Source organism: Asticcacaulis benevestitus DSM 16100 = ATCC BAA-896 (assembly GCF_000376105.1).
GTDB lineage: Bacteria > Pseudomonadota > Alphaproteobacteria > Caulobacterales > Caulobacteraceae > Asticcacaulis > Asticcacaulis benevestitus.
In genome coordinates this window covers 1-57,671 of record NZ_AQWM01000020.1, presented here as the reverse complement: position 1 = coordinate 57,671, position 57,671 = coordinate 1, and the positions used below count along the sequence as shown (strand labels likewise).

The following is a 57,671-nucleotide window of genomic DNA, read 5'->3' as shown; positions in this document are numbered from 1 at the left end:
ATTTGCATAAAATTGCAATTTTTTAAACTTTTTGTCAAAAATGAAAAACGCCCATAACGCGTCATTGCGAAGCATTATTTGGCAGATTGTATTATATATACATGCAAACTGACGTGAATAATGCGTTTTTCGTATCCTCAAAGCCACATTATTACAAATAGTACAGGTCTCGGAATGCAAAATTTTGCAAAGCCTTGCAAAAAATATGGTGTTCGATAGATATTCGCCGCAACAGACGCCGTCAGAGTGTCATTGAGGGTTGAGATGTCAAAAGGCGAATGTCCCGCAAAGAACGGGACAAGCGTTGTCATATCAAAACGCAACACCAGGAGGAAACTCACTATGCTTAATTCCAAGGGCCACACAGCAGCGTTCAGAGCACGCCTGCTGACCTGCGGCGCCACCGCGGCCATTCTGACGGCTTGCGCTTTCGCAGCGCCCGTTATGGCCCAGGATGCCGCTGCTGCCCCCGCAGAAGATACGACGACCATCGTCGTGACCGGCATCCGTCGTGGTATTCAGGACGCCATTTCCGCCAAGAAGAAATCCGCGCAGATCGTCGAAGCCGTGTCGGCCGAAGATATCGGCAAGCTGCCCGATGCCTCGATCGCCGAATCCATTGCCCGCCTGCCCGGCATCGCCGCCCAGCGCACCAATGGCCGCGCCCAGACCCTGTCGATCCGCGGTCTTGGCCCCGATTACACCGTAACAACCCTGAACGGTCGCGAACAGGTTTCCACCAACGACAACCGCTCGGTTGAGTTTGACCAGTATCCGTCGGAACTGATCTCGCAGGTTCTGGTTTACAAGACGCCGAACGCCGGCATGACAAGCCAGGGCATCGCCGGCACTGCCGACCTGCAAACCGTTCGTCCGCTGGCCTATGGCAAGCGCGCTGCCGCCATCAACATACGCCGCGAAATGAACTCCGAGGACGCCGCCATCGCGGGCCTGGAAAATACCGGCAGCCGCTGGTCGTTCAACTATATCGATCAGTTTTTCGGTAAGACCCTGGGGGTCGCCATTGGCTACGCCCATACCAAGTCACCCTATCAACTCACTCGTCTCGAGCCTTGGGGCGACGGCGATTTTCCGACCTGTAGTGCGACGGCCTGTGTCGGCGCCAATAAAAGCAAGTTTATTCTCGGTGGCCAGAAGAACGGCGTACAATCGTCGAACCTTGACCGTAATGGCGTCATGGCTGTGGTCGAATGGAAGCCGAACGACCAACTTCACGTCACACTCGATGCCTTCCATTCGGAATTCGAAGAGTTGCAAAAGATTGCCCGCCTGGAATACCCTCTGGCGTGGGGCGCAAACCAGCTTCAGCCGGGCTTCACGGTAGATGGCGATTACATCAATAACGGTGTCTTCACCGGTGTGAAGACCGTGGTTGAAAATTACACGAACAAGCGCAAGGCCAAAACCGATCAATTTGGCCTTAATATTAACTATGACCTGAATGAAAACTGGTCACTGGGTGCCGACCTCAGTGCTCAAAAGCTGACGCGCGATGACTTCATCATCGAATCGACCGCTGGCACAGGGCAGGGCGGCGTGGGCGCCACAGACGCCATCACCTTCGATCAGCAAGGCGAAAACCACGGCTATGTCCTCTCCGGCACGGTGGACTACAGCAATTTCGACACCGTCTTCCTGACCGATCCGGGCGGTTGGGGTGGCCCGTCGGGCCTGACGAACCGTGGCGGCTTCTTCCGCGCGCCGCACGTCGAGGATGAGTTGAACATCATCAAGCTGACAGCCGAACGCCGCTTCCACGGCGGGCCTTTTAGCAAGCTCGCGTTCGGTTACAGCCACACGGACCGCAGCAAGGTCAAGGATGACTATGCAGCCTATATGAGCCTGAGCGCGCCAACAGTGAAGGTGCCCGACAAGTATCGCCTCGGCGTCACCAATGCCAGCTTCCTGGGCAATACCTCGGGTATGATTTCCTACGATTCGCTGGCCATGTATCAGGACGGGTTCTTCGGTCTACTTGAAGCCCTCGATTCCGATGCCACAAAGCGTAACTGGTCGGTCGAAGAAACCATCGACGTCGCCTTCCTCAAAGCCGATATCGATACGCAATGGTTCGGCATTCCGGTCACGGGCAATCTCGGTATCATGTCACAAACCGCTGATCAGACGGCCAAATCGTTCTTCACTGACGGTTCTGGGCAGCCTCAGGGCCTGCGCCAGATTACGGATGGTGACAAGTACACCGACATCCTGCCCAGCCTTAACCTGAACTTCGCTGTTGCCGAAAACTGGACCGTGCGCGTTGGCGCCGGAACGACACTTGCCCGTCCGCGCATGGATGACATGTCAGCAGGCACCAGTTATAGCACCGTTCTGGACACCGGCGTGGTCTCGACCCTCAATGGTCAGCAGATATTCTGGACCGGCAATGGCGGCAATGCCAAGATCAAACCCTGGAAGGCCAATGCTTTCGACTTGTCGGTCGAGCGTTATTTCGGCCGCAAGGGCTATATTTCGGCGGCGCTGTTCTACAAGGACCTGACCTCCTACATCTACACGCAAACCCTTCTGAAGGACTATAGTGGCGCGGCCTTGCCTGGCAACTGCTATGACGATGCGGCGCGTACCGTCAAGCATATGGTCGGCGGCACCTGGATTTGTTCAAAAGCTGATGCCAACCGCATAGGCACCATTTCTGGCCAGGCCAATGGTGACGGTGGCTGGATCAAAGGCGCGGAATTCACCGTGTCGCTTCCGGGCGAACTGCTGGCTCCGTGGCTGGATGGCTTCGGTACTATCCTGACCGCTAGCTTCAACGACAGCCAGATTGATCCGAACCACACCGGCACGGCCGTCAACCTGCCTGGCCTGTCGAAGAAAGTCATCAATACGACGGTCTACTACGAAAAGTATGGTCTCTCGGCGCGTATATCCAGCCGTTACCGTGGCGAGTTCACAGGTGAAGTGCCTGATTACACCAACTCCCTGCAAACCCGTCAGGTGCGCGCGGAAAACGTGGTTGATGCCCAGGTCGGCTACACCTTCCAGAGCGGCCCTCTGAAGAACTTTGGCATCTCGCTGTCCGGTTCGAACCTGACCGACGAACCCTTCTATCTCTATAAGGGCAACAACGTAGTCAAAGAAGAGAAGTACGGCTCGACCTACCTTCTAGGCCTGAGCTATCGCTGGTAAGCCTTGATCCTGCAACGAATGACGCCCGTCGGCTTGTAACCGGCGGGCGCTTTTGCCTTTCTTAGGGATCAGGTGTCGCATAACCTACGCGGCGGCCCATCCTATAAGGAAGGTTGGTGGCTTCCAAATGACGGCGAACACTGTCATCTGGAAGGCGATGGAGATGCTCATGCCCGCTGCCCCTATCAAAAAGATCGTCATTCTCGGTGGTGGCACCGCCGGCTGGCTGAGCGCGGCCATGATGGCGCGCGTGCTGGGCCGCACGGTCGATATCACACTGGTCGAATCCGATGAGATCGGCATTGTCGGGGTGGGTGAGGCGACGATTCCGCCACTGGTCAATCTGCTGGTGTTTCTCGGCATCAATGAAGACGACCTGCTGAAGCACGTGCAGGGCACCTTCAAGCTCGGTATCGAATTTCACGACTGGTACGAAAAAGGCCATAGCTACGGCCATATGTTTGGTGCGCCCGGTAATCCGCTCGGTGTCCTGCCCTTCCATCAATACTGGCTACGGCAACATCAGGCCGGGAAGGCCGGCAGCCTGTGGGACTACAGCCTGAACGCTCTGGCGGCGCAGCAAAATCGCTTCGGTCGCCTGCGCACCATCCCCAATACGCCCAATATGGAAGGCATGAACTACGCCCTGCATTTCGATGCCAGCCTGCTGGCCCGATATGTGCGCGGCCATTGCGAAAAGCAGGGTGTCATCCGGCGTGAAGGCAAGGTCAGCGGCGTCAATCTGCGCGGCACGGATGGCTTTATCGAAAGCCTGACCCTGCAATCAGGCGAGGTCATCAGCGGCGATTTCTTCCTCGATTGCTCCGGCTTTCAGGGGTTATTGATCGAAGGCGCCTTGAAATCCGGCTATGAAGCGTGGACGGAATTTCTGCCCTGCGATCGCGCCTGGGCGGTGCCGTGCAAAGCTGCCGGACCGCTGCGGCCGATCACCCGGACGCGCGCCCATACGGCCGGCTGGCAGTGGCGCATCCCCTTGCAGCACCGCACCGGCAACGGTCACGTTTTTTCCAGCGCCTTTATGGAGGCCGACGCGGCGCGCGATATCCTGATGAATAATCTCGATGGCGAAGCGCTGGCCGAACCGCGCCTGATCAGCTTTGTCACCGGCCGCCGCAAAGCGTCATGGGTCAAGAACTGTGTCAGCCTGGGGCTTGCTTCCGGTTTTCTGGAACCTTTGGAATCAACCAGCATCCATCTGGTGCAATCGGCCCTGCAGCGGCTGGCCCATATGTTCCCCGATACCGGATTCAACCAGCCGGAAATCGATGAATATAACCGCAAGACCAAACGCGAATACGAACTGATCCGCGACTTCCTCGTCCTGCATTACAAGGCGACGAAGCGCGATGACAGCCCCTTCTGGAACCATTGTCGCACCATGGCGGTGCCCGATAGTCTGGCGACCAAGATAGACTATTTCCGCCAACATGGCCGTGTCATGGTCGAGGGTGATGACCTCTTCAAGGAGGCGAACTGGGTGCAGGTGCTGATCGGCCAGGGCGTCATGCCGGAAAGCTTTTCACCCCTGGCCCTCACGGTGCCGGATGACAGCCTTGCGGACTACATGGCTCATGTCCGGCAGATCTACGATACGCTTTTGCCGAAGATTCCGAGCCATGCCGATTACATCGCCCAGTATTGCCAAGCGCCTAAAGGTTAGCCTTCAGCCACGCCGCAGCGTCGGGGCGCAAGGTTGCCTTTTTGCGGAAGGGCACGGAATAGACCGCCGCCGTATCCTGATGGGTCAGGCCGTCATAAAGCTGCAAGGTCACGTCGGTGCCGGCGGCCTTCAGGCGCTTGTCGAGATTGACGGCATTGTGCACGCCAACCACCGTATCTGAGCGGCTTTGCTGGAGCAGGAATTTGGTATCGACTTTGCGCGCATAGTGGATGGGTTGCGTCTCTTCCGCCTTTGGCCACTTTCCAAAGGCGTCTTTCGAGGCCTGAACATCGAACGGGTAGAAGTCGTAGGGTCCGGCAATGCCGACGCAAACCTTGAGCGGCGATGGCTCACCAAGATAACGTGGATCGAGCGCCATCATCGCCGCGGCATAGCCGCCGGCCGAATGACCGATGACACCGAGCCGTGAGATATCGCCGCCGTGTTCGGAGGCATGGGCCATGACGTGCTTCACCGCAAGTGCGTTGTCTTCCAGAAAGACCGGATAGACGACATCCGGCACCAGCCGGTAATCGGGAATGGCGACGAGATAGCCGAGCGCCGCCAGGGCATGACCCATCCAGGCGTAGTCGGATTTTGCGCCGGTATTCCAGCCGCCGCCATAGAAAAACACCAGCACCGGCAGGTTCCTGGCCATACCCTTCGGTGCATAGAGATCGTAGGTCTGCCGCGGCAGATCGCCATAACTGACATCGCGCGCCACCCGCACCGCCTCGTCCTTTGGCGTCAGGGTGTTGAACAGGCTCAGCGTGTTGCAGCCCGCCAGCAGCGTGCCGATACCGCCAAGACCGAGAGCGGACAGAAGGGTGCGTTTCGTCAAGATCATCTCGTTATCGACTTAAAGCTGGCGCTCGATTTTTCGGTTGGCGGCTTGGGGCGCAGGCGCATGCCCTTGAACAACAGGATCGCGGCCTCCCAATGGATACCCCACACCACCTTCAGCGTCATCAGCGGCATGGCGAAAAAGAGCCGTAACAAAGCGCTGTCGCGCAAGGCTTCGCGTTTGGCGGTGAAGCCGGCGAACAGCATGTCGCGGAAACTGCCGCCATCCGTCTGCTGTTTGAGGCGGATATTGAGCATGAAGGTATCTTCCGGTGGGATCAGCTCGAAGTCATAGGCCATGTCCATATCCATGAAGGGCGAGACATGCAGGCGCTTGTCAGCGGCCTGATGGATAGGGCGATGTGTCTGATTTGAGACGCTTTGGCGCACCGGCAGCACATAGGAATGGCGGTCGCCGAAGGTGTTGTTGACCTCATAGACCACGGCCTTCATCGCGCCATCCGATGCTTGCACGAAATAGAGGCTGATCGGATTGAACACGAAGCCGAGGATGCGCGGCATGGCCAGCAGGAACAGGCGATCGCTATTGACGTAGAGTCCATGCCCGGCCAGCAGACGGATCATGCGGTCCTTGAGCGTGCCGGTATGCGCGGCGGCCTTGTCAGGGCCATGATCGCGGTCATAGAAACCGAACAGGTTGAAGCGATTGCGCGACAGGCATTTGATCTGTTTCAGGTCATCGTCCAGACGGTCAAGATCCAACAGCACCTGAAAGATGCGATAGTTCAGGCGATGCTGTTTCGGGGCGAAACGCTGGTGCATCACGTCGCCGACATAAAGGCCCGTTTCGATATGGGGCGCCGCCATTATTCGGCGGCCGCCAGAACCGAGTCCGGCGCCCACGGATTGTAGCGGATGCGGCTCTGGCTCCAGTTGAAATCCCAAGGCCTCCGCTTGCCGGTGATCGCTTCGGCGACCGCCAGACCCGATTGCAAGCCGTCTTCATGGAAGCCCGAACCAAAATAGGCGCCGCAGAACCAGCTTCGGTTCTGGCCCTGCAAATCGCCAAGCCGCTCTTGCGCCGCAATGGCCTCACTGTTGAAAAGCGGGTGCTCGAACACGATGCGCTTGATGACCTTGGCCGGATCGACGGCGTGCGTCGGGTTGAGCGTGACGAAGTAGTTCTTGTCGGTTTTCAGCACCTGCAGCAGGTTCATCCAGTAGGTGACGCAAAGCTGTTGCTCGTTGGAGGCCGAGCGCTCGCCCATATAGTTCCAGCTCGACCAGGCGGCGCGACGCTTCGGCATGAAGGCGGTGTCGGTGTGCAGCACCACCTCGTTCGCCGTATAGGTGAAGGCTTTCAGCGTCTCGATCTCGGCTTCGGAAGCGTGGGCCAGCAGGCTCAGGGTCGTGTTGGCATGGGTGGCGAAAACCACCTGATCGAAGGCGTGTTGCTGACCATGCTGATCGACCAGCACCACGCCGTTACGGTTGCGCAGCACGGTGCGGATGGCGGTGCTGGTGACGATGCGATCGGCAAAACTGGGGGTCAGTTTTTTCAGGTAGGCCTGCGCCCCGCCTATGACGCTGCGCCACAGGATGCGGTCCATGATCTGCAACAGGCCGTGGTTCTCGAAGAAGGCGATGAAGGCGCGGAACGGATAGTCCATGATCTCGTTGGCCGAGGTCGACCAGATGGCGGCTGCCTGTGGCAACAGGTGATCGTCGATAAAGGCACGGCCGTAATTGCGGTCCTTGAGATAGTCGCCCAGGCGGTAATCCTCGCGGGCGCGGGCGGCCAGATCCTTCGGCGCCTCACGATAAAAGCGCATGATGTCGAGGAGCAGGCTGATGAAGCGCGGGCGGAACAGGTTGCGCGTCTGGGCGAACAGGCCCTTCAAACCAAGGCTCGAATATTCCAGCTTACCCTTGTCGATCGACACGCCGAACGACATGTCGGAAAGCTGATGCTCGACATCAAGATGATTGAAAAGCTGGACAAGGTTCGGGTAGCACGGCTCATTGAAAACGATGAAACCCATATCGAGCCACAGCGGCTTTTGCTCGCTGCCGATATTGATAGTGTGACTGTGACCGCCGATCTCGGCTTCGCTCTCGAAGACCGTGATATCGCAGGTGTCGTTCAGCATCCAGGCCGCCGACAGGCCGGCAATGCCGGTGCCAATGATGGCGACACTTTGCTTCTTTTGCGGGATGGAATCGAACATGGTGGCGTTGCTGTCTTGGCTTGTCATGAAAGGTCTACGCGCCACACCCTGACACGGATCACCGCCTTATGTCCTATCTTTAGGAAACTATTCCGTATGCGTCATGATCCATTCCGCTGGTGGCGGCGTAAACTCCCTAAACCAGCAAAAATCTGATGCGAATTTCTGATACGGGATAAAATGCTCTTTGACCGCGCCCTCACAATCGGGTCTTCTGCTCGCATGACAGTCATGCCTTCGGAAGACACCCAATCTGCGGAAATGCTCATCGCGCGCATCGCCTCGGAAAAGGATCGCGCCGCCTATGCCGCCCTATTCACACGCTTTGCCCCCAAGCTCAAGGCGTTCGTGATGGGGCAGGGCATGACGGCGCAGGAAGCCGAGGATCTGGCGCAGGAGGCCCTGCTCAATGTGTGGCGCAAGGCGCACCTGTTCGATGCCTCCAAGGCGACGGCGGTGACCTGGATCTATTCGATAGCGCGTAACCTGCGTATCGATGCGGCGCGTAAGGCCAAGCGCGTCAAGGAATTGCCGGAAGATCTGTGGCAATCCGAAAAGGAAAAGGGCGCCGATGACCTGCTGGTCGATGCGCAGGCGGCCAGCAATATCGCGCACCTGCTGGAAACCTTGCCGCCCGAGCAGAAAACCATTCTGCGCCTGTCTTTTTACGAGGACCTGTCACATGGCGATATCGCCAAGGCCTTGTCCATACCCCTGGGAACCGTCAAATCCCGCCTGCGCCTGGCGATGACCCGCTTGCGCACGGCTTTTGGCGATACGTCCCGTTCCGGAGATACAGTATGAGTACCGTTCACCATCCCGGTGAAGACCTTTTGTGGGATTATTTTCGTGGCGCGCTGGCGCCCGGCCTGCGCCTGAGCGTGGCGACCCATCTTGAGCTATGCCCGCATTGCCGCGCCGATCTGCAGCTTTTCAGCGCCGTCGGCAGCGCCATGCTCGATGAGATAGACGGCGTTGCCCTGTCCGAGAGTGCGCTGGATCTGGCGCTCGCCCGTATCGAGCGTCCGGCGAATACGCGACCGGTGCCGGTGGCAAAGCCGGTGAAGCAGCCCGCCTTCCTGGACGGTTTCGAGTTGCCGGACTTGCTGAAACAGGTGCGCGTGAAAAACCGTTACTGGGTCGCGCCCGGTGTCTGGCTGGCGCCGGTCGATCTGCCGGAAGCCGCCAAGGGCGCCAAGACCTATCTGATGTACGTCAAGGCGGGCATGGCCATGCCGCACCATACCCATCGCGGCCGTGAAATCACCGTCATGCTGCAAGGCACCTATGTCGACCATAAAGGCCGTTACGAGCGTGGTGATTTCGCCATGTGCGACGACAGCGACGACCGGCACAATCCGGTCATGGAAGGCGATGTCGATTGCCTGTGTCTGGTGGCGCAGGAAGCGGCCATCATCCCGCAAACCTGGCTGGGCTGGCTTCTCAAACCCGTTGCGCGGATCTAAGTTTTTGCTTTTACGCGCTTTTTCATCTGAAAAGTGCGTCACACTTTTTGGAAAGCGTCAGGCATGAAAAACTTCGCGGCCCTTTACGGCATCAGTTTCGTTATCCTCGGCGTGCTCGATTTCATCTGGCTGACAACCATGGGGGACAGCCTTTACCGCCCTGCCATGGGCGGCATGATGCGCGCCAAACCGGACCTCACGCCGGCCGCAATCTTCTATGTGCTTTATGTTTTTGGCCTGACTTACCTGGTGACATGGCCAGCGTTTTTTGGGCCAGCACTTTTTGGGCCAGCACTTTTCGGCGGTTCCGGCCACGTCTCTCTGGTCAGTCTGGCGATCAAGGCCGGCCTGTTCGGGCTGGTGGCCTATGGCACCTATAATCTGACCGGGCTTGCCGCCATCAATGGCTGGCCTCTGAACCTCAGCCTGATCGATATGGCATGGGGCACGCTGGTCACGCTGGTTACCGCTTGCGGTTCGGCCTTCCTGCTCAAAGCTATCGGGTGGGTACGTTAGGTTTGCCCATAGCGTTAGCCACCTTGGAACGCGGCGGCCGGCCAAGCACATCCGAAATGAACCACGCCGCGCGCACCACCTCGTCGATATTGACACCGGTATCTATGCCCAGCCCGTTCAGCATATAGAGCACGTCTTCGGTCGCCACATTACCGCTGGCGCCGGGCGCATAGGGACAGCCGCCTAAGCCCCCGACCGAGGCGTCGATCGTGGCGATGCTGTAATCGAGCGAGGTCAGGATATTGGCCAGGGCCTGACCGTAGGTGTCATGGAAATGGACGGCCAGTTTCTCGCGCGGCACACGCGCGGTAACGACATCGAGCAGGCGCTCAACATCAGACGGCGTGCCGACGCCGATGGTGTCGCCCAGACTGATTTCATAGCAGCCAAGATCGAGCATTTTCACCGCCACCTCGGCGACCTTTTCCGGATCGATCGGGCCTTCATAAGGACAGGCGATGACGGTCGAAACATAGCCGCGCACGCGGATGCCCTGCGCCCGCGCCGATTGCGTCACCATGCCGAAGCGCTCCAGGCTCTCATCGATGGAGCAGTTGATATTGCGCTGACTAAAGGTCTCAGAGGCCGCGCCGAAAATGGCCACCACTTCGGCCCTGGCGTCACGCGCCGCTTCATAGCCTTGGAGATTAGGCGTCAGGACGGGGTAGGTGGTGCGGGGAGCGCGCCAGATACCGGCCATGACCGCCGCCGCATCGGCCATTTGCGGCACCCATTTCGCGGACACGAAGCTGGCCGCCTCGATATAGGTCAGGCCGCTACGGGTCAGCAGGTCGATCAGCGCTATCTTGTCCTCGACCGTGACCATATGCGCCTCGGCTTGCAGTCCGTCGCGCGGCCCGACTTCATAAAGCGTGACTTTTGACGGCCTCATCTTGTTTCCTCAAACAGCTCCCGACCGATCAGCATCCGGCGGATTTCCGATGTACCGGCGCCGATCTCATAGAGCTTGGCGTCGCGCCATAGCCGGCCGGCCGGATAATCATGGGTATAGCCATTACCACCGAGACATTGAATGGCCTCCCCCGCCATCCAGGTCGCTTTTTCGGCGGCGTAAAGAATGCAGCCGGCGGCGTCCTTGCGCGTGGTTTCACCGCGATCGCAGGCCTGCGCCACGGCATAGACATAGGCGCGGCAGGCGGCCCAGGTCGAATACATGTCGGCGATCTTGCCCTGCATGAGCTGGAAGGTGCCGATGGGGCTGCCGAATTGTTCGCGTTCGTGGATATAGGGGATCACCACATCGAGACAGGCGCGCATGATACCAAGCGGCCCGCCGGACAACACGACACGCTCATAGTCGAGCCCCGACATCAGCACGCCTGCGCCGCGACCGACGGTGCCCAGAACATTCTCCTCTGGCACCTCGCAATCGGTGAAAACAAGCTCGCCGGTATGAGATCCGCGCATGCCCAGCTTGTCGAGCTTCTGCGCCACCGAGAAGCCGGCAAAGCCCTTTTCGATCAGGAAGGCCGTCATGCCTTTCGAACCGGCGGCGGGATCAGTCTTGGCATAGACGACCAGCGTGTCGGCGTCCGGGCCATTGGTGATCCACATTTTCGAGCCGTTGAGAATATAGCGGTCGCCCTTTTTGTCGGCACGCAGTTTCATGGACACGACGTCCGAACCGGCGCCGGTTTCCGACATGGCCAGGGCGCCGATGTGTTCGCCGGAAATCAGCTTGGGCAGGTACTTTGCCTTCTGAGCGTCATTACCGTTACGGAAGATCTGGTTGACGCAGAGATTGGAATGCGCGCCATAGGACAGTCCGATCGAGGCCGAAGCGCGGGAGATTTCTTCCATGGCGATGGTGTGCGCCAGATAACCCATATTGGCACCGCCGAACGCCTCCGGCGCGGTCAGGCCCAGCACGCCCATATCGCCCATCTTGCGCCACAGGTGCATGGGGAACTGATCATCGCGGTCGGCTTCGGCGGCCAGCGGCGCAATCTCGATCTCGGCGAACCTGCGCACCCCTTCGCGCAAGGATTCAATGTCCTCGCCATGGCCGAATTGCAGATGAGGGAAATCGATCATCGCCTGTTTTCCTTCTGCCCGCTTGCCGGGCCTTAGTTTTAAGAGAGGAATCCACAGATTGCACAGATTAACACAGATTTTTCAGTGCTTTAATTTTATGCGGCATACCGAATGGCCGTTTGATTGAGCGCGAGAGCGCTCTCTTAATCTGTGTCAATCTGTGCAATCTGTGGATTCCCTTTCCTTCACTCAATCTCGACCAGTAGCGCCTTATCGGCCACCTGATCACCGGTCGCTGCATGAACCGCTGTAACCAGGCCCGCCTTAGGCGCCTTCATAGTGTGTTCGATCTTCATGGCGCCGAGGATCAGAAGCTTTTGGCCCTTCTCGACCGTCTCTCCAGCCGTCACGAACACATCGAGCAGCTTGCCGGGCATCGGTGCCTTGATGTCACCGGAAGCGATCATTTTTTCGCCGGCCTCGGCTTTCAAATTCAATGGTGCGCGCGGTGGCAGATTAAGCATCCACCCGGTGATATCGTTCCATGGCGAGGTCGGATCGGCCGGTGATGGCGCCATCTCGCGGTCGGCCCAGGGCGCTAGCAGGCGTTCCTGATGACGGGCGATAAAGCCGGTGTCGATCTCGGCCGCCGCGAAGGCCTCATCGGATACCACACGGCGCAGAAAACCGAGATTGGTCGCCAGTCCGCGCAATTTCGTCTCGATCAGCGCCTCACGCATACGGCTCAGGGCCTGCTTGCGGTTCTTGCCATGGACGATGATCTTGGCAATCATCGGGTCATAAAACACGCTGACCTCGTCGCCCTGTTCAACTGCGGATTCGATGCGGGCCGATGGCGGATACTCCAGCCGTTCCAGCGTGCCGGTCGCCGGTAAAAAGTCGTTCTGCGGATCTTCGGCATAGAGCCGCGCCTCGATGGCATGGCCGGTGATCGTCAGGTCTCCTTGTGTCTTCGGCAGGGGTTCGCCCGCCGCCACGCGCAATTGCCATTCGACCAGATCGAGCCCGGTGATCGCCTCGGTCACCGGATGCTCGACCTGAAGGCGCGTGTTCATTTCCATGAAATAGAACGGCGCGCCTTCGATGCCATTGGAGACATCAACAATGAATTCGACCGTGCCGGCGCCGCGATACCGGATCGCCTGCGCTGCCCGAACCGCCGCCTGTCCCATGGCCTGCCGCATCGCGTCCGGCAGGTTGGGCGCCGGCGCTTCCTCGATCACCTTCTGGTGGCGGCGTTGTAGCGAGCAGTCGCGCTCGAACAGATGCACCACGTTGCCGTGGTCATCAGCGAACAACTGGATCTCGATATGGCGTGGCACCTCCAGATATTTCTCGATCAGCACCTTGGGATCACCAAACGCCGCCTGACCTTCGCGTTGGGCCGAAAGCAGCGCGTCGGCGAATTCCGCGGGATCATCGACGCGCCGCAGCCCCTTGCCGCCGCCGCCAGCCACCGCCTTGATCAACACGGGATAGCCGATCCGCGCAGCCTCTGCGGCAAGGTGATCCGTGTTCTGATCATCGCCGTGATAACCGGGCGTCACGGGCACGCCCGCCGCCGTCATTAGAGCCTTGGCCGCGCCTTTCAGCGCCATGGCGCGGATGGCGTCGGGGCGCGGGCCGATAAAGGCCAGTCCGGCGGCTTCGCATGCTTCGGCGAAGTCAGCGTTTTCCGACAGAAAACCATAGCCGGGATGGATGGCCTCAGTGCCGGTTTCCAGCGCCACAGCTATGATCCGATCGCCGCGCAGATAGCTGTCGCTGGCCGCAGGCGGGCCAATCAGCACGGCGCGGTCGGCCTCGCGCACGAAGGCGGCGCGGGCATCGGCCTCCGAATAGACCGCGACCGTCTGGATATTCATCCGCTTGCAGGTGCGGATGATGCGGCGGGCGATTTCTCCGCGATTGGCGATCAGGATCTTTTTGAACATCAAGAGGTCCAGTTGGGTTTGCGCTTGGCCAAAAAGGCGCTGATGCCTTCGCGGCCTTCGTCGGAAGCGCGGCGTGTGGCGATGCGGTGCGCCGTCAGATCGGCCGTCAGGTGACGCTCGGCCAACAGATCCTTGGCGTCGGCGATGGCTTCCGGACCGCTGGCCAGAAACGCCTCGACCAGCTTGGCGCCCGCCGCTTCCAGACCACTGGCGACCTCATGCACCAGGCCGATGTGCTGGGCTTCGGCGGCTGTGAAGGTCTCGCCGGTCAGCATATAGCGTCGTGCCGCCGATCGCCCGATCTTGGCGATGACAAAGGGGGAAATCACCGCTGGAATCAGCCCCAGCCGCACCTCGGTCAGGCCGAACTTCGCCTCCGGTTGCGCCACGACCGCATCGCAACAGGCAATCAGCCCGATGCCACCGCCAAAGGCTGCGCCCTGCACAAGACCTATCACCGGCTTGGGGCAGGTATTGAGAGTCTCGAACATGCGCGCCAGGCCTAACGCATCCTCGCGGTTGGCATATTCATCCTGTTCAGCGGCGCGCTGCATCCAGTTAAGGTCGGCGCCGGCGGAGAAACTGGCGCCATTACCGGCCAGAACGATGACGCGCACGCCGTCCTGCTTGCCCAGATCGGTGAAGGCGTCGGTCAGTTCGCCGATCATGCCTTCATTGAAAGCATTATGAACGGCGGGGCGGTTGAGGGTGACGCGGACCACGCCACGTTCGTCGGCGTCTACGGTGATATCCTGCATGGCGGTTTCCTTGTTGGTTACATCCTGAAGACACCAAAAGTGGTGGGTGCGATGGGCGCATTCAATGCGGCGGATAGTCCCAGCCCCAAAACGCGCCGTGTATCGGCCGGATCAATGACTCCATCGTCCCACAGGCGCGCGGAGGCGTAATAGGGGTGGCCCTGTGCTTCGTAGGTGTCGCGGATAGGGGCCTTGAAGGCGGCTTCATCCTCGGCGCTCCACTGGCCCCCTTTGGCTTCGATGCCATCGCGTTTGACGGTGGCCAGCACATTGGCCGCCTGTTCACCGCCCATGACCGAGATGCGCGCATTGGGCCACATCCACAGGAAGCGCGGATCGTAGGCGCGGCCGCACATGCCGTAATTACCGGCGCCGTAGCTCCCGCCGATAATGACGGTGAATTTCGGCACATTGGCGCAGGCGACGGCGGTCACCATCTTGGCGCCATGACGGGCGATGCCTTCGTTCTCATAGTGCCGGCCCACCATGAAGCCGGTGATGTTTTGCAGGAAAATCAACGGAATGCCGCGCTGACAGCACAGTTCTATAAAATGAGAACCTTTCAGCGCGCTTTCGGAAAACAGCACGCCATTGTTGGCGACGATTCCAACCGGATAACCGTAAAGATGCGCAAAACCGCAGACCAGGGTTTCGCCGTAAAGTTTCTTGAACTCATCAAATTCAGAGCCATCGACCAGCCGCGCGATCACCTCACGCACATCATAGGGCTGGCGGCTATCGGCGGGTATGACGCCATAAAGCGTCTCAGCGTCGTACATAGGTTCGACTACCGGCCTTGTCGCCAGATCGACCTTTTTTGTCCGGTTGAGGTGGTCGACGATACGGCGGGTAATGGCCAGCGCATCGGCATCATTGGCGGCCAGGTGATCGACTACACCAGAAATTCGCGCATGGACGTCGCCACCGCCTAGATCTTCCGAAGTCACGATCTCACCCGTGGCGGCTTTCACCAGCGGCGGGCCAGCGAGAAAGATCGTACCCTGCTTTTGCACGATGACCGACTCATCCGACATGGCCGGCACATAGGCGCCGCCGGCGGTGCAGGAGCCCATCACCACGGCGATCTGCGGGATGCCCCTGGCGGACATCTGCGCCTGATTGAAGAAGATGCGGCCGAAATCGTCCTTGTCCGGAAATACCTCGTCCTGATTGGGCAGGTTGGCGCCGCCGGAATCGACCATATAGACGCACGGCAGGTTGTTGGTCTGGGCGATTTCCTGCGCGCGCAGGTGCTTCTTGACGGTGAGGGGGTAATAGGTGCCGCCTTTTACGGTGGCGTCGTTGCAGACAATGACACATTCCTGGCCATTGATGCGGCCGATGCCGGTGATCAGGCCCGCCGCTGGCACCACGTCGTCATAAACCTTGTGGGCCGCCAGCGCTGACAGTTCGAGGAAGGGTGAGCCGGGATCGAGCAGTCCGTTAATCCGGTCGCGTGGCAGCAGCTTGCCGCGCTGCGTGTGTTTGTCACGCGCTGCTGGCGAACCGCCAAGCGCGATCTGCGCGGATATCTGGCGCAGATCATCGACCATAGCCGTTATGGCGGCGGCGTTGGCGATGAAAGCGTCTGACGCCGTATCGATCTCGCTTTTGAAAACACTCATAAGGCCTGCTTGTGTAAACTCCATGCGAAAATACGCCCTTTTCATGAATTGGAAAAATTGATAATAACTATTCTATTCATAGAAAGTATCTATCAATGGAACTGTACTTGCTGCGCTATTTTCTGGCCGTGGTCGAGACCGGCAGTTTCACCAAGGCGGCGGGCGCCTGCCTGATCACCCAGCCAACGCTGTCGGCGGGTATCAAGCGGCTGGAAGATCAGATCGGCGTCGCGCTTTTTATCCGCAACAACAAGCGGGTATCGCTGACGACGGCCGGCGCGCGTTTCCTGCCCCGCGCCAAGGCGATCCTCCACGAGGTCAATATGGCGTCGGCCGAGATTGCCCAGACAGATCAGGCCGATGTGCTGCGTCTGGGTGTGTTGCAAACCTTGCCATCGGCCTTTGTGGCCCGTCTGCTGGCCGGCTTTTCCGCCGCTCACCCCGGTATCCGTTTCGACCTGTTCGACGGCACCGAACAGGAACTGCTCAATCGTCTTGATGAGCGAGGCATCGACTTCGCGCTATCCCTGCGCCGTGTCGAGGATGACACCAGTATCGCCCTGTTCGAGGAGGGCTATCAACTGGCCCTGTCGCGCCAGCATCGTCTGGCCGCAGAACGCATCATTCGCGGCGAGGATCTGGCCAATGAGTCGATGATCGTGCGCTCGCGTTGCGAGGTGCTGTCGGAAACCAGCCGCCATTTCACCGATCGCAATGTCCGGCCGCCGCTGGTTTATCGCACGGCGCAGGACGAACGTGCGCTCAGCATGGTGGGGGCGGGCGTCGGCATCACCGTTATGCCGGAGAGCTACACGGCGCCCGATGTGGTGCGCATCCCGATGCAGGGCTTTAATCCCCGCCGCACCGTGGCGCTTTTCCTGCCACGCTTCAGCTTACCGCAGCGACTGCAGAACTCAGCAGAGGCCTTTACAGGGTTTACAAAGCCTTTTTACCGGCGAGGCTAGGGCTATTCATCGGCGATGATGATGGCCGGGTTCTCCGGTAGCGGAAAATCGAACAGTCCGAAGTCGAGCGCTTTTTGCGGACGCGCCGCCAGCAGCGGGCTCTGCGACAGGGCCGCGATCTCTTCCGGCGTCAGGTCTTTGCCATTGGCCTTCTTGCGCAAATGCCGCGCCTGGCCGACCGGCGTCAGGCCTGCCGCCTTGACCTGCGCCACCGTCATGATCTTCCAGTAGCTGAGCGACAATTGCCACACGGTGGCTATCGGGGCTTTGGCTTTCGGCCAGCGCTCACCTTCGCTGAACACGGGTTTTATCGCCTTGGGTTTGCCCCGCAGCGCATCGCGTGGCCGGCAGACCAGGGTGCAGAAACGGTCCTCAGCCGCAGGTGTAAAAGCGTGATCCTTGCGGTCGTCCACAACAAGGCCCTTGTAAGCGTTCAGCGCTTCATCGCGACTCTCATACAGCGGGCCCACAGCCTGGGTCACAAAGGTGACGCGTGCCTCCGCCCGCGCCTCGGCTTCTTTCTCGCGCACAGCGCGCTGCGGCCACGGCTCTTTAGGGCCCGCCTTGAGGAAGGCTAGCATATCATAGGCATCCGAAGCTATGGGGTAGGCGATAAGCGACATAGGTTGTTCACGTTTTGATCCGAGCGGCAGGTTAGACCGTAATATCCCTTTGTGGCAAATTTTTCGTTAGGGCCTCGTCGCTTTTTGAGATTTACGCGCCGGGACGCACCTGCGTCAGGACCACGGAGGTCTTTTCGCCCTTGGTGTCGAGCATATAGCCGCGCCACACCTGATCGGCGTCCTTGTGCAGGTTCAGGATGGTGGGGGAACGCGCGCCGCCGACGAAATAGTTCACTTCGAGATCGCGGCCGGTCAGGGTGATGTCTGACACAAAGCCCGAGTTGTTCATGCCGAAGCCGGCCAGCATGGAGCGCCACGCGCCTTCGAGACGGCCGCTGACCATGTTCTCGCTGCGCAGTTCCAGCCCGACCAGCTTGCGGCCATCGGCAGCGGTGACGACCCACGAGCCTTCCATATTGCCGATCTGATTTTCCTTGGAGGTATAGGCCTGGAAGATGCCGGAATCGTAGGTCAGTTCCTGCGAATTTTTCGGGCCTTCGTAGTCGCGGCGATAGGCGTCGACGCCCACACCGCCGCCGGTCGCCGGCGCAACAGGGCCGTTGCCTTTAGCCGTGGTTGTTGGCCGATAGGGTTGCGGGCTATCGGGCAGGTCTTGCGCCAGCAGGGCTGCGGAAAGGATCAGGGCGGTAATCACCAGAGGTACACTCGCTACTGTAAAGAAGGGGATGGATCAGCTTAAGGCTATGCGCCTGCATCTTAAGAATTCATTCACTTCATCACCGAAACACAGGATTTTGTCGAAGCTGCGGCGTCACGCCTTAAAGATTAAGTCACATCTCTGTGAAATCCTGAAGGTGCTGCCGGATGTGCGGATGCGAAGCGTTCGCGCAACCCGGCGGCAAAAAAGCGGTTTCTCCATAGAAAGCTTGATTGACAGCACCGTTTCAGGGTCTAAAAGACCCGCAAGTGTAACCGTACCCGGCTGCGTTTCCGCGCGCCGTACAAGACATGGGTTTAAGGCCGCATCATATGTCTCAGACGCCCTCACAGCTTCCCCGCCGTCCGCTTTCGCCGCATTTGCAGATCTGGCGCTGGCACATCACCATGTTCAGCTCGATCATGCACCGTGTCACCGGCTCTGCCTCGGTGGCCGGGGCCATCCTGATCGCCGCCTGGCTGGTGGCGCTCGCCATGGGACGCGAAGCCTATACCTGCTTCCTGACGCTGGCCTCATCGCCTCTGGGCCTTCTGGTCTGGTTCGGCCTGTCACTGGCCGGCTTCGTCCACCTGACCGGCGGCCTGCGCCACCTGATCTGGGACACCGGCACCGGCTTCGAGCCGAAGAAGGCCGACCAGATCGCCTTGTGGACCATGATCCTCGGCGTCGTTCTCACCCTCGCCTTCTGGGCGGTTCTTTTCGCTACCGGCAAGGTGACCCTATCATGAGCGACAATCGTGACGTCGGCGCCAAGAGCGTCAAATCCTGGAAAAAATCCGAGCACCACGGCGCCGGCGAATGGCTGGCAGAGCGCGGCACCTCGCTGGTCCTGATCCCGCTGACCCTGTGGGCGGCCTATGCGGCCTATTCGATTGCCGGCGGCGGTTTCGATGCCGCTATCGCCTTCGCCCGCGCGCCGCTGAATGCCGGCCTGATCGGCCTGACCATGCTGATCTCGGTCTGGCACATGTATATGGGCGTCAAGGTCATCATCGATGACTATCTGCAGGGCGGCCTGCGCGGCTTTTCCATCTTCCTTACCTTTCTCCTGAGTGCGGCTCTCGTTCTTGCCACCGGCTACGCGCTCTTTGTTCTGCATCAGGGGGCGTAAAGCTCATGTCTGCCAAGAAGCCTTACAACATCATCTATCACGACTATGACGTGGTCGTGGTCGGCGCCGGTGGTTCCGGTCTGCGTGCCGCGCTCGGCGCCGGTCAGGCCGGTCTGAAAACCGCCTGTATCACCAAGGTCTTCCCGACCCGCTCGCACACCGTGGCTGCCCAGGGTGGCGTCGCCGCGTCGCTCGGCAATATGGGTGAGGACAAGTGGGAATGGCACATGTACGACACCGTCAAGGGGTCGGATTGGCTGGGCGATCAGGACGCCATCGAATATCTCGTGCGTAACGCCCCCAAGGCCGTTTACGAACTGGAACACTGGGGCGTGCCCTTCTCGCGCACCGAGGACGGCAAGATCTACCAGCGCCCCTTCGGCGGCATGACCAAGAACTTCGGCGAAGGCCCGGTGCAGCGCACCTGCGCCGCTGCCGACCGCACCGGTCACGCCATGCTGCACACCCTCTATGGCCAGTCCCTGCGCAATGACGTCGAGTTCTTCATCGAGCACTTTGCCCTCGACCTGATCATGGACGACGGCGTTTGCCGCGGCGTTACCACCTGGCAGCTCGACAACGGCGACATCCACGTCTTCCGCGCCCACCTCGTCATTCTGGCGACCGGTGGTTATGGCCGCGCCTATTTCTCGGCCACCTCGGCGCACACCTGCACCGGTGACGGCAACGCCATGGTGCTGCGCGCCGGCCTGCCTTTGCAGGACATGGAATTCGTCCAGTTCCACCCGACCGGCATCTACGGTTCGGGCTGCCTGATTACCGAAGGCGCGCGCGGCGAGGGCGGTTACCTGACCAACTCGGCCGGTGAGCGCTTCATGGAGCGCTATGCGCCCTCCGCCAAAGACCTGGCTTCGCGTGACGTCGTGTCGCGCTCGATGACGATGGAAATCCGCGAAGGCCGCGGCGTCGGTCCGAAGAAGGACCACATCTTCCTCCACCTTGATCACCTGCCGCCGGAAATCCTGCACAAGCGCCTGCCGGGCATCTCGGAAAGCGCCAAGATTTTCGCCGGTGTCGATGTGACCAAGGAGCCGATCCCGGTTATCCCGACCGTCCACTACAATATGGGCGGTATCCCGACCAATTATCACGGCGAAGTCCTGACCAAGGTCGGCGACAATGCCGATACGGTCGTGCCTGGCCTGATGGCCGTCGGCGAAGCGGCCTGCGTCTCGGTGCATGGCGCCAACCGCCTCGGCTCCAACTCGCTGATCGACCTCGTGGTCTTCGGCCGCGCCGCGGGCCTGCGCTCGAAAGAGCTGGTCAAGCCGAACACGCCGCACAAGGAACTGGCCCCAAGCGTCGTGCAGAAGCACCTCGATCGCCTCGATACGTTCCGCTACGCTGACGGCAAGACGCCGGTTGCCAAGCTGCGCCTCGACATGCAGATCGCCATGCAGCAGGACGCCGCCGTCTTCCGCACCGGTGAAACCCTGCAACAGGGCGTGTCGCGCCTCGACGCCATCCATAAGGCGTCCAGCGATCTCGGTATCAAGGATCGCGGCATGATCTGGAACACCGACCTGATCGAAGCGCTGGAATATGACAACCTGATCAATCAGGCGGTGGTGACGGTCAATTCGGCCGCCAACCGCGAGGAAAGCCGTGGCGCCCACGCCCGCGAGGACTTCCCGAACCGTAATGACGAGGTCTGGATGAAGCACAGCCTGATGTGGATCGACACCCAGTCCGGTCAGGTGAAGGCCGATTTCCGCCCGGTCCACACCTACACCATGACGAACGATATCGCCTATATCCAGCCTAAAGCGCGTGTGTACTAGGAGCGTATGACAGATGGTTGAACTGACCCTTCCCCGCGACTCGAAAGTCAAGGCCGGCAAACGCTACAAGGCCGCCAAGAAGACTAAGACGACGCGCACCTACAAGATCTATCGCTTCGATCCGGATTCGGGCGAAAATCCGCGCTGGGACACCTACGAGGTCGACTCGGCCGATCACGGCCCGATGCTGCTCGACTCGCTGATCCACATCAAGAACAACGTCGATTCGACCCTGGCGTTCCGCCGCTCGTGCCGCGAAGGCATCTGCGGCTCCTGCGCCATGAATATCGGCGGTCGCAACACCCTGGCCTGCACCAAAGGCCACGATGAGTTCAAGGGCGATATCACCATCGCGCCCCTGCCGCACATGCCGGTGGTGAAAGACCTGATCCCCGATCTGTCGGGCTTCTATAACCAGTACGCCTCGATCGAGCCGTGGCTGGAATCGAAGACACCCGATCCGGAACAGGAACGCCTGCAAACGCCGGCGAACCGTGACAAGCTCGACGGCCTTTATGAGTGCATTCTGTGCGCCTGCTGCTCGACCTCGTGCCCCAGCTACTGGTGGAACCAGGACAAGTACCTTGGGCCCGCAGCCCTGCTGCAAGCCTATCGCTGGCTGGCGGATTCGCGCGACGAGAACACCACGGCGCGCCTGGAAGCGCTGGAGGATCCGTTCAAGCTCTATCGCTGCCACACCATCATGAACTGCGCTCAGGTCTGCCCGAAGGGTCTTAACCCCGCCAAGGCGATCGCCGAGATCAAGAAGATGATGCCCGCGAAGGGGTAAAACCCTTCATCCTCCCCTGTGAGCTTTAAGCGAAACGGGGGAGGTGTCACGGCTTGTCCGTGACGGAGGGGGCAATCCCGCCGTCCGCAAGCGCCCCTTCCGGCCAGACAAGCTGGCCACCTTCCCCGTAAACGGGGAAGGATGAAGTCAGCAGGTCCGCAATCCACATGGCCAAGATCACCTATATCGAACACGACGGCAAAGAACACGTTATCGAGGTCAAGCCGGGCCAGAGCGTCATGGAAGGCGCGGTCAAGAACAATATACCCGGTATCGACGCCGATTGCGGCGGGGCCTGCGCCTGCGCCACCTGCCATGTCTATGTCGATGACGCCTGGGCCGACAAGACCGGCAAGGCTTCGGTGATGGAAGAGTCGATGCTCGATTTCGCCAACGACCTGCAACCGACCTCGCGCCTATCCTGCCAGATCATCGTGTCGGATGCCCTTGATGGCCTGATCATCCGTATGCCGGAAAACCAGCACTAGGCACTGCCAATCCCACCCGAATTTTAAATACCAACATATGTAGAGTTTTTGTTGACTAAAAACTCTATATATGTTGATATTGTTTTATGGCCCGTCGTTCCAACATCTCGCCCCAGACCCGTACTGTGCTTTCAGCGCTTGCCGCACATCCGCAAGCTTGGCGCTATGGCTATGACCTGTCGAAAGAAACCGGCCTTAAGTCCGGCACGCTCTATCCCTTACTGATCCGGCTGGCTGATCAGGGAGCGCTGGAAACCGAGTGGCGTCCGCCCCAGCAGCCTGGCCGTCCGCCGCGCCATGCCTATCGTCTGACCGTTGATGGGCTTGCCTTGGCGGCGACGCGACAAACTGAAGCCAGCTTCACGCCTGCTTTGCGGGAGGCCAAGGCATGAAGCTGTCTGCCGCCCTGACCCATCTCACCCTTCGCCTTCTGCCTGAGCATCGCCGCATCTGGGGTGAGGCCATGGCGCAAGAGGCCCGCCTCATCGAGACGGAGTTCGAAGCCATCGAGTTCACGCTCGGCTGTCTGTGGACAGCTACTCAGGAAAGGATCAAACATATGACAAATCTCGTCAACATCGGGCGTTGGAGTATCGGCATTGTAACCGCGCTTTACGGTGCCTTTTTCTTGAAGTGCTTCGGTAACTTTGTGGCCATCGCACTGGGCAGTCCAGATCCCTATTACAACATGCTCATCGCTCATCATCACGCTGAAGTGGCAGCCGATTATCTGGCGTGGCAGCCTTTCACGGCACTGTTCCTGTTCTGCATGGGCATCAGTCACCTCGTTGCTGCCCTGTTCCTCATTCGCTGGAATGTCCGGCGCTTCACCCTGGCCTGCCTTGGCGCGACCCTGCCGGGGATCATGCTTCTGACGTTCGGTCTGACTCGCGGATTGCCTGCCTTATCCGTGGCCTGGCCCTTTTTCCCACTATTGCTGCTGACCTGTGCCGCCCTTGCGCTGTGGCGAATGGCTAACCGTCCGCAAGCACCTCTGCTAGCCAGCTAAGTGAACGGCGTTCATTTTATTTATTGAACAATGTTCACAATCTGATATCGTGACGTCCGGCAGTGCCTCCGCTGTCGCCTGGACGCCTTTCAAGGAAACCACGATGTCCACTACATCCACCCCCGGCTATCCCCCGCAAAACCCATCCCCGCGTCAGATCATCAGCCGCAGCAAGGGCACCAAGCTTCTGATCGTCTGTATCCTCGCCGTGCTCATGTCGGTGCCGGCGGGCTTTGTCTTCCTGTTGTTGCTTGACCGCACCCACCGCGCCGACGAGGTTACCCGCGAAATCGGCGGCCTGATGGGTGGCCCGCAAACCTTCCTCGGTCCGGTCATCACCGTGCCCTATGTTGCCCCGCCCAAGGTCGAGACGGACGCCAACGGCGTCAAGTCCGTGGTGCCCGCCCAGACCGGCAATCTGGTTGTCTTTCCGGTCACCGGCAAGGCTGTGGCCACCAGCAAGAGCGAGGTGCGCTCGCGCTCGCTGTTTCGCGTGCCGGTCTATACCACCGACCTGCATTTCACCGCCCATTTCGATCTGACCCAGGTCAAGGCGCCCACCGGCGCCATGCTCGACTGGAGCCGTGCCCAGTTGCTTTCCGGCGCGTCCGATTCGCGCGGCGCGCGCAAGGACATCACCGCCACGGTCGACGGTCAGGCCATGACGCTGGCGCCGGCGGTCGAAGGCGCGCAAAGCCTCAACACTGATAGCGGCAGCGGCAAGCTCGACCTGTTCTCGACGCCCCTGGCAGCGCTCGATACCGCCAAACCCTATGACGTCAGCCTCGATATGAGCTTTACCGGTGCGCAAAAGATCGGCGTGCTGGCCTATGCCAAGTCGTCCGAGGTCACGCTTTCCGGTGACTGGAACACGCCGTCGTTCGGCGGCGGTTTCCTGCCGGCCACGCGCGCCTTTCACCACGATCAGCAGACGCCGCTAGTCAAGGGCGAGGAAGACCTGAAATCGGGCTTCCGGGCCACCTGGTCTGTGCCCTTTGTGGCGCGCGGCCTGCCGGCGGTCATCAATCTCGATAGCCTGTCGTCACTTGGCAAGTCTGAACTTTCGGTCGCGTTTGTCGAGAACACCAATCCCTATCAGAATGTCGGCCGCTCGCTGAAATACGCCCTGTTGTTCGTTGGCCTCGTCTTCCTGACCTATTTCGTTTTTGAGAGCACCTCGAAGCGCGAACTGCACCCGGCGCAATATATCCTGATTGGCCTGACGCAGATCACCTTCTATCTGTTGCTGCTGTCGCTGGCCGAGCGCATCGGTTTCGATCTCGCCTTCCTTGCCGCGGCCATCGCCACGGTGGGGCTGATATCGAGCTATGCCGGCATGGTGTTCAAAAGCCGGTTACGTGGTTTTGCCGCCCTGATTATCTTTTCCTTGTTGTACGGAATGATCTATACGCTGATGCGGATGGAAGATTACGCGCTGCTGATTGGCGCCGTGGCGGCCTTCGTGGTCATCGCCACCGTGATGATCCTGACGCGAAATATAAACTGGTACGGCAAGGAAACCGAGACTGCGTAAGGAGCTAGAAGCCTTTTTTGAGGACTTTATTCCGCCGCCCACGCGTATAGATGCCCGTCAGCGCATCCTTATCGTGGGCGGTGTTTTCCTTGGCATAGCTCTTACCGCCCTGATTTGCGGCCTGTTCGAGCACGATCTGCATCTCAAATGGTGGCTGATGGCCCCGCTCGGCGCCTCGGCCGCGCAGGTCTTCGCTGTGCCGGGTTCGCCGATGTCGCAGCCCTGGCCGATTATCGGCGGGCATGCCCTGTCGGCCCTGGCCGGTCTGATCGCTTTTCATTTGTTTGGCCATACGGCGCTTGGCGCCGGTACGGCTGTCGCCCTGGCGGTCCTGCTGATGGTCAGCTTGCGTGCCCTGCATCCCTCTGGCGGCGGCACCGCCCTGTTCGTGGTCATCGCCCAGACAACCGACTGGTCGTTCATTCTGTTCCCGGTGGCGGTCAACGCCGCTGTTCTGGTTATCGTCGCCATCGCCTACCATCATCTGACCGGCGTCAAATATCCGCAGCGTCAGATTGTCAGCGGCGCGCCACACCTGCTGGCCCTGCATCGCTTCGATCCGTCCGATCTGGAGGCTGCCCTGCTGGGCTATAATCAGGCGCTCGATATCAGCCGCGAAGATGTTGAAAAGCTGATCGAACAAACCGAGATGCAGGCCTATATGCGCCTCGCCCGCAAGATGACCTGCGGCCAGATCATGGTGGCTAAGTTGCGCACGATCGCGCCGAATACACCGCTCAGTTTCGCCGAGGCCACCATGGCGCGCCATGATATCAAGGCCCTGCCGGTAGTTGATAGCCGCCGCAAGCTGATGGGATTGCTGCGACTCGACGATACGCTCAAGTCCGAACCCTCACTGCCGGCGGGTCAGGTCATGCGCCAGACCTATGCGCGTGTGAAGGCCAGGGATTCCGCCACCGAACTGTTGCCGATACTGGCCAAGGGTGATCGTCGCCATGTTATGGTGGTCGATGACGAGGGGCGGCTCGAAGGCATGGTCAGCAAGTCTGACCTGATGCGCGCCCTGTTCCACGCCGGATAGACGGGTTAAGCGACGCTGGAGACCGTATCGTCGCTGCGATCGATCACGTTCAGCGCTTTCGCGTCTGTTTGAGTCTCAGCCGCGATAGGCTCGGATTTTCCTGCATCGGCCTGACCCGGCAGGTGAATCTTGAAGCTAGCGCCCTCGTTCGGTTCGGATTCCAGCGTGATCCAGCCCTCATGCAGTTCGACCAGAGCCTTGACCAGCGCCAGACCAAGGCCGGGGCCGCCGCGCTCACGGCCTATATAGCGGTCAAAAATATGCGCCTGCACATGGTAAGGAATGCCGCGACCGGTATAGGCCACTTCCAGCACCAGATTGTCGCCGTCCTTTTTCGCGTTCAGCATGACCGCGCCGCCACTGGTGGCGTTACGAATCGCGTTGCCCAACAGGTGTTCGAGACACTGGCCCAGGCGCTTGGCATCGACCCGCACCATGCCGGTTTCGACAACGCCGGTGTAATCGAACTTGACGCCGCGGGCCTTGAACACATCGGTGAGCCGCAAGCCAACCTCGGCCACGATATCGAGCAGGCGGACATCGGCGCGCGAGATCGACATCTCGCCGGCATCGATCTGGGCCATATCAAGCACGTCATCGATCGAACGCGCCAGTTCCTGCGCCGCGCTCTGGATCGAATCGAGGAAGGCCTTCTGCTTCGGATTGGCGTCGGCCGAAGGCACTTGCGCCTGCAACAGTTCGGCATAGCCAACGATGGTGGTCAGCGGCGTGCGCAGTTCGTAGGAGACATTGGCAACGAAATCACGCTTCAACCGCACCGACTCGTTCAGCGCCTCATCGCGCGCCTCGATGGCTTTTTCAAGCTGGCGCGTGGCGGTGATATCGGAGAATGCGACCAGCGTCGCGCCATCGGGCAGGGGCTGGGTGCGCCATTGCGCCAGCCGGCCGTCGGAGATCTTGATCTCGCCGATTTGCGGCGCGCGCGCCAGCGGATCGGTATCGGTGACGCGCGCTTTCAGTTCGGCCCAGAAGCCGCGATCATGAACCAGCGGCAGGCACAGTTCGGCCAGATCGGCAAAGTCCATCACCGTGGTGATATCTTCCGGCTGCAAGGCCCAGAACTTGTCAAACGCCAGATTGCGCAGGCGCATGCGACCATCGCTGCCATAGACCGACACGGCGTCGTTAAGCTGGTCGAGCGTCGATTTCTGTACCTGAATAAGCGCATTGAACTGCGCCTTGAGCTTCAGTTCGCCGGTCTTGTCTGAGAACAGGATCAGGAGGCCGCCCAGCGGATGCGGCTGGCGCACAACACGCAAGGAGCGGCCATCGGGCAGGCTCCACATTTCATCGTCGGCCGTATGGGTCAGGCCGTAAAATTCCAGTTCGCGTGTCTTGAAGGCGCTGTAATCACCGGTTTCCGGCGAACGGCGCTTCTGGCGCAGGCGATCGAGCCATTCGCCATGCGTCGGGCGCTCATCGAGCCAGGCGGCTTCCAGATCCCACAGCTTCTCGAACGCCCGGTTGCGGAACATCAACTGCTTTTCCGGCCCGAAGATGGCCACGGCGTCTTCCAGCGTATCGAGCGTTTCGTCGTGCGCCTTGGCGTGGCGCTTGAGCGCTTCACGGCTTTCCTCGGCCTCGGTGACATCGACCGCGTAGGCGCAGGCATAGGCGTCGTTGAGCGGCTCGGCAATGACCTGAAAGGCGCGGCGCTGACCGCCGACCGTCAGCCAGCGGAAGCCTTCGCGGCGGGTCTTCTGCTCCAGCGCTTCCATGACCAGAGCATCGGCATTGCGGTCAAGCGAGAGATTGTTCTTGATCGCCTCGTCAAGGCTTGAGGCCTCGGCGGCCTTCAGCCAGGCGGCATTGACCCAGACGATGCGGCCATCCCGCGCGCAGATCCAGCAAGGCGCCGGCAAATGCTCGGCCATCTGCGCGAACGGACCGGACGACAGGGAGGCCTTGGCGCCGGCAATCGCCAGCCGGATCCAGGCGGTGGCGCCCGACGATTTGCCCTCGATGATCAGGGTCATGCCGGCGGGTGTGGTGGCGCTGATACCGGCGATCTTGTTGGGCGGGGTTTCGGCGAAAACTTCGAAACGGCACCACTTGCCTTCGGAAATCAGTTCCTTGAGGCCCAATCCGGCTTCTGCGGAGGTTTCACCCAGGGCCTGCACCACCTGCGGCGCGATATCGGCGCTGCTGTTGAGTTTGAGGCCGAGCGCTTCGGCGCAAAGGCGAAGGGTGTCTTCGCCCCAGACCAGACGCACCGTGTCGCCTTCAACCGCCAGAAAGGCCTCGTCAAAGGCCGTGGTGGCGGCGTCGAGCTCGCGCAACATGCTTTCTTTGACGGTGAGGTCGGCTTTCAGCGTATCGCTGGCCTTGGAGAAGCGCATACGGTTGCGCAAGGCCAGCCACGTGGTGGACAGGGCCAAGGCCAATCCGCCCGCTGCGGCGGTATAGGCAATGGAGGCTATGGCCATGGTTTATCCGAACGAATCACTTAAGTTGTTACTATAGAGTAAGTTGATTCGCCTGTAAAAAGCGGTAGTGGCAAACTCAACCGCAATTCTTTTGGGCGGCGCAGGCATGGTTTTGTCCATGCCGCGGGGGGCATAGGGGGTGCTCAGCGCTTAGGACATCACCCATCGTATATTTGCCATGTACCCCCAGCAATACCCCCAATTTGCCCGGATGGTTGTGGGCGCGGAGATACGGTTGCGGACACTTAAGGTCGCTGAATACTATATTTTTAAGAGGTTTTCAAACATCTAAGGACAGATGTGAACAACCTAATGGTCCCAGGAAAGGAGGGGAGCCCTCCTTTCCCGTGCATGATGGATCGTCTGGTTCGAGTCCGATTTGAGGCTCGCTGATATCGTTGGGTTTTTCGTGTTGCTGAACGGTTTTCAGTGTGGGTGTCAGGAAAGGACTCGGACCTTTAAAATAGTCAATTGAATCAATTTTCTATTGGAAAGGTGTGAGGGCAAAGTCCCCCCAAAAGTCCCCCCAAGCTTGCGTGCTGGGTTTTAAGACAGACTCAAATTACACCCATATGACCGTTGGTGTCCACCCGTGTTCGCACGGATGCGCTGCATGTATCTTCGTTGTTAACTTGGTTCGTCGGTTTGGTTTTCTATATCTTGTAGATATCTTATTCGACCCATGATCGCAGCTTTTACACTTTCGTGAATATCCATTGCAAAGTCCTTCGGCATTTGTGCGAGCGCTCGGTCCGCTGCGTCTGGTGCAGCGGAGAGAATTTCGCCAAATACCTGGTTGATTAGTGTTGGTCCCAGCCCGGCCTCTTTTGCTGTCTCTGTAAAATGTCGCCCCCTAATATTTAGGATGGCGTATTTTCTGCTGTCTCCGACTGACATCGCCAGTTTGTATTTGTTATGTGGTATTTGTTTTTGATCGAAAACGGGTTGTGCGGATAATACGTCGTAGAAAGGCGTGAGTTCAAAACCGCCGCCAGGACGCAAGAATACGCTAAAGTTCTTTCCGTGGCCGTCGGTTGCGCCTATGAGCCAGAAAATTATTTGAGATTTAAAGAACTCCATTTGATTTTGGAGCGCCTTATCGCCGGCTTTCAAAAGCTGTAAAATATCGACCGCGCTTGGGCCGTTTTTGCCGCCTTGTACTGAGCTTTGATATTTCTGGTTCGGAGGTATACCGAGAGCTTGGCAACAATCCTCTTGCGGCAATCTTAGCAATCTCTTGCCTTCGTTCAGCCACTGGCGGTCAAAGCGTTCGACAACTAGGACACGCCTTTTTCCAAAGGTGGCAATTTCAGTTTTGGCGACTGTCAGACCGAAGGCTTCCATCAGTTTTAAACAGTAATGTTCGTTATCGACGCTGTTGGACAGGTCAATGGTTCCGAAGGCGGTCGGTATCTGACCTATTTGTGGCTTTAGAATATGGGTCGTGGGTGTCGTACCTGTCGGTCTCAGCCACCTTTCCTCGTAGCGCAGAAGAGCTGTCTTTTCTTGAGCGCCAGCTACGGATATTCGAAACTCGTGCTCATCGTCCATGCCAAGCGGGGCATTTTCAAGATTGGCGAGTAGGTGCTCGATTTCTTCGTCACTTATGGGCTCGCCTGTAATGTCCGACACGGGATCGACGTTTATATCGTCGGGTAGAAATTGCAGAGCTCCGACACAATCGCGCCCAATCTGTTCCAAAAGGCTGTAGGAGTCCGTGCCCTGCGCTCCCATTCTTTCAGCGACGCGCCTTCTAACGCGCTCATTGTCGGGCAAGAGATTGTCAAAGACGGCAACGACGGGTTCGCCGCGATATGCCGACGATTTTAGCGGGAGAGACAGTGATATTGCGAAACTGCCTCGACGGTCTAACCAAGTTGGATCGTATTGGAATCGGATTGCACCACTCGTTTCCTTCTCCAGCTTGCCAACAAGTCGATTGTTCAAAACCACGTTCAATGGGATGTGTGTTTTGCGACGGGCCATTAGAGGTAGTCTTCCCATTGTTCATTCGGGTTGCTCTTACTTCGGGGCTTGATCTCAAGTTCCAAATCAAGGGCTGCCAGAAGTGAGAACAAGGTCTCTAGTTTTGTCGCTGGATTTCCATTTTCAATTTTAGATATGGTTTTCTGGCCCGTTCCGATGAGATCAGCGAGTGCTGATTGAGATAGGCCTTTTTGGGACCGGCGCTGTTGCAGTGCTGCGCCGAATTGCTTGGGGGATCGAGCCATCTGAATCATTTGCATCTCCATTGCTTGGCTATACCCCAACTGGGATAAATTTACAATAGGTCAGTTGGGGTATATTGTCTTGTTATGCCGTATGGGGTATAAGCTCTATTTATGCCACTTGGGGTATGGGCCCCGCCTGTCGAAATTGTAAAAACGATCGGTTTCTTGGACGTTTCAGGCCCAAGCACTTTTTTTAGAAAATCTAACCTTGCTTCAATACAAGTCGGGCGAATAACTTATAACTATCAATAAGTTGAAACTCGTCGTCTCATCAGGAAAGGACGCCGGCCTTTGAAATAGTCCATTGAATCAATTTTCTATTAGAAAGGTGCGAGAACTGCAGTCCCCCCAGATGCCCCCCAACCTGCATGCAGGAGTTCAAGACTAAAATCAAAATGCACAAAGTTGGTCGCACGTGTCCACTGTTGTTCGCACAAGGCCACAGGTGCCAATTGGGGAGCTCGCGTCAAGATTTAACAGCACGCATCTGTGCCTCTGTGTTTCGTGCGCCGTAATACCGTGTCATTTGATATTGGGAGCGCTACTGAAGCGCTGCATCTACCACATCGTAAGGCAACGCAAATCGCCACAAAGTCTGTCGCCGTTCTCGCCTAAGTGGGTTAGTTTACAAAAAAGATGCTGGGAAGTGAAATAAATTCTGACTAATATATTACCTTTTCGGTGTCCGCCGTACAATTGACCGTATTCTTTCCGACGAATTACAGTGAAAAATTCAGGCTTACTTCGCGTGAAACTGGCCATACTGGTAACGAGACCTTTGCCCCGCATACCAGCTAATTTGCCTGTCTAAGCGAGGCTTGCAGGGGCACTACCGCCTGTTTTTGGCAGACATACCGCCGCAAATCACCTTTTTCCGTAATTTTTGAGCGCGCCTGGCAAATTGAATATTGCGCGTTCCGTCAGAAGATGGATCCTCAGGCTGCGGTAATCTATTGTTAGTCTTATTATTTCTTACTCCATTTACACATCGCGCCCAAAAGGGGTGCCTGGTTAAATTAAGCTATTTAGTTGAGTAATTATATGTATCCATTTTCGCTTGAGTTACCGGCATCTTTGTTATTGGGTCCTGACAGCCTGCGTTAATACGCGGCTACACTCCACTTTTCTTTCATATCCATCGGGTGTCTGGGCAATTGCCACGGGCAAACGCTTCTTCATGGCCTGTCGCCGCACAACCGCCGATTCAGAGAAACGCCTATGTCCCGTCACATCCTTCGCCGCGTCTCCTGCCTCAGCCTGCTGGCAACAGCTTTTGGGCTGATACCGGCCTCAGCCTTCGCTCAGACCGTCTCGCCACCCGATGCTGGTCAGACCCTGCGTGAAAATCGCTTCCCCGTCGAGCCGCTGAGACGGGGCACCGCTCCCAGTCTGACGGTGCCAGACGAAACCGATCCCGGGTCCGACCCGTCGCAGCGTCTCATGGTTTCGACCTTGCGCATTGAAGGCAATACACGCTTCACAACTCAGGCATTGATGGCACTCGTTGGCGATGTTCAGGGCAAGGAACAGTCGCTGGGTGAGTTGCGCGTCGCAGTCCGCCGTATTACCGACTATTACCGGGCTCAGGGCTATGTCGTCGCTCGCGCTTACATACCCGCCCAGACGATCGATGACGGCCTAGTGATCATTCGTGTGCTGGAAGGCAGGCTATCAAGCCTCACTGTGGACAATCATAGTAAGGTTCGCGACAGCTATCTTCAGGCCGTGCTTGATGCGCAAAAACTGAACGGCGAAGTTATTTTGTCTAGCACGACCGACCGGCCCCTATTGCTATTGGCGGATTTGCCGGGCGTGGGCAAGGTGGCAGGCAAGCTCAAGCCGGGCGCCGGGGTTGGTACTTCCGACCTCGTCGTTACCACAGGCGCTGGCAAGCTGTTTGAGGGCAACGTCAGCCTCGACAATTACGGCAATCGCTATACGGGAGATACCCGTCTCAGCGGACAGGTGGCGGTCAACAGTCCCCTGAATATCGGGGATCGTCTATCGGCTCAGGCCACGCTGACCAATGAAGACATGATCTACGGACGACTGGCCTATGACCTGCCTATGGGCGCGAACGGTCTCCGCATCGGCGCTGCCCTATCGAACAGTAGCTATGAGCTAGGCCGTGAATTTGCCACGCTGGACGCGACTGGCACGGCCAGAACCACGGGTCTTTATGCCCTCTATCCGGTTGTGCGCGGTCTGAATCACAATATCTGGCTGAGCGCCAATCTTGAAAGCCGTGATCTGGAGGATGAGATCGCTTCGGTGAAAGTCATCACTGGCAAGTCTTCGGCTGTTGCCACGGTTTCGGCCTACGGCGATCTGACAGACGCATTTTGGGGCGGTGGTTACAATAGCTGGAGCCTATCCTATGCTTCCGGTGAACTGAACATCCATTCCGCGAGCGCACGCGCCACCGACCGGCTGGGCGCGAAAACGGCAGGTGCTTACACCAAGGTCGCCTTTACCGCCTCGCGCCTTCAGGCAATCACTAAAAAGACAAGCCTTTCGCTGTCACTGAATACGCAGGCCACCAGCAAGAACCTCGATTCATCGGAAAAATTCACAATTGGGGGTATCTATGGCGTGCGTGCCTATCCGCAAGGTGAAGGCTCAGGCGATACCGGCTGGCTGATAAATACCGAATTGCGCCATAACGTCCGCGACGGTTTGCAGGTATCGGGCTTCTATGACGCTGGCCGTGTGCAGATCAGCCGTAACCTCTATGCGCCGGGTCGCAACGCCCAATCACTCGATAGCTACGGCGTGTCGGCAGCGGCTCAGCGTGGTCATGTCAATGCGCGCGTCACTATGGCGTTCCATAATGGCGACAAGGCTACCACAGCACCCGATTACAATCCGCGCCTGTGGGCTTCGCTCGGTTACAGCTTCTAAATTCCATACTTTCAGACGATGACGCGCCGAAGGCGCAAGCATTCTTCGAGGATTACCCAATGTACGATCACGGTGGCATGAACCGGTTTTACCGTCTGGTGTGGAGCGAGTCTAAGGGTTGCTATATCCCCATTCCGGAAGTCTCGCAGAAGCGCGGCAAGAGGAAGGGCGGCCTCTTCGCCAGCCTGGCTGCCGCCGCCTTGGCCCTGCTTTCGGCCGCGACGGGTGCACTCGCAGACCCTGGAGGGGTGTCGCCAGCCGTTCAGCCAACACCTGTGATACGCACTTCAGAGCCGCAGTCCGCAGTCCTGCCGACCGGCGGCCAGGTCGTGGGCGGTCATGCCACAATCACGCAATCCGGCAACACCCAAACCATAAACCAGACGACGCAGAACGCCGCTATCGATTGGCAAGCCTTTGATATCGGCAAGGATGGCAAGGTTGTTTTCAACCAACCTAACGCCTCGGCTATCGCGCTGAACCGCGTGCTTGGCGGCGATGCTTCGAAGATTTACGGCGTCCTTCAGGCCAATGGACAGGTCTTTTTGGTCAATCCCAATGGTGTTCTGTTTGCCAAGGGATCGCAGGTCAGTGCGGCGGCCATTATGGCATCAACGCGCGATATCTCTGTCGAAGATTTCATGGCGGGCAAATACCGCTTTTCCGGCACCGGCAATGGCGCGGTCATCAATGAAGGCACGCTAACCGCCGGTAAGGGCGGTTATGTCGCTCTGGTTGGCGCGCAGGTCATCAATGACGGCGCCATCACGGCGGCTAAGGGTGAAGTGCGTCTGGTTGCCGCTAATGATGTGACGATTCGTCTCGATACCGGCGGACTCGACTTGACGATTGAGCAGGGCGCCTATGACGCTCTGGTCAGCAATGGCGGCGTGATCAAGGCCGACAGCGGACGTATCTATTTGACATCGGACGCCTTTGACGCTCTGGCCAAATCCTCGGTCAACAATACCGGTATCATCGAAGCCTCAAGCCTCGCGACGGTCGGCGGCAAGGTCGTGTTAACCGGCGATACCATCACCCTGGCCGAAGGTAGCCGGATTGACGCGTCGGGCGCCACGGGTGGTGGCACGGTTCTGGTCGGCGGTGGCTGGCAGGGCAAGGACGCGAGCATCAGGAATGCGTCGACGGTTCTGGTTGCCCCTGACGCGGTGATCGATGTCAGTGCTCGCCAGTCAGGTGACGGCGGTACGGTCGTTCTGTGGTCGGAAGATCGCACTGGCTTTTACGGCGATATTAAAGCCACCGGCGGCGCGCTAGGCGGCAATGGCGGCAAGGTCGAAACCTCCGGTCGTCTTCAGCTTCAGGCCATGGGCGCGGTCGATGCCAGCGCCGTGAGTGGCGAAGCGGGTAAGTGGCTGCTCGATCCGGTCGATGTCAGCATCGTGGAGGCAGGCGCCAGCGGTACGGCATACAACGCCGACTACGATCCTAATGTTAACTCGGCTATATTGGCCAGCGCCATCGACGCTTCGTTGAACGCGGGGACTGCGGTCACCATCACGACCGGCTCAACCGGTAACTCCAACGGTGATATCAATGTTAATGCGGATATTCTGAAATCGAGCGGTGAGGCCGCAACCTTAAGCCTGCTGGCGGCAGGCGACATCAACATCAATAACTCGATATCCAGCACGAGTAATCGCCTGAACGTCGTCCTGACTGCCGACAGTGACAATAACGCGACCGGCAATATTGCATTCGGTTCAAACGGCAAGATCCTGACCAATGGCGGCAACTTCTACGCCGGTGCCTTATCAGGTTACAACAACACCAAAAGCGGTCAGGACTTCACGATGGCTGCCGGCAGCCAGATCGATGTCGGCGCAGGCGGTTTCTTCGATATCTCTGTGAACGGCATAGTGTCGCTGGATGCGAACAGCCTTCTTTTCCGGCAATCCACTTATCCGGTCTATTATAACGATGGCGTAAATTCGCAGCGCGGTTCCGGTCTGGCCATTAATGCCGGATCAATCCTCAGTACGAGCTCTGGTACTGATGCCAACATCGTGGCGCGTGTTGGCGTAAGTCTGAATGCAACCGCGGGCGATATCGGTTCATCCGTTCAGGCCATTACCCTTTCGGGCGGTGATCCGCTTAACGCTGGCAATGCCTACGGTTCACTGAGCGTATCCAATAGCGGCGGCAGTTCGTGGGTGAAGGAGATCGGTGCGCAGCACTCGACGCAGCTTAACGTATCGATCGGCAGTCAGGTCAGCAGCGAACACCATATCAATATTCTAGCTGATGCCAATAACACCGGTGGCGGACATGTAGATCTGACAACGGACGGTGCGGGCGTCCTCCAGGTGGCGACGAATAGCATCGGCTTAAGCGGTTTCGCTCCTGACACCTACGACGGCACCTATCCGATCAATCTTACTCTGTCGGCAGCCGATATCAATTTTGCCTCCAGCGCTGTTGATATGGGCTCGGCCAGCCTGACCGTCAGTGCCACGAACATCACCGGCACAGATGATGGCGTCGCGGATATTGTCGGGGGTAATATAACCCTCAATGGCGGCAACATTGGCACTTCGTCCAACCCGCTGGAACTGGCTGATAATTATACCGAAGAAGGTCTCTACCAAGGGTCGCTTAACGTCTATAATTCCGGGGGCGGCACCTATGTGAAATCAGTCAACGACGGGTTTGGCTACATCACGCTTGACTACGCCAAGGCGGCGGGCACGCATTCGATTCTGTTTAGCGGTGGCGATCATATCGATTTTACCACGGACGGTTCGGCCATCGTAACGCCGACGGTTTCAGGCGGGGCGTCAGATGGCGCGACATTCGGTTCTACCACTGGCATTGACCTGTCGCGCAACTTCAGGAGTCTTACGCTCAATGCCCGTGATGGCGATATTCTGTTGGGTGATGATTCCATTCGCATGGGGGCCGGCGCCACGTTGTGGGGCGAGTTCTACAATACCAATCTGACGCTTGGCATTACTCGCTTCAACGCCACAGGTGTCATTGCGGCGCAAAATCTTTATGACAGTGGCAATCCCATCGCCCAGATCACCGGCGGTGATGTCACCTTCAACGTCTCCAACGATCCGACGCCGACCGCCTCCACCCTTGGCGCCAATGGCTATGATATCCAGATCGCGGAGGCGGCGGGTGTCGAAAATGCCAAGCTCACCGTCAATACCCAGCAAGGCAATGTCAACATTCAGGAAGTGACGCAAGATTACCTGAAGTCGGTGAACATCTCGCTGGGTCTGGAGCAAACCAACCAGACGATCGCCATCGGCCTGATCGGCGATGATGATATCAACTTCTCGGACGACGGCACAGAACTCATCGTCGGCGACAACAATACGGTGCTAGGCTATAATTCCCGCAACTTCAGCCTCAACGCCAGCCAGCGCACCATCCGCCTCGACGAAAGCACTGCATATGGTGGCGGCGATTTCAGCCTTTATGCGAAAATTCTTGAACTGAATGGCGGTCTCAGCAGAAGTGGCAGGGACATTTCACTCACCGGTACGCATGGCATAGACCTTTTGACCTACGTTTATATAGGTAGCGGCAGTTTTCAGGGGCAGTCCGGAGCGATCAGCCTCAATACCAACTATGCCAGTTACGGCGGCTCCATTTCTTCACGCGGCGGGTCCTACGGGCTGAACCTCAATGCGAGTTCAGGTCAGGGCTTTGTGGGCAGTATCAGTCTCGGCGATATGATTGACAATCGGGCCGGTTCCTATCTTTCTGACCTTAGGTTGGATGCCTTTAGCTCACAGTATGCGCCGGGTGGGCATGCGCCCCAATATGGCATGATTAACCTCTATGCCCGGCAAGTGCTCCTTGGGGGGAGTTTCTGGGCGAAAGGCACGACCAATGTCGGCTATAACAATGTCGATTTCGTTATGGATACAGATGCCAGCAATAATGCCATGTTCGTTGGCGATATCAGGTTTGATGGCGAAGTCACCCATCAGGCAGATCGTGCGGCCACGTTCGACGCCTCGGCTTCGCAGTTATATGCTCTAGCCGGGTCCGTTACCCTGGGAGGTCAGAATTCTACCTCGGAATTCACGGCATCAACCCTGACCATAAGTACGCTGGGCCTAACGGGCCCCTACCCCGACCCCAACAACTACAACAACTACTATAATTATAGCCGCCAGATAAACCTGGGTGTGGTGAAGACCAGTGGTGCTCAGAGCTATTCGGCACGTGATATCAACCTCTGGGGTGATCTGACCGCAACCAATGGCGCCATGACGTTTGATGGCAGCTTGCGTGCCAACAGGTCGCTCACCCTGGATTCGGGCAGCGGCGCCATGACGATTGGCAGCATTGCGGGCTTTAGTTACATGGGAAACGTCGCCCTCACCATCGGCAAGAGTGACAACACCAGTTCCGGCAACCTTTCCATCGGAAATATATATGGCGCAGCGGGATATCTCGATACACTGAGGATCTATTCGTCAACCGACCGTGCGATAACCTTGGGTGACATCGCCACCGAAGGTGCCCAAACCTATAGCGGCGGTGTCATTACGCTTACCGGTGCGCTCAGCACCAATGGCGGCAATATCACTTTTGAAGGCGATAGTACATTTGCCGCCACCAATAGCAATATCAGCTTCTTTACGGATCGGCCCAATGATGAGAACGGTCCGAACGACGCCGGCCAACTGACCCTGAATGGAAAGGCGTTGAATGGCACGGGTGCGCTCACTATCGACACGACGGGCTATGACGGCGGTGCGAATGCCGACCTCACCATAGGCAATGTCGGGGCTACAACGGCCTTCTCCAGCATCGATATCAAAGCCGGAGGGGTCACGGTCGACAACACGGTCCGGTCGAGCGGCAACATAACCATCGAAGCGCGTGGAAATACGGCTGATATCAACCTCGGCAGCGGTGCTGGCAATGTCCAGACGACGGGTACCAGCAACACTATCACGCTTGCCGCCGGTCGCAACTTCGTGAACAATCGTGGAGCGGCCGGCATCGGGCTTGGCACCGGTAGTCGCTATCTGGTCTATTCGGCCAATCCTACATTCACGACCGAGGGCCTGACCAACTATAACAAGCACTATAACGAGACCTATACCGCCGGTGCGAGCCCATCGTATGCCGCCAGCGGCAATTGGTTCTTCTACAGCAGAGCGCCGGTGATTTCGGTTGTGAGCAACCTAAGCTCAATCGTATATGGGGCGGCTGATCCGACCGTTACGCTTGGGGCGGGCAACTATTCCGGATTCATCGACGGCGACACGTTTGCCAAACTCACCACGAACCAAACTCTGACACTGGGAGCACCGGGTACGCTTTCGGGTGCTGGAAAACGTCAGGTGGGCACTTATGCCTATGTACTCAACGGCACGGTGACCGATAGCCTGGGTTATCAATATGCCGCCTCAAGCGAAAATATTGACGTCACCAAGGCCTCTATCGCCGTCACCGGCCTCAGCGCCGTCAATCGTGAATATGACGGCACGACCGATGTATCTTTGACCGGCACTGCCGGAGCGGGCTCGGCTCAGCACGGCGATGTCCTGACTATCGACGCCAGCGGTATTACGGGCTCAATTAGCGATAAGAATGTTGGTGCCGGCAAAGCCGTCACCGTCGCCGGTAACGGCGTCCTGAGCGGTGCAGACGCGCACAATTATGATCTGACGCCGCCCATCAGCCTGACGGTGGAAGTGACGAAGAAGGCATTGTCCATCACAGGCTCAGCCGTTACCGGCAAAACCTATGACGGCCTAACCTCGGCTAGCATCACTGCCGGCACTCTTGACGGACTGGTTCTCAATGAAGAACTGGGCGTATCGGCGTCGGGCGCTTTTGGGAACAAGACTGCCGCTAATGGCAAATCAGTCCTCACGACCTATACGCTCTCCGATGGCAATCATGGCGGCCTGGTCAGCAACTACCAACTGGCCGGCGAAACCTTGTTGGGCGACATCGCCAGGAAGGCCATTTCTGTTGCGGCCACAGGTACGAACAAGACCTATGATGGTTCGAACGCGATTGCAGTTACGGTAGCCAGCAGCGACATTCTGAACGGCGATACGGTCACGTTCACCGGCGCCGGCGCGATGGCGAACAAGAACGCCGGTCAGGCCAAGACCGTGAGTGTTTCCAACATTGCCAGCACGGATGCCGATGCCGCCAATTATGACTTCAGCACCACGGCATCAACGACGGCGGATGTGGCTAAAAAGACCATTTCGGTTGCCGCTACGGGCACGAACAAGACCTATGACGGTTCGAACGCGATTGCGGTTACGGTAGCCAGCAGCGACATTCTGAACAGCGATATGGTCACGTTCACCGGCGCCGGCGCGATGGCGAACAAGAACGCCGGTCAGGCCAAGACCGTGAGCGTTTCCGGAATCGCCAGCACGGATGCCGACGCCGCCAATTATGACTTCAGCACCACGGCATCAACGACGGCGGATGTGGCGAAAAAAGCCATTTCGGTTGCCGCGACGGGCACGAACAAGACCTACGACGGTTCGACTTCGGCGAATGTCACCATTGCCAGTAGCGATATCATTCAGGGTGACACGGTCACCTTTACCGGTACTGGCACCATGGCGAACAAGAATGCCGGTCAGGCCAAGACCGTGAGCGTTTCCAATATTGCCAGCACGGATGCCGATGCCGCCAATTATGATTACAGCACCACGGCATCAACGACGGCGGATGTGGCGAAAAAGGCCATCTCTGTAGCCGCGACGGGCACGAACAAGACCTATGACGGTTCGAACGCGATTGCGGTTACTGTAGCCAGCAGCGACATTCTAAACGGCGATACGGTCACCTTCACCGGCACTGGCGCCATGGCGAATAAGAACGCAGGCACAGGTAAACTGGTCAATGTCTCAGGCATCGCCAGCACCGACGCAGATGCTGCCAATTATGACTTCAGCACCACGGCATCAACGATGGCGGATGTGGCGAAAAAAGCCATTTCTGTTGCGGCCACAGGCCAGAACAAGACCTATGATGGTTCGGCGACCGTCTCCGTTGGATTGTCATCGAACGGCATTGTCAATGGAGATACGGTGACGTTCACCGGCACTGGCGCGGCGTCTGACAAGAATGCCGGTCAGGGCAAGACGGTCACGATCGGGAGCTTCGCGACCATGGGATCCGATGCTAGCAACTATGATGTCACAGCGCCTGTTGCCACCACGGTCGATGTCGCCAAAAAAGCGATCACGGTGGCAGCCAGCGGCCAGAACAAGACGTATGACGGCTCTACCTCGGTAGGTGTCGATCTGGCTTCTGCCGGAATTATCGATGGTGACACGGTAGCCTTCTCGGCTACGGGGACGGCTTCCGACAAGAACGCCGGTCAGGGCAAAACGGTCACGATGAGCAACTTCGCCGCCACGGGAACCGACGCTAGCAACTATGATGTCGCAGCGCCAACAACTGCTTCGGTCAATATTGCTAAAAAATCGATTACGGTGACAGGAATCGGCCAGAACAAAACGTATGACGGTTCGGCCGTGGTCGGTGTCGATCTGGCATCAGACGGTATTATCACCGGAGACACTGTAGCCTTCTTCGGTAACGGCAATGCCGTCGATAAAAATGCCGGCGCGGGTAAGTCAGTTGCGGTATCGAATATCGCAGCTTTGGGCAGTGACGCGGGTAATTACACCTATGCCTCGACCGGCACAGCTATAGTTGACATCGCTAAAAAGTCGATCGTGGTCAACGCTCAAAGCGGTGACAAGATCTATGATGGCGCAACCTCCGTCCTTATTACACTGTCATCTAATGGCATTGTCGACGGCGACACCGTGACCTTCTCCGGTCGGGGTGCCACCTCCGATAAGAACGCCGGCCAGGACAAGGTGGTTATCGTGAGCGATATTACCGGGTCCGGTACGGATGAAGGCAATTACGCCTATAACACTCAGGCCTTGACCAAGACCAATGTAGCCAGGAAGAGTGTCGCAGTTGACGCGGAAGGCGTAGATAAGATTTATGACGGCTCAACGTCCGTTTCCGTAGTCCTGTCTTCTAGTGGTATTGTCACGGGAGATGCGGTCATCTTCTCCGGTGCAGGCAGGGCCTCTGACAAAAATGCGGGCAATGGCAAGGCTGTTGCGGTCGCTGGCATCCTTGCCTCAGGCTCTGATGCGGGCAACTATATCTACAGTGCGACCACAGCCACGACCGTCGATTTCGCCGCGAAATCGGTGGCGGTGACGGCCAGCGCCCAGGGCAAGACCTATGACGGTTCGGCTCTACTTAATGTCTCGGTTGCGTCCAATGATATTTTGGAAGGTGACCAAGTGGCTTTCACCGGCAGTGGCTCGGCTTCGGATAAGAATGCCGGTACGGGTAAAACTGTCTCAATCAGCGGGATTGCGGCAACGGGTTTGGATGCTGGCAACTATGTCTATAGCACCACGGCGACTACGACGGTAGACATCGATAAGCGCGCGTTTGATGTTACCTTGCAAGGGCCGGTCTCGAAGACGGGCGACGGTTCGACGACCGCCATTTTGACCGCGGGCAACTATAAGCTCGGTGGTTTGGTGGCTGGCGAATCGATTACGGTCAATCAGACGCTCGGCCAGTTTGTCGATGCCACGGCGGGCAAGGATAAGATCGTAACGGCCCAAATTACGGCGGCTAATTACGAAGCTGGCGCCAATACGGACTTGGCGAACTATAGACTGGCGGCTTTCAGCCTTTCGGGCAATATGGGCGAAATTATCAATTCGACATCTCCGGGTTATACCAGTGCCATAACAACAGCGGTCAACCCCGTCGTGTCTTCGCCAGGCACAACCTTCACAACACAAATCGGCACGTCGGGTCCCGCAGTCAGCACGGGCGACGGCGACAATGCCGTGGCCACTTCGGATGAGGGGGTTAAATCTACGCAATCGACCACATTGCCGCCGTTGGAACGTGACTCTCTGACCTTCCGTCGTACCTTTGCCATAGCCGATGGCGGCGTTCGACTACCTGATGGTGTCAGCGACAACGACATTGAAAACAACAAGTAGGCTTGGTGAAATGGTCGTCGGCGGATATCCTCCCCGACGACTTTACACACTCATAACGAGTCCTTGTGACGCACTGTTTAAGAAAAAACTCTTGTGTGAACTCACAAGATTTCAATAATAATCAATTTTATCAGCACCTTATCGAAGGCCCGCCTAAGCAGGAAAGGACTGCAGCCTTTAAAATAGTCAATTGATTCAATTTTCTATTAGAAGGTGCGGTAACTAAAGTCCCCCCAAAAGTCCCCCCGAGTTTGCGTGCTGGTTCTTAAGACAGACTCAAAGTACACCAATGTGGCCTTTGGTGTCCACCGGTGTTCGCACTGGTGCGCAGCATGTGCTCCAGTTGTCGACACAACTCAACATTCGAAGATTTGCCTCCTTCAAAACTCATTCAACGAACATGTCATCTCTAGAATCGGGTAGACTGCCTTTAGCCAAAAACCCTCCGCTCGGCGTGCGCGCTGGTTCGAAGAATGAGTGAAGTTATGGGACATCGTAACGTGCAGGGACAATCGCATCTGGATATTGTGAGCGGGATACTTGCGGAACTCGCGCGTATAAAAGGGAAGTCGAGACGCGAAATCTCGGAGGCTGACAGCTTTATTCTACCAAGAATGCTCTATGTGACCGAGAACAAGGGGATCATTATCAACGCCAAGATCGACTCGCTGATTGCCGGTCTGGCGTTAGGTATCAAATCCAACTCAGATAAGATGAGGCATAGCTTCTCCGACAAGGATATCATCGGCATTGTGCGGGATGCCATAGGTCCCGCACTAGCTGGAACCGACCTGGCGGCGGACAGAGAGGCGAGCGGGAAAGCTGTTCTCGCTCGGATTAAAGAGGCAGTTTCCGCCTCGACACCTTCCGACGCCGAGCACTATTTTGGAACGACCTTGTTTGGTGCCGACGGTTTCACCCCTCTGAGAATTGGCCCGGTTGTTTTCGAGACGAAAAACGCTTGGCTCGATCGAATTTCGGCTAACCCCGCAGTGTCGAAAACCACCCATGCCCGTCTCAAGCGCCTGTTTGCCCGAAAAAAGATCAAGAAAAGGAGGCCAGGTTACGATGCGTCGATCGAGTGGGGCATTATTGAGGCGGTGGGCGAAAGTCCCTATATCTGTAGTGTCGCTGTCCGTGGATTGGCTTCGAACATTGCGGAAGAAAGAGCTGCGCTTGCTGCCCGTCTCGCCCTAACCGCTATCGCCTTGAATTGGGGCACACCATCTACAGCCCTGAGCGGCCTCAATCTGAGTTACGACGGCGATCACGCGCAACGCTTCCATCTATCCTTCACTCAAACGGGACGTTATGCAATGGGTGGGAGTAGGATTCACATGTCGTCCGCGCCGTATATAGATTCTGAGGATTGGCAATCGAAAGAGGACATCAGAACCCAGCAATTCTCAATGGTTGGACAGGTCTTGGACTATTTGGTGTCTGCAGACCGAACCACTGCGCGTCCTCACATGATGGCGACGCTTTGCCAGGCTCTGCTGTGGTTTCATGAAGCCTGTCGAGACGGAACGACCCTTATGTCTATTGTCAAATTCTGTGCCTGCATGGATGCCCTTGGCACTGCGCGGCAGGAGGCCGGGATCCGCGACTTGTTGGAAGCCCGTTTGGGTATAAAACCCGACGACAAGATCACGGCAAGCGGCATCACAATGAAAAAGCTGGTTGCCCAGATCTATGGTGAGGGGCGTAGTCAGACGGTTCACGGCGCCAATTCGAGATTCGACCATGACTGGTCGACAATGAAAAGGCAGGCTGAATCGCTTGCCCGTCTGTGTCTGCTCGCCTCGCTTCAATTCGCTTTCCAAAATCCTGACGTCGTCTCGCCGTCTGAGTTGTCACGAAAACAGAAGACCGCAAACCCAACGGTTAAGGCGCAACATTGAGCGCGATTGTTTCTTGAGATGATAAGGTCCTACAATGGAAAAACACTTCTATGATTTGCCCGTATATCGTTTGTCGGAAGAAAAATATTATGAACTGGCAAATCAGGAACTCGATGCGCGTGACCAGAAACAGCAGGCGATCCTAGCGCCCCATCCTGTGCCGGATTCTTACCGTTCTAGGATCGAACAGCATCGATACGACAAATATGGCCCGTGGCGTTTTAATGAAATCCTAGGTTACATCCGCCTCTTTTTTCTAGGCAGTCAGATACGCGGAGAATATTTCAGCGCGGAGAAGCAGCAGAATCGGCTCAGTCGTTCTGGGAAAGTGTTCACCTACCGAACACTCAAGCTGGCGCCGGAAATTACAATCTATCCGTTGGATGCCATGTCCGATGCCGATATTTACGCGGCCGTGCAGGCCTATATCTCGGACTGCAAGAAAGAGTTGACCAGGGAGCGGGTCATCGACGACAGTCTGCTGGAGGCCATAGCCCCGTTCGTTAAATGGCGTGAGCTAATATTGGGTCTGGGAGAGTAGCCTGCTGAGGTCGACTCGCGAGGCGCCGACCTGAAATTCTACCGGCATTGGACCGGATTATGCCCGCCGTAATGAAGCGGTGGCTGCTCGGTCGGCATCGCTGCTGCCGGCATCCAGCAAGGCTTCATAAACATCCATTGCGCGCGTCCGTATTGCACCGTCCGTCCTTTGCAATGCGATCGCCGTGGAGACGAGATGCCTGGACGAGGCTCCATGACCGGTTTCATTGCGCCGCGCCACGTCTAGGTCGAATATCCTCTCGCAGACATCCATGACAACCTCCGCGTGGCGAGGATTCGAAGAGAGCAACTGTACCTGTTCGAAGAAATGCGGAACGCAGCATATCTGCAGAACGGTTGGGTTTTGCGCGATCGCGCCAATGAGCGCGCCTGCTCTCGGCAGGATCCTCCCATCCCGTAGATTGGCAAATGCTGTCGAGATGGCGTGCGCCTGGTCCTCAGTGGCGTTAGGAATAAAGCGGACCAGTACATCCGTCGCCTTTACATGAAGATCTGGCTCCTGCCAGGCTTTTGCGTAGACCAGCAGAGCGCCGGTAAGGGCAGGTGACGCGCCGCCAGCCAGAATCTGTTGCAGTATGGTGGTGCTGTCGTCAGTGCCTTCACCAACGATCTCCATGCCGGCGGCATGTTCGCCGGCCGCCTGCTGGAACATTCTGTCTCCGCTACCGAGCCACAACTGAACGGTATTGGTCAGTGTCCGAGGTGGGAAAAGCAATCGCAACTCCCAAAGCGTTGATATGGACCGCTTCAACTTGAGAATATCGGGATGCTTTTCGAACAGGCTGCCAAAGAACGCCTGGACCTTTTCTCGATCAAGATGGTTGTAGAGATCAACGGCGCGGAATTTCAGGAAGACAGCCCAATTGGCGGGATCCTCCGGGTGATCTACGCGGCGGGTGAGGGCGTCCAGCCAGCCGGAAACGTCGGCGGGCTCCCGGAACAGGAAGCCGGCCTGAAGCGCGTCCATCAAAGTAAAATTGCCCTGAGGAAGTATCCCGCTACCCCAGTTGTTGAAGATCAACGATTGGACCTTTTTCTTCTGGGGCTCATTTCTCCGAGCATTGGCATCATCCAGGTTTTCTCTTCTGATCCTGCGCTCGAGGACTTCGGTCGGGTCCACCAGAAACCAGGACTCCAGCATAGAAATATCGGAATTCGACAGTCCTTTTGCCTTTCGCGCCAGCGCACGTAAGGCCCAAGCCGCATCTGTCCGCCAAACCTTTGACGAAAAGTCTTTCGCATCGAGGTCTCGAATGAGTGCCAGGACAAGGTCGGTGTCGACGTTGTCATTTTCGCTCGCCTGCCGGACTAGCTCCCCCGCTGCATTTTCATGACGGCCAGCAACGAACCAGGTACGCGCCATTTCAGCGGCGCGCTCGGTATGCGATTGGGCGAACCGTCCAAAGGCGTCCGATAGTTGGGAAACCCCGCCACTCAGTCCGCGCCTGTTCGAAGTCCGTTCATCGGTTTGATCGTTGACTTCGTCCAGAAGCTTGAAGATGTCCGCATTGGACGCCTTACCCATTAAATCTGCGCCCATTGGCGAGCCAACCACCTGCGCCATGCCAAGGTGACGTGTTCTCGAGTTGAAGCGCGGTTGCTTTTGCCGCCATTCATTCAGTTGGCGTTGCCGCCGACCATCCAACGTGCCGTCAGGTAGCTTGTCGAGCAGTTCCAAGCGATGTTCATCCGCCCACTGAATCCGCTTGAGCCGTATAGACGGCTCTTCTTTCCGTTGGGCGGCTTCGGTTTCGTATAAATTCCAGCCTTCGATGTAATCGACCAGCCTTGTCAGCTCGGCTGTTTCGAGGTGAGGCGCGATGGCTTCGATCAGGATCTGGCTTGACCAGCCAAAAGTGAGATGTCCGACGTTGCGCGTATCCGTGCGGTGAGCGTTCCCACAATAAAGGCGCCGCGGATCGCTCAATAAAAGGTCCAGCGCGCGAGACGCCAGAACAGGCGCGCCCGCCGCCAAGGCTTCCATCAAAATTGACTGAACCTGGTCTACATCGATGGCTAGATGCGGCGATATCAATGCGTAGAATGCCTCGGGCACGTCCCGAGCGATTCGATCCAGTGCCCGGCGCAATACGGGATAGATTCCATTGAGCCGGCCATCATAATCCCAGTCCCAGCTCACGGTGGCAGAACTCGGATAACTGAGGCGGTATCGGTTGGCTTCTTTCATGCCGGCACCGGCTTGGTGAATAAACCAGGTCAGAACGACTTGTGAGAAGCGCAGGGGATCGTTTTCCGCCAATGTATCGAGGCTGTGAATGCCACCTTCCAAACGGGCATTACTGCTTGCGGATTGAAGAAATATCCCAACCATATCGATGGCGTTGGTCGACTGTCCGGCTTCGATCAGATTGGCGATATAACCCTCGAGCTCAAAGTCGAGGGAGCTGGATCTGGCGAAAATCTGTCGAACCCGCGCAGTGACCTGCGGTGACCAGAGTGCCGAACGCCAAAAAACCTGGAATACGTCGCTATCGCGATCGTCATTTGGCCAGTGGTGCGAGATCAAGCGCAGAACCGCGTCGGCATCTACTCCCGCTTCGCTGACCAGTAGTAGCATTGCTTGCCACCTCAGCTCCGGCGTATTCATGATGATGGGCAAAAATGGAAGCATATGTTGGCGCCAGGCGCTCCAGTGGCGCCTTAGATTATAAAGCGCGCGCCTGGCCAACGCAAAATCGTCTTCGACGAGATGGTAGATGGCGGTGATTTCATACGGCAAGGGACTGATCTGATCGGATAGGACATCGACAATGAGATGTTTGAGATGACGCCGCGTCTTTTCATCAAACAGGAGCTTGGCGATTGCACTTTCATAGGCGTTGACGTTATGGCGACGGAACCGTTGCAGGCCTCGCAAGACGCTGGCGCGCGAGAACAGACCATCCTGTCTGGCCCAGGCATAGGTGCAAAGCGTCTCCGCTGTTCCAAACGCCTTTGCCTGGAAGTCGTCCAACCATGATTGATGACTGAAACCCACTTTATCATCGCGACGGACTAGGAGACCTGCCGCCACGGTCAGGTTTATCGCGCGCTCGTCCTCCACGTAACGGTCGATAGGCAGCCACAACTCTTCCGCTTCGGTCATGTCGGCCGAGAGACGCTTGAGAAAGCGCATGACCGTTTCCCTTTCTGACACGGAACCCAGCTTCGCCGAGGCCAGCCACTTGTCGAGCAGTGTGCTCTCGGCAAAATCGATCGGCGTGTCCGCCGGCGAGGCAATGTCGACATAGAGCTTCAGCGCGAACGGCCGACGTAGGGTTTCCAGAATACCAGGCGGCAGGTCGTTGGACAACGACAATGCCGAGAGCAACGCCTTTACGGCCTCGACCGATGGATGTGCCAGGGTGACTGCTTGCGCCCTAAGCATCCCGAAGCGCGCATCATGGGCGGCCTCGAAGGGTCGCGACGAGACCAGGATGTGAATGGGTAGGGTGTGCCGATCGCGAGACGAAAACCGACTGGCCAATTGGAGTAGAGCGGTCATTCGGTCCGATTTGAAATCCATGACCTCACTGACCGCGTCGAGCTGGTCAATGAGAATAACGACCGGGCCGGCGTGGGCGAGAAGCTCGATCTCGTCCTCGATTGGAGCCTTGCAACCCAGCTCCCTGGTCAGATCGTCGATGCTTGCAACGGATGCCGACAAAAAATCCGCCTTGATTGCGAAAACCGCGATGCTGTCGTCTTGCAATCTCTGCGTCAGGTCCGCGAAAAGAGCTGATTTGCCGACCCCGGCGTCGCCGATGACAAGTGTGCGGCCGCTCGGCTTTTCCTTTATTCTTGACAGGAGGGCTTCGAGCTCAGGCCTCGGGATATGTTGATCCTTGATACTATTGGGCCAGTTTGCCATGCCCTGGGAAGATGTCAGAGCGTCGGCATGGGCTTGATCCATGTCCACGCCAGAAGGCGAGGAAGAAATCATATCGAGAAGGTTTTGAAAGGTCTGGGAGCCCAGGCTATATTGCGTAGCCTTGCGAAAACCATGTAGAAATGCTTCGGCATCCAATGTGCGGTCTGTCGGATGGATCACCGTCCTAAAAATATCGCCGAGCAGAACATCATATGCGCGATCCGCCGCTTCAGCGGTCGATTTGACTTCGTCTCTGCGAAGGATAAGCGCCTTTCTCCCGCTTTTTTCCACAGCGTCCGTGTCGGGCATCCCGCAGGCGAACACCAACTTCGAAATCAATTGGGTGAATAGTTCATCATCCGAAGACTCTTTCAGGAACGCTCCGAGATTGCCGGATGAAAACCGGCACGCAAGCGCACCGCGCAAAGCCCGCAAGTTTCCTTGCCCGGCTGAAACGTCCGTCCAGGCTTGGATGCCAGGTATTCCACTCGCGAGCGGTTGATCTCGTTCCTTACCAATTTTGGATGTCGTCAGGTAAGTGAGATAGACTTCGCCATCGGGGTTTGACTCGCGCAATTTCCAAAGGCTCTCTATGGCCTTTTGCACTCCGGAAGAATTTAGCGTCACGCGACCCGAATTCATCGTGTCCTTGACCTGAACCGTATGTAATGCACTCTGGGAGGCTTGGGATTCGCGTGCGATAACCGCGTAATCCTCAGCAACCTCTAACCGAAGCAAGTCGCCAGGTTTTAGCTTCATCCAAGCGGCAAGACTCTGGTGAAGTTGGTAGATATAGCCACGTAGAGGGGCAACAGCTTGGCGTCGCTGTTCCCCCTTTGGCAGATTCCAAGCATTGTCATCGAATCGATCAAGAGACATCAATATGGCGGACCTGAATTGACTTCCATGGTCTAGGAGAAGAGCGACTGCAGGTCTCCAAGTTTATTGCCTTTGTTTATCCTGAAGCGATATGCGAAGGCTCGTCAATACTTTCAATAGTTCAATCCAATGTACTGGCGCAAGACAAGTTCTGACCCGGTGACCAGAGTCTAGGGTGGATTTGTAATAAGGTTGGCGATGTGACCGCTGTAAATTAAGAGCCGCAGTCGGTCGAGGTCTTGGTTCGGGCTTGGGCAGGCAAGGTATCCCTGACTTCAGCCCATTGATCAGGATCGGCCGAAGCCATTAATTGCTGGCCAGCCTCCCAGCGATCTTTGCCTAAAAGCCAAGCCGCGCCATGCTCGGGGAAAGCCCGTAAACATCCAATCGTCAGTATAATGGCAACAAAAGCGCCCGCACCGGCCGCAAAGGCGCTGAACCGCAAGACTTCACGGTCCTGATCGTCAGCCTTTCGAGCGCTCGCAATCCAAGCAGACAGGTCACGGTTGGTGTCCTTGAGGGCTTTAGCCGCCTCCGCGATGGTCCGTTGGTCGGCCGCCCGCGCGTCGTTCCCGGCCTTGCTCATCTGTTGCGCTATTTGCTCGGCCGTCGTTTTCACAATGGGGCGCTGTGTCAGCCAGTTCAATGACTTCGCCGTCGCGATCAGACTATCCGCCATCGTCCCAAGCGTCTCACTGTAGTCAGGTGCGGCGCGCTGGTCGGCGGCCATACGCTCGATGCCTTTGCGCATAAACGCCACCTCGCGGCGCAAGTCCTCGAAGGCCTCCGCTGGCGACTTTGGCTCCGGCTCAAGCTCTGTATTCTCAGTCATATCAGTTTTCCTCTCTGCTACATGCCAATGCTGATGCCGCGTGAAGGCTCAAGGCCGATGCTGGCGCCAAGCTCACTCGACAGTTTCCGCTCCATGTCCCATCCGGAGCCGCTACTACTGAGGCCCAGGGCCAGGCGTTGATTGCGCAGGAGTGACTCCATCTGCGGATCGCGCTCCAGCGACTTGGCCATGGCGCCCATCTGATCGCGGACATGGCTCGCCGTGGCTGTGTCGCCTGAGCGCTCCGCCCCAACCCGGCGCGCGTCCATCTGTCTCCAGTCATCGATGAAGCGATCGGCCCGTTTCATGGGATCGGCCCTGATCTCGGCCTCCATCTGGAGCACGCGGATGGATCGATTTGTGCGTCCGGCGGCGGCCTCGCTGGCCATGGAGGGATCGGCGCTATAGGCCCGCTCCAAGTCGTGGACGGCGTGCTTGTCGAAGGCCTTCAAGCCCTCACGCGCCTTTTCAAGGGCGGATCTTTGGTGTGGGAGCACTGGCAGGTCCTTGTCGTGCATGCGGAAGATATCGTTGGCGGCCCCGGCATGGCGCTGGATCGCGCTGCGGCGCAAAGTCTCGCGGTCTTCGCGATAATCCGTCGGCTTTGGCTGTGGTGTGTTCGAACGTTGCCCAAGGTCGAGGCCATCAAACATACTGCGCACTTTGTCCGGCACCTGGCGGATGATCTCGACAATGCGTTCCCGCAAAGTTATGCCGCGTCGCTCAGCGAAGGCCTTTGCCCCGTCGTGGTCCAGTGCCACGTCTTTCGACCGCTCACGCGACAGGGTGCGGCCGAGCCGGTTCAGATCGTCGAAGTCGTCGCGGCCATAGTTCAGATCCACACTGTCACGATGGCGGGAGAGGGCGACGTAACTCGAATGGCTATCGAGGCCCGGCGTTGCCAGAACATGCGCCCGGTCGATGGTGACGCCCTGGGATTTATGGATGGTGACAGCGTAACCGTGGTCGAGACTGTTGTAGTCCTTCAGATCAAACGCCACCGATCGACCATCGTCGAGGCGAACGGAAATTTGGTTTGGCTCAACAACTACCGCCGTGCCAAGCGTGCCGTTCCTGACGCCACCTTTGTCATCAAGCCCGCGCTCATTCCTGAGGAACAGCACCCGGTCTCCGGCGGCAAAGGTACGGTCGCCACGCTCGACCTTGATGTCGACATCGTCGCCCAACTCACCGCGTGCTTTGAGACGATCACGCGCCAGAGCGTTCAGGGCCTGCACTTCGTCATTGGTGTGCGTGAGTATCAGCCGTGAGGCCTCGGGGGTATCAATCCGATCCTTGTCCCAGCGCTTGACCAGCTCTTTACGAGCGTCCTCGCGCGTTTCCGCCTCATGGACATGGCCGTGGTCAAAATAGGCATACACAGCTTGCGTCGTACGACCGGTAGCGAGGTGGCGGGTGGCATCGCGCTGCCAGTCTTCGTGCTGACGGCGCACCTGCGTGATCTCGACACCGCCGTGGCGCTCATGGATCGCGCGGAAGGCCGCACCAGCCTCAATCGCCTGGAGCTGCTCCGGATCACCCACCAGCACGACCTTGGCCCCGGCCTCGGCCGCGGCGGACAGCACGCGCTCCATCTGGCGGCTACCGACCATGCCGGCTTCATCGACCACGAGGACATCACGCGCCGTCAGTAGCTCACGGCCCTTGGCCCATTGATGCTCCAGGCTGGCGATGGTGCGTGATTGAATGCCCGAACCGCTCTCAAGGTTCTCGGCAGAAATGCCGGACAAGGCGGCGCCTCTGACGGTGTAGCCGGCATCCTCCCACGCCTCACGTGCGATCCCCAGCATGGCGCTCTTGCCGGTGCCGGCATAGCCGACAACGACACTGAGACCATCGGCCTTTGTGACATGCGCGAACGCGGCGTTCTGCTCATCTGACAGGGTGAAGCCGCGCGCCTTGGCGCGCTCAAGGGCTGCCTTCCGCTGATCCTCCATCACGCGATGATGCTCACGCGCCTTCATCAGGTCCGCCGCCCGTTGCAAGCGCTGTTCAGTCTCGATCATGTCGCGGCTGGTGAAGCGCTCATCGCCACGCCCATCCTTGCCCAGTTCGACCAGATCGGGTGATTGCCGCACGGCGGTCATGACGGCGTTGAACTGATCGGCGCCGTCGGAATGGCGATGCACGAACATGGCCAGGTCGCGCTTTGTGAAGGTCGCCTGAGTGTGGGTGATGGCGTCTAAGGCGATGTTTGGGTTGGCGAGTATCCGCTCGCCATTGCGGTAAGCTATATCGGCATGATCCTCGATGCGCTCGGCCTCAAGACCTTGCGCCTCCATGCGGCGGGCCGCCGCGCCGATCTTGCCTTGTGGCTCCAGATCGATGCCTTGCTCTTCGAGTGTACGGTGATCGATGCGGGCGTCGATATCGAGTTCGATAAGACGCTGATTGACATGCTCGGCCCAGGCCTCGCGCCAGTGCTCGACCAGCTCAACGCGGTTCCAATCACGCACCTTGGGGCCGAAGCCGTCTTCGCTGACCTCGCGCATGGTGAGCATGACGTGGGCGTGGGGTTTGGGCTGGCCGTCTGCGCCGATGTCCCAGTGCACATTGAGGTCAGCGATCATGCCCTGATCGACAAACTCGCGCTCGACGAAATCGCGGGCCAGGTCGATGCCTTGGCTTTGAGTCATCTCACGCGGAATAGCGAACTCGACCTCACGGGAGAGCTGGGCATCCTTGCGCTTCTCGAAGGCCTCGACATCGTTCCACAGCCGCTCGCGGTCCGACCATTCCGGGGGGGCGTTGTCGGGGAGCATGACCTCGGAATGAACGACGCCGGTCTTGTTAGTGAAGTCCTGGGGGCGATCCAGGCGTTCATCGTGCAGCCGCGAGGCCGAACGATAGGCAGCCGAGGCCACGGCGCTGGAGCCGGCCGCTCGGGAAATCACTTTGACGGAGAGATGATATATCGCCATGGCGACATACCAATTACGCTGAAAAGAGCACGTCGGCACGACGTATAAGCGCGCCCTCCCAAGATTAAATCTCGGGATGGACCGGGCCGTCTCACTGCGTTCCGGTCATTGTAGAGCCAACCGCAACATCCTATCCTATAATGGTCTCAAGCTCAAATGCAGGAGATGGCTATGCGTAAACCGAGGGACTTCGATGCGGAACTGAAGGCACTGAACGATCGTGCCAGGATGTTGAAAGACCGCAAGATCCGACAGCTTGGCGAACTGGTCATCGCGACCGGTGCTGACGCCCTCGACATCGACACACTGGCGGGCGGATTGCTGGCCATGGTGAAAGACACCAAGGCTGAACGGAAGGAGGGATTGCGTAAAAGCGGGGCGGCGTTCTTTCGGGGAGGGGGACAGGACGAAGCTGGGAGGGGACCTGAAACGAACCCTGCGGCGACAGCAGAAGCTGACGGCCTTACGCAACCGTTTGAACTTAAGCCAAGCGAGAACTGACACGCGGGAGTGGGTGATGAAACGGCGCGAACGGACCCGTCATCTGATTGAACTGGGCGGCCTGGTTATCAAGGCAAAGTTGGACGATCTGACGAGCGATGATCGCACGGTTCTGTACGGCGCGTTTCTCGCCCTGGCCGCGAAGCTCAAGGGCGGGGAGGGGGCAGCCAATGTCGAGGTCTGGCGTAGAACCGGAAAGCGAGCTTTCGACACCGAGGCGGAAGAGATTGCGGCGAGGGCAGGTGACGTGCATCGGGCCTATGAGCGCGGTCGACGGTAAAAGAACCGCAGGTCAGTCTCTTGGAAACAGCCTGTGAGGTGCCGGGCTGTCTGTCGCGCCTCAAGCCCCGGATTTACCGAAAGGGTCGGTAAATCCGCCTGACGGTGTAGGGCTTGACCCGCGCCCGCCAGCCCGACAAGCGGCCACCATGTCCGTAAGCGGGAGCGTGCCCGCATACGGACATGACATTGACGAGAAAGAGGGTGATGTCATTGTGCCACGGTGACGCGGTGTCAGAAAGAATGCGGGCGGTTCCGATTGCGGTATTGGTACACTTGCGTTATGGTTGATTCCGGAGTTGCCACATGCAGCTCTGGGGCGTGGAAACCCCGTAAGTAAGCTGGTTTGGTGATCGTCCAAAACGATTACACTTCCGCTATGAGCCGTAAGATTTTGCCACTACAGTGCGCGGATAATGCCCGTCTGCTGTCCGGTAGATCGCGCGTTGAATCATGACGGGGGAGCTTTTGGCGAATGTCCAGGCGCGCAAGTGCTAAAGGCCAAAGGGATCGGGCTTACTCGGTTTTCCAACTCCCCCGTCACCAACGCAGATGCGGGCCTGACACCTGAGCGCAGGCCCCGTGGAGGTCAAGGCAATGGGTATGGAAGGCACAAGACCACATTGGTTCACGGAAGCGCTTATGGGACGGCAGCTCTGCTGGTTTCATGACTATGTGTCACCGCACCAGGCGGAATACCTGTCACTTGCGCGGCGCTTGAGCGACAGCACGCGAACGGCGCGGCGCATTGTCTCGGAAGCAGAGGTCGAGCTGATATCCTGTGATCACTGGCAGTACATCATCGACCCTCGGCGCTACATGCTGCGCCTGATCTTCGATATCGCGGTACACAAGTTCAGACAACTTCAGCCGTCGATCAATGCCTACATCGCACCGACACCGGTCGATGCACCGGTACGGTCGGAAAGGCGGGCAGATAAAGGCATCGTCTTAAATGCCCTCGACCGCGTCCCGTCACTGTATCGTCGGGTCTTTCTTATGCGACGGGTCAAAGGCCTGACGACAAACGAGATCGCCAAACACCTGAAACTGTCGCCAGCCAAAGCCATGCAGCGTCTTGTCACAGCAACGGTCATGTTCTGCAACGCGGTGGACCAAGAAACCTGCGTGCCAGCGCGCGCCTGCGCCCTGACGGATGGGTATTTGCTGGGCGACGACGGCTAGCATCATGCGTCCGCACGACAGGAATGGAATACCACTGCATTGATCCATTAAGCGAAGTGGTGCACAAAGAATCCAACATAGAGACCGCCATGAACACCGACAAACTCGACCACCTGCCGGACACCAAACGACGCGAACTGGAACGCGTGGTAAAGATCCTGTTCGACGAGTTCGAGGATGCGACCAAGACGGCGCTTTCCCCCAAGCGCAAGGCAGGGCGCATCCTCAAGGTCATTCTCTTCGGTTCTTACGCGCGTGGCGATTGGGTGGAAGACCGTCTGAGCGGCTATCGATCCGACTATGACCTGCTCGTCGTCGTCAATGGCCAGGACTTTACCGACCTGCATACCTATTGGGACAAGGCGGATCAGCACTTTATCCAGGAACTAACCGTCACCCAGCACATCAAGACCCCGGTGAACTTCATCGTGCACAGTCTGGACGACGTGAATGACCAGTTGGCCAGAGGCCGACCGTTCTTCTCGGACATCGCTCGTGATGGCATCCTGCTGTACGACGCGCCGGGGCATCCGCTTGCTAAACCGAAAGCACTGGAGCGAAGCGAGGTCGCCATCGAGGCCAGAGCGAATTTCGAGCAATGGTCAGTTAGCGGCCAAGAGTTCATCGAAGCGGCGGAGTTTCATATTTCTCGTGACCATAGAAACAAGGCCGCGTTCAATCTTCATCAAGCAACCGAAGCATTTTACCATTGCCTTTTGCTCACTTTCACTCTGTACAGCCCGAAGAGTCATCGGCTTTCGGTCCTTAGATCCCAAGCGGAAAACCTCGACGACAGTCTAAAGGGTATTTGGCCATCCGACAGCAAGCTTCATCGCCAGGCGTTCGACCGTCTCCGGCGCGCGTATGTGGAGGCGCGATATTCAGCAGATTATCAGGTCACGGATGAAGAGCTGATCTGGCTGGTGGAACGTGTTTCGGCGCTTCAGGCTGTTGTCCAATCTGCCTGTGAAAGAAAATTGTCGGCCCTGAATGCTGGTCGCTCATAGTAAATGTTCACAATTACGGCGAACTGTTTGTATTTGGGACGTAATGGGACGGTCGCTCTCGAAATTGTTACCTTTCCGATTCCTTCTTATTCTACGCTAAAGTACGACTGGGGCGGACTTAGACACCCTGCAGACCCGTTCTTGCACTAATTGGCTCCCTGGTATCTTGAATTTCTCGGAAAATTCCATCAATTTTCTTAGGTGATGCCGGCGCATCCCGTGGAAAATTGGAGAAGCCATAATGTCCTCACCCGACCGCATAATACGATTGAAGACCGTTTTGGACCGTACTGGTCTCAGCCGCTCAACCCTCTATCGCAAGATCACAGAGGGAACATTTCCGCCCCAACTGAAAATCAGTGTCCACGGCGCTGGTTGGCATGAGTCGAGCATCAATCAGTGGATCGCGGACCCGGTGAGGTGGCATGACACATCTGTTTATGAAAGTTCAAACACTAGCGGGTGAGAGTATAGGGGGCCGGAGACGAAATGATGGTAGGAGAGCGTGGAAGCTCTGAACACGGATGATTGCATGAATCGGCCCGCCCTAAACAAGGGGGCAGACAAAATCGGAGAAGGAGAATCCTTGATCGTGTCCCGGTACGTGGTGTAACTGAGCGCCTGGCTTCAGTGTTTTCCGAACAGGTCCGGGTTTGTCGTCAGTTGGCCACTGCTGGCATGCTGAGTAGTGGATCATCGCTCACTTGGGCGATGGTTTCAAGGGTGATATAGCGTCCGCGTTGAACCGCCCATTCATCGTTTTGTTCGAGCAGGATTGCGCCGACCAGTCTGATGATGGCGTCATCGTTGGGGAAGATGCCCACGACGTCGCATCGGCGTTTAATTTCACCGTTGAGCCGTTCGATAGG

41 protein-coding genes are annotated in these 57,671 nt (G+C 57.8%); 24 read left to right on the top strand and 17 right to left on the bottom strand.

Going from position 1 to position 57,671, the window contains the following annotated elements; all coding sequences use genetic code 11:
- The first annotated feature begins 342 nt into the window (after positions 1-342).
- Together B060_RS0116495 and B060_RS0116490 are read left to right on the top strand one after the other, a co-directional pair.
- The gene (locus B060_RS0116495; protein WP_018082912.1) at positions 343-3,171 is read left to right on the top strand and encodes a TonB-dependent receptor; all 2,829 of its coding nucleotides are present in this window, start codon (positions 343-345) and stop codon (positions 3,169-3,171) included.
- A gap of 169 nt (positions 3,172-3,340) precedes the next feature.
- Positions 3,341-4,852: a tryptophan halogenase family protein gene (locus tag B060_RS0116490; protein WP_026172913.1), complete on the top strand. Its 1,512-nt coding sequence runs from the start codon at positions 3,341-3,343 to the stop codon at positions 4,850-4,852.
- On the opposite strand, the gene B060_RS0116485 is transcribed toward B060_RS0116490, so the two are convergent.
- The 3 genes from B060_RS0116485 to B060_RS0116475 are packed head-to-tail and all read right to left on the bottom strand — an operon-like array spanning position 4,842 to position 7,911.
- Positions 4,842-5,699 (bottom strand): alpha/beta hydrolase, encoded by an 858-nt coding sequence (locus tag B060_RS0116485; RefSeq protein ID WP_018082910.1) that lies wholly within the window; start codon positions 5,697-5,699, stop codon positions 4,842-4,844. The genes B060_RS0116490 and B060_RS0116485 overlap by 11 nt on opposite strands.
- Entirely contained in the window at positions 5,696-6,523 is an 828-nt protein-coding gene (locus B060_RS0116480) for a DUF1365 domain-containing protein (RefSeq protein ID WP_018082909.1), read from the bottom strand. The genes B060_RS0116485 and B060_RS0116480 overlap by 4 nt, the downstream gene beginning before the upstream one ends.
- A complete protein-coding gene (locus B060_RS0116475; RefSeq protein ID WP_018082908.1) occupies positions 6,523-7,911 on the bottom strand; it encodes an NAD(P)/FAD-dependent oxidoreductase in 1,389 nt (462 codons plus the stop codon). Before B060_RS0116475 ends, B060_RS0116480 begins: the two co-directional genes overlap by 1 nt.
- 195 nt (positions 7,912-8,106) lie before the next feature.
- Between B060_RS0116475 and B060_RS0116470 the strand changes: the two genes are divergently transcribed.
- The 3 genes from B060_RS0116470 (at position 8,107) to B060_RS0116460 (ending at position 9,866) form a co-directional block, all read left to right on the top strand.
- Positions 8,107-8,688 (top strand): sigma-70 family RNA polymerase sigma factor, encoded by a 582-nt coding sequence (locus tag B060_RS0116470; protein WP_236621613.1) that lies wholly within the window; start codon positions 8,107-8,109, stop codon positions 8,686-8,688.
- Complete coding sequence (locus B060_RS0116465; protein ID WP_018082906.1) at positions 8,685-9,350, top strand: ChrR family anti-sigma-E factor; 666 nt, start codon at positions 8,685-8,687, stop codon at positions 9,348-9,350. The genes B060_RS0116470 and B060_RS0116465 overlap by 4 nt, the downstream gene beginning before the upstream one ends.
- Before the next feature lie 63 nt (positions 9,351-9,413).
- Complete coding sequence (locus tag B060_RS0116460) at positions 9,414-9,866, top strand: DUF2177 family protein (protein ID WP_018082905.1); 453 nt, start codon at positions 9,414-9,416, stop codon at positions 9,864-9,866.
- On the opposite strand, the gene B060_RS0116455 is transcribed toward B060_RS0116460, so the two are convergent.
- From B060_RS0116455 to B060_RS0116435, 5 genes are all read right to left on the bottom strand, one after another.
- Positions 9,847-10,758 carry a hydroxymethylglutaryl-CoA lyase gene (locus tag B060_RS0116455; RefSeq protein WP_018082904.1) on the bottom strand — a complete coding sequence of 304 codons (912 nt, stop codon included), beginning with the start codon at positions 10,756-10,758 and terminating at the stop codon, positions 9,847-9,849. The genes B060_RS0116460 and B060_RS0116455 overlap by 20 nt on opposite strands.
- The gene (locus tag B060_RS0116450; protein ID WP_018082903.1) at positions 10,755-11,921 is read right to left on the bottom strand and encodes an isovaleryl-CoA dehydrogenase; all 1,167 of its coding nucleotides are present in this window, start codon (positions 11,919-11,921) and stop codon (positions 10,755-10,757) included. The genes B060_RS0116455 and B060_RS0116450 overlap by 4 nt, the downstream gene beginning before the upstream one ends.
- A gap of 185 nt (positions 11,922-12,106) precedes the next feature.
- A complete protein-coding gene (locus B060_RS0116445; RefSeq protein WP_018082902.1) occupies positions 12,107-13,816 on the bottom strand; it encodes an acetyl/propionyl/methylcrotonyl-CoA carboxylase subunit alpha in 1,710 nt (569 codons plus the stop codon).
- Positions 13,816-14,574: an enoyl-CoA hydratase-related protein gene (locus B060_RS0116440; protein WP_018082901.1), complete on the bottom strand. Its 759-nt coding sequence runs from the start codon at positions 14,572-14,574 to the stop codon at positions 13,816-13,818. The genes B060_RS0116445 and B060_RS0116440 overlap by 1 nt, the downstream gene beginning before the upstream one ends.
- A 17-nt stretch (positions 14,575-14,591) precedes the next feature.
- The gene (locus tag B060_RS0116435) at positions 14,592-16,199 is read right to left on the bottom strand and encodes a carboxyl transferase domain-containing protein (protein WP_018082900.1); all 1,608 of its coding nucleotides are present in this window, start codon (positions 16,197-16,199) and stop codon (positions 14,592-14,594) included.
- 95 nt (positions 16,200-16,294) lie between these two features.
- Here B060_RS0116435 and B060_RS0116430 point away from each other — a divergent pair, with 95 nt between their 5' ends.
- Complete coding sequence (locus tag B060_RS0116430) at positions 16,295-17,164, top strand: LysR family transcriptional regulator (protein WP_018082899.1); 870 nt, start codon at positions 16,295-16,297, stop codon at positions 17,162-17,164.
- A 2-nt stretch (positions 17,165-17,166) separates the two neighbouring features.
- Here the strand turns inward: B060_RS0116430 and B060_RS0116425 are convergent, their stop codons facing one another.
- Both B060_RS0116425 and B060_RS0116420 read right to left on the bottom strand, forming a co-directional pair.
- Complete coding sequence (locus B060_RS0116425; protein ID WP_018082898.1) at positions 17,167-17,787, bottom strand: hypothetical protein; 621 nt, start codon at positions 17,785-17,787, stop codon at positions 17,167-17,169.
- A gap of 91 nt (positions 17,788-17,878) precedes the next feature.
- Complete coding sequence (locus tag B060_RS0116420; RefSeq protein WP_018082897.1) at positions 17,879-18,442, bottom strand: hypothetical protein; 564 nt, start codon at positions 18,440-18,442, stop codon at positions 17,879-17,881.
- 335 nt (positions 18,443-18,777) lie between these two features.
- Here B060_RS0116420 and sdhC point away from each other — a divergent pair, with 335 nt between their 5' ends.
- From sdhC to B060_RS0116370, 9 genes are all read left to right on the top strand, one after another.
- A complete protein-coding gene (gene sdhC, locus B060_RS0116415) occupies positions 18,778-19,194 on the top strand; it encodes a succinate dehydrogenase, cytochrome b556 subunit (protein WP_018082896.1) in 417 nt (138 codons plus the stop codon).
- Complete coding sequence (gene sdhD, locus B060_RS0116410) at positions 19,191-19,577, top strand: succinate dehydrogenase, hydrophobic membrane anchor protein (protein ID WP_018082895.1); 387 nt, start codon at positions 19,191-19,193, stop codon at positions 19,575-19,577. Before sdhC ends, sdhD begins: the two co-directional genes overlap by 4 nt.
- A gap of 5 nt (positions 19,578-19,582) precedes the next feature.
- On the top strand, positions 19,583-21,379 hold the full coding sequence (sdhA, locus tag B060_RS0116405; RefSeq protein WP_018082894.1) for a succinate dehydrogenase flavoprotein subunit: 1,797 nt from the start codon (positions 19,583-19,585) through the stop codon (positions 21,377-21,379).
- A 13-nt stretch (positions 21,380-21,392) separates the two neighbouring features.
- The gene (locus B060_RS0116400; RefSeq protein WP_018082893.1) at positions 21,393-22,169 is read left to right on the top strand and encodes a succinate dehydrogenase iron-sulfur subunit; all 777 of its coding nucleotides are present in this window, start codon (positions 21,393-21,395) and stop codon (positions 22,167-22,169) included.
- Between the two features lie 167 nt (positions 22,170-22,336).
- Entirely contained in the window at positions 22,337-22,657 is a 321-nt protein-coding gene (locus tag B060_RS0116395) for a 2Fe-2S iron-sulfur cluster-binding protein (protein ID WP_018082892.1), read from the top strand.
- A gap of 86 nt (positions 22,658-22,743) precedes the next feature.
- The gene (locus B060_RS0116390) at positions 22,744-23,049 is read left to right on the top strand and encodes a PadR family transcriptional regulator (RefSeq protein ID WP_018082891.1); all 306 of its coding nucleotides are present in this window, start codon (positions 22,744-22,746) and stop codon (positions 23,047-23,049) included.
- On the top strand, positions 23,046-23,666 hold the full coding sequence (locus tag B060_RS0116385) for a hypothetical protein (protein WP_018082890.1): 621 nt from the start codon (positions 23,046-23,048) through the stop codon (positions 23,664-23,666). The genes B060_RS0116390 and B060_RS0116385 overlap by 4 nt, the downstream gene beginning before the upstream one ends.
- 103 nt (positions 23,667-23,769) lie before the next feature.
- Entirely contained in the window at positions 23,770-25,200 is a 1,431-nt protein-coding gene (gene creD / locus B060_RS0116380; protein WP_155847759.1) for a cell envelope integrity protein CreD, read from the top strand.
- Entirely contained in the window at positions 25,193-26,242 is a 1,050-nt protein-coding gene (locus B060_RS0116370) for an HPP family protein (RefSeq protein ID WP_425304000.1), read from the top strand. The genes creD and B060_RS0116370 overlap by 8 nt, the downstream gene beginning before the upstream one ends.
- Before the next feature lie 5 nt (positions 26,243-26,247).
- Here B060_RS0116370 and B060_RS0116365 read toward each other — a convergent pair whose 3' ends face one another.
- The 3 genes from B060_RS0116365 to B060_RS0116355 all read right to left on the bottom strand — a co-directional run bounded on the left by B060_RS0116365 (position 26,248) and on the right by B060_RS0116355 (position 30,929).
- Positions 26,248-28,689 carry a PAS domain-containing sensor histidine kinase gene (locus B060_RS0116365; protein ID WP_018082886.1) on the bottom strand — a complete coding sequence of 814 codons (2,442 nt, stop codon included), beginning with the start codon at positions 28,687-28,689 and terminating at the stop codon, positions 26,248-26,250.
- Positions 28,690-29,316: 627 nt separating this feature from the next.
- A complete protein-coding gene (locus B060_RS0116360; protein ID WP_018082885.1) occupies positions 29,317-30,675 on the bottom strand; it encodes a type II toxin-antitoxin system HipA family toxin in 1,359 nt (452 codons plus the stop codon).
- On the bottom strand, positions 30,675-30,929 hold the full coding sequence (locus B060_RS0116355; protein WP_026172912.1) for a helix-turn-helix domain-containing protein: 255 nt from the start codon (positions 30,927-30,929) through the stop codon (positions 30,675-30,677). The genes B060_RS0116360 and B060_RS0116355 overlap by 1 nt, the downstream gene beginning before the upstream one ends.
- 1,209 nt (positions 30,930-32,138) lie before the next feature.
- Here B060_RS0116355 and B060_RS0116350 point away from each other — a divergent pair.
- The 4 genes from B060_RS0116350 (at position 32,139) to B060_RS0116335 (ending at position 45,286) form a co-directional block, all read left to right on the top strand.
- A complete protein-coding gene (locus B060_RS0116350) occupies positions 32,139-33,821 on the top strand; it encodes a ShlB/FhaC/HecB family hemolysin secretion/activation protein (protein WP_018082883.1) in 1,683 nt (560 codons plus the stop codon).
- A 59-nt stretch (positions 33,822-33,880) separates the two neighbouring features.
- Positions 33,881-42,844, top strand: a complete 8,964-nt coding sequence (locus B060_RS0116345) for a YDG domain-containing protein (RefSeq protein ID WP_018082882.1) — start codon at positions 33,881-33,883, stop codon at positions 42,842-42,844.
- Between the two features lie 473 nt (positions 42,845-43,317).
- Positions 43,318-44,745: a hypothetical protein gene (locus B060_RS0116340; protein ID WP_018082881.1), complete on the top strand. Its 1,428-nt coding sequence runs from the start codon at positions 43,318-43,320 to the stop codon at positions 44,743-44,745.
- Positions 44,746-44,779: 34 nt separating this feature from the next.
- Positions 44,780-45,286 (top strand): hypothetical protein, encoded by a 507-nt coding sequence (locus B060_RS0116335; protein ID WP_018082880.1) that lies wholly within the window; start codon positions 44,780-44,782, stop codon positions 45,284-45,286.
- Positions 45,287-45,343: 57 nt separating this feature from the next.
- Here the strand turns inward: B060_RS0116335 and B060_RS0116330 are convergent, their stop codons facing one another.
- From B060_RS0116330 to traA, 3 genes are all read right to left on the bottom strand, one after another.
- Positions 45,344-50,059: an NACHT domain-containing protein gene (locus tag B060_RS0116330; RefSeq protein ID WP_155847757.1), complete on the bottom strand. Its 4,716-nt coding sequence runs from the start codon at positions 50,057-50,059 to the stop codon at positions 45,344-45,346.
- A 211-nt stretch (positions 50,060-50,270) separates the two neighbouring features.
- Positions 50,271-50,888, bottom strand: a complete 618-nt coding sequence (locus B060_RS0116325) for a DUF6118 family protein (protein WP_018082878.1) — start codon at positions 50,886-50,888, stop codon at positions 50,271-50,273.
- Between the two features lie 17 nt (positions 50,889-50,905).
- Positions 50,906-53,830: a Ti-type conjugative transfer relaxase TraA gene (gene traA / locus B060_RS0116320; RefSeq protein WP_018082877.1), complete on the bottom strand. Its 2,925-nt coding sequence runs from the start codon at positions 53,828-53,830 to the stop codon at positions 50,906-50,908.
- Between the two features lie 171 nt (positions 53,831-54,001).
- Here traA and B060_RS0116315 point away from each other — a divergent pair, with 171 nt between their 5' ends.
- The 5 genes from B060_RS0116315 (at position 54,002) to B060_RS26665 (ending at position 57,268) form a co-directional block, all read left to right on the top strand.
- Entirely contained in the window at positions 54,002-54,331 is a 330-nt protein-coding gene (locus B060_RS0116315; RefSeq protein WP_051081101.1) for a conjugal transfer protein TraD, read from the top strand.
- Between the two features lie 16 nt (positions 54,332-54,347).
- Positions 54,348-54,611 carry a conjugal transfer protein TraD gene (locus B060_RS0116310; protein WP_018082875.1) on the top strand — a complete coding sequence of 88 codons (264 nt, stop codon included), beginning with the start codon at positions 54,348-54,350 and terminating at the stop codon, positions 54,609-54,611.
- Positions 54,612-55,252: 641 nt separating this feature from the next.
- Positions 55,253-55,795, top strand: coding sequence for an RNA polymerase sigma factor (locus B060_RS0116305; RefSeq protein WP_244874635.1), 543 nt, complete (start codon positions 55,253-55,255; stop codon positions 55,793-55,795).
- Positions 55,796-55,884: 89 nt separating this feature from the next.
- Positions 55,885-56,802: a HEPN domain-containing protein gene (locus tag B060_RS0116300; protein WP_035423374.1), complete on the top strand. Its 918-nt coding sequence runs from the start codon at positions 55,885-55,887 to the stop codon at positions 56,800-56,802.
- Between the two features lie 241 nt (positions 56,803-57,043).
- The gene (locus B060_RS26665; RefSeq protein ID WP_081606898.1) at positions 57,044-57,268 is read left to right on the top strand and encodes a helix-turn-helix transcriptional regulator; all 225 of its coding nucleotides are present in this window, start codon (positions 57,044-57,046) and stop codon (positions 57,266-57,268) included.
- Between the two features lie 193 nt (positions 57,269-57,461).
- Here the strand turns inward: B060_RS26665 and B060_RS0116295 are convergent.
- Positions 57,462-57,671, bottom strand: a 210-nt coding sequence (locus tag B060_RS0116295; protein ID WP_018082872.1) for a transposase, incomplete at its 5' end; no start/stop codon positions are given.

Excerpts from the sequence above, each read along its gene's own strand:
- B060_RS0116305 (WP_244874635.1), top strand. The coding sequence starts at position 55,253 with ATGGGACGGCAGCTCTGCTGGTTTCATGACTATGTGTCACCGCACCAG.
- B060_RS0116450 (WP_018082903.1), bottom strand. The coding sequence starts at position 11,921 with ATGATCGATTTCCCTCATCTGCAATTCGGCCATGGCGAGGACATTGAA.
- B060_RS0116360 (WP_018082885.1), bottom strand. The coding sequence starts at position 30,675 with ATGGCCCGTCGCAAAACACACATCCCATTGAACGTGGTTTTGAACAAT.
- B060_RS0116300 (WP_035423374.1), top strand. The coding sequence starts at position 55,885 with ATGAACACCGACAAACTCGACCACCTGCCGGACACCAAACGACGCGAA.
- B060_RS0116430 (WP_018082899.1), top strand. The coding sequence starts at position 16,295 with ATGGAACTGTACTTGCTGCGCTATTTTCTGGCCGTGGTCGAGACCGGC.
- B060_RS0116365 (WP_018082886.1), bottom strand. The coding sequence starts at position 28,689 with ATGGCCATAGCCTCCATTGCCTATACCGCCGCAGCGGGCGGATTGGCC.
- B060_RS0116350 (WP_018082883.1), top strand. The coding sequence starts at position 32,139 with ATGTCCCGTCACATCCTTCGCCGCGTCTCCTGCCTCAGCCTGCTGGCA.
- B060_RS26665 (WP_081606898.1), top strand. The coding sequence starts at position 57,044 with ATGTCCTCACCCGACCGCATAATACGATTGAAGACCGTTTTGGACCGT.
- B060_RS0116425 (WP_018082898.1), bottom strand. The coding sequence starts at position 17,787 with ATGTCGCTTATCGCCTACCCCATAGCTTCGGATGCCTATGATATGCTA.
- B060_RS0116490 (WP_026172913.1), top strand. The coding sequence starts at position 3,341 with ATGCCCGCTGCCCCTATCAAAAAGATCGTCATTCTCGGTGGTGGCACC.
- B060_RS0116315 (WP_051081101.1), top strand. The coding sequence starts at position 54,002 with ATGCGTAAACCGAGGGACTTCGATGCGGAACTGAAGGCACTGAACGAT.
- B060_RS0116460 (WP_018082905.1), top strand. The coding sequence starts at position 9,414 with ATGAAAAACTTCGCGGCCCTTTACGGCATCAGTTTCGTTATCCTCGGC.
- B060_RS0116495 (WP_018082912.1), top strand. The coding sequence starts at position 343 with ATGCTTAATTCCAAGGGCCACACAGCAGCGTTCAGAGCACGCCTGCTG.
- B060_RS0116445 (WP_018082902.1), bottom strand. The coding sequence starts at position 13,816 with ATGTTCAAAAAGATCCTGATCGCCAATCGCGGAGAAATCGCCCGCCGC.
- B060_RS0116440 (WP_018082901.1), bottom strand. The coding sequence starts at position 14,574 with ATGCAGGATATCACCGTAGACGCCGACGAACGTGGCGTGGTCCGCGTC.
- B060_RS0116385 (WP_018082890.1), top strand. The coding sequence starts at position 23,046 with ATGAAGCTGTCTGCCGCCCTGACCCATCTCACCCTTCGCCTTCTGCCT.
- B060_RS0116470 (WP_236621613.1), top strand. The coding sequence starts at position 8,107 with ATGACAGTCATGCCTTCGGAAGACACCCAATCTGCGGAAATGCTCATC.
- B060_RS0116455 (WP_018082904.1), bottom strand. The coding sequence starts at position 10,758 with ATGAGGCCGTCAAAAGTCACGCTTTATGAAGTCGGGCCGCGCGACGGA.
- B060_RS0116310 (WP_018082875.1), top strand. The coding sequence starts at position 54,348 with ATGAAACGGCGCGAACGGACCCGTCATCTGATTGAACTGGGCGGCCTG.
- B060_RS0116400 (WP_018082893.1), top strand. The coding sequence starts at position 21,393 with ATGGTTGAACTGACCCTTCCCCGCGACTCGAAAGTCAAGGCCGGCAAA.
- B060_RS0116345 (WP_018082882.1), top strand. The coding sequence starts at position 33,881 with ATGTACGATCACGGTGGCATGAACCGGTTTTACCGTCTGGTGTGGAGC.
- sdhA (WP_018082894.1), top strand. The coding sequence starts at position 19,583 with ATGTCTGCCAAGAAGCCTTACAACATCATCTATCACGACTATGACGTG.
- B060_RS0116465 (WP_018082906.1), top strand. The coding sequence starts at position 8,685 with ATGAGTACCGTTCACCATCCCGGTGAAGACCTTTTGTGGGATTATTTT.
- B060_RS0116355 (WP_026172912.1), bottom strand. The coding sequence starts at position 30,929 with ATGATTCAGATGGCTCGATCCCCCAAGCAATTCGGCGCAGCACTGCAA.
- sdhC (WP_018082896.1), top strand. The coding sequence starts at position 18,778 with ATGTCTCAGACGCCCTCACAGCTTCCCCGCCGTCCGCTTTCGCCGCAT.
- B060_RS0116480 (WP_018082909.1), bottom strand. The coding sequence starts at position 6,523 with ATGGCGGCGCCCCATATCGAAACGGGCCTTTATGTCGGCGACGTGATG.
- B060_RS0116475 (WP_018082908.1), bottom strand. The coding sequence starts at position 7,911 with ATGACAAGCCAAGACAGCAACGCCACCATGTTCGATTCCATCCCGCAA.
- creD (WP_155847759.1), top strand. The coding sequence starts at position 23,770 with ATGTCCACTACATCCACCCCCGGCTATCCCCCGCAAAACCCATCCCCG.
- traA (WP_018082877.1), bottom strand. The coding sequence starts at position 53,830 with ATGGCGATATATCATCTCTCCGTCAAAGTGATTTCCCGAGCGGCCGGC.
- B060_RS0116325 (WP_018082878.1), bottom strand. The coding sequence starts at position 50,888 with ATGACTGAGAATACAGAGCTTGAGCCGGAGCCAAAGTCGCCAGCGGAG.
- B060_RS0116435 (WP_018082900.1), bottom strand. The coding sequence starts at position 16,199 with ATGAGTGTTTTCAAAAGCGAGATCGATACGGCGTCAGACGCTTTCATC.
- B060_RS0116395 (WP_018082892.1), top strand. The coding sequence starts at position 22,337 with ATGGCCAAGATCACCTATATCGAACACGACGGCAAAGAACACGTTATC.
- sdhD (WP_018082895.1), top strand. The coding sequence starts at position 19,191 with ATGAGCGACAATCGTGACGTCGGCGCCAAGAGCGTCAAATCCTGGAAA.
- B060_RS0116390 (WP_018082891.1), top strand. The coding sequence starts at position 22,744 with ATGGCCCGTCGTTCCAACATCTCGCCCCAGACCCGTACTGTGCTTTCA.
- B060_RS0116335 (WP_018082880.1), top strand. The coding sequence starts at position 44,780 with ATGGAAAAACACTTCTATGATTTGCCCGTATATCGTTTGTCGGAAGAA.
- B060_RS0116340 (WP_018082881.1), top strand. The coding sequence starts at position 43,318 with ATGAGTGAAGTTATGGGACATCGTAACGTGCAGGGACAATCGCATCTG.
- B060_RS0116485 (WP_018082910.1), bottom strand. The coding sequence starts at position 5,699 with ATGATCTTGACGAAACGCACCCTTCTGTCCGCTCTCGGTCTTGGCGGT.